Origin of the sequence: Paenibacillus aceti, assembly GCF_003614185.1 — a bacterium.
GTDB classification, from domain to species: Bacteria; Bacillota; Bacilli; order Paenibacillales; family Paenibacillaceae; genus Fontibacillus; species Fontibacillus aceti.
Window position 1 is genome coordinate 5055549 of sequence record NZ_KZ987724.1, and the last position, 56222, is coordinate 5111770.

Consider the following 56222-nt stretch of genomic DNA (forward strand, 5'->3'; position numbering starts at 1 on the left):
AGCTTCAAGACCATATCTCAAAAGAAACTTATGAGAAGCTGCAAAAAGTGCTAGCGAAGATGGAAATGCCGGAGCAGACATTTGATAGCTCCAAGCCAATTGCAGTTACCACTAACTTATCTACATTGGCTCTGTTCGAGCAGCCTGAGCAAATCGCCATGGCGTCGTTAACCGGAATTGATCAATATTTTCTTACCAAGGCCAAATTGACAGGTAAACCGATTCACGAGCTGGAAAGCGTGGAGCTTCAATCCGATGTCTTCACTTCCGTCAGTCCCGAAGCCCAAGAGGAAGGGTTGAATGCAATGCTGGATCAACTGCTTGGAGATGGGAACAAGGAAATCGCCAAGGCCTTCAAGCAGATGCAGCTGGATTGGGCGAAAGGCGATAAAGATGCGGTTGGCGAATGGCTCACTCAAGGTTTGACCGAAGGCGAGTTCAACAGCAACCTGGTCGGTGAACGGGACACCAATATGGCCAAGAAGCTGGCTGAGGTCCTGGAGCAGGATGGGAAAAGAACTTCCTTCGTTGTCGTCGGCTCCGCCCACTATGTTATGAAGGGCATGGTCATCGATCAGCTGAAGGAAAAAGGTTATGATGTGCAACTAGTGAAATAAACCGGATTTACTATAAGGGGGCTGTCCAATAAGCCTCAAAAATAAAAAGTTGGGCGGAGAAACGTCATGTTTTCCGTCCAACTTTTTTGTGGGCCAAAGTCACAATCCCAAACTCAGTGTGAACCTTCTCTAGCCCCCGCAAGGAGAACCAACAGAACGAGCCAGATTTTCCACTGACAAGCGGTCAAAAATGACCGTTAGAGCATGAAAACAACAACTAAGCTCTTCTAACGGACACTTTTGACCTTTAGAAGCGAAAAATGCAATTTTTCGCGGCTATTGCCCTTGTAATGGACATAATTGTCCATTACAAGGGCAGGATGCCACCAGATTAACGCTAGCGGACAATTATGACCGTTAGCGTTAATCCGGCTAGAATAGGGGGATGTTCACATTTTAGGACACGCAAAAGGGGCGTCTCTCAAGTCGGAAGATCGACTTTTGAGACAGCCCTTGTTTGTTTATCTAAACTATACTCCGTCCGACATCTGACCGATATAAGTAAAAGTACGAAAAAGAAGCGTCAATTTCATCATGCAGCATGCAGGGAGCAAGGGCGAATCATCGGTGAAATTGGCCTGGAATTTATTCAAAAGGGAGAGGAAGCAATGAAGAAAGTTGTAAGTAGTTTTCTGTGTATTATCCTGATCGCCATAGCGACAACGGCATGCAGCCTGCCGACAGCGGAAGATCTTAAGGGGTCTACCGGTGCAAGCCAAGCGAATGAGCAGCAGAATACGAACAAGTATAATGCATACATCGAACTGGCCAACCAGATCAACGGTGGGATGTATGGCAGTGTGTTCAACAATTATGTGAGCAAGTTCGGCGTGGAAGAGGAAATTTACATTGATGACAAATTTGACGGGTTCGGTACAACGCCGTTCATTCCAAGTATACTCGAGCATGTCGAGGGAATAGCGAAATATGCCTCGGCTGAGCCTTCTTATGGCGCGACGGATGAGAGAATACAAGAGTTAATCCCGATTATCACTGATTTGATGAAGACGAATAATGAAATTGAAAGCTACTATACCGCGAAAACCTATGTCGATGACCATTTTGAAAAAGGACGCGAACTACATAAGCGCTTTATCTCGCTGTTTGAGAAATACATAGAGGTAGGGATGCAATTTAACGAAGATTTCTCAGAGATCACGTGGGAGCGTAAATATGCGGATGCAGAGCAGTTGAAGGAAGGAGATATGCTGATACGCTACTATGCGTTGAGAAGCGTATTGGGAGCGCAGGAGATTCAGGAGGCGTTCTACTATAGCGGGGTCGGCGACGATAATATTCTGGACTTCGATGTTAAGAAATATGAAGAGCTGTATCAAACGTTATCCGAGGATATTGAGCATTATTTTGAACACGCCAAGGATGGGGAGCGTAGGAAGAAAGAAGCGTGGCCAGGACTGGCCATCTTCAAGACAAGTCTGGAGGGCGCAAAGGTGACGGCCACCGATATACTCACTATTTTGCGGGAACAGAATCCAGACATCAACAGCGAGACCAAAGGCAAAGTGACGACGGGCGGACGTAATGCGATTCTGACAGATTTCGACCGTAAGGTCTCCTTCCTCGTGGATGCATACAATACGAGCATTAATGTAACGGTAGCGGAATAATCCGATGAGAAGCGTGAGAGTAAGATGGGACATTGTCATATTACTATGCCTCCTGGCTGTACTGCTCTCATCCTGCCAGTTGCCACAGAAACTGGCGAAGCTTGCCCGGCCGGTAAGAACAATAACTGAGTCGTCAATCGCCACACCGGAACCTTCCGGAATGGAAGCGACGATGAAGAAATTTCAAGGCTCGGGATCAGATGATCCGATTCCATGCGCTTAGAGCGATAATGGCTGCCGAAGCGATGGAGGAAGAACTGATCCGGCAGGATGTGACGTTGGAGACATTGAACGAGCTTGATGTCGCGTCCTACCGCGTTATGTACGATCAGCTTACCAAGGAAGTAGCTGAGTATATTGCTGTAGCTGACGACCCGACGCGGGTAGAGGGGGAAGAACTGGGTAGCTATAATTTGTATGGCAACATGCTGAAGCAGAAGATTATGCTGGTGAAGGCCTCTGCCACCGATTTGCTGCAGCGAGTGGAGCAATCGCGGACGTTCAATGAGTACAACAAGGACGGTACGCCTAAGGATTATAAGCAGAAGCTGCAAGAGGCAGTCTTGGAGTATTATGCGTTTGTGACGGGCTCTGATCCCGGGTAAAGCTTGATTATCCATAGGAAGATTGAGGATTGAATAATCGCTTACATTTCTGTGTAAAACGTTTACAAGGCTCGGACCTCCGAGTAAGATTAGTGGTGACTGTAGATTTGCAAAATATTAATTTACTGGAGGCTATCCGAATATCATGAACCTCAAGGTCAAGAAACTATCTTCTCTGGAAAAATTATTCCTTCATGAAGAACCGGTTGAAGCTTGTAGTCTGGTCGAGTCTGTGCTGCGTGGTGAGAAATATTCTTTCCAGATTGCCTATTACATAGATCCGGAGGAGGTCGCCGTTGCCCAGTATCTTCGAGTTGAAGCATCTGCTGCTCCTGGTATGAAGGTGAAGCTTAGCTCTGTGGGAGTCGTGCCATCTGAGATGCCGACGTATCCGAAGACGGATGATGACTATTTGACGAAGCGGCCGGGATTATTCCCCGATCCGCTGCTAGAGCTGGTAGACGGTAATATCAAGCTGCTGCCGGGACAATGGCGCAGTATCTGGGTGGAGGCCGAGTTCGCGGAGGAGGCCAGGATTCAGGATGGAACGGTGACGATCCGTTTCCTTCATGAGGATGGGATGGAGTTAGCCGAGGTTCATCATGAGATTCATTTGATCGATCGTGTGCTTCCGAAGCAGACGCTGATCCATACAGGCTGGTTCCATTATGATTGTCTGAGCACGCACTATGGAGTTGAGCCCTTGAGCGAGCAGCACTGGACGCTGATCGAGCGCTATATGAAGATGGCAACAGAGTATGGCATGAATATGATCTTGACGCCGCTGTTCACGCCGCCACTGGATACGAAGATAGGTGGCGATAGACCGACGGTTCAGCTTGTTCAGGTAAGTGTGGATGATGAGGGGCGCTATTCCTTTGATTTTCAGAGATTGAGAAGATTTGTTGATATGGCCTTGCGGGTTGGCATGGAATATTTCGAGATGTCTCATTTATTTACACAATGGGGAGCGACGGCGGCTCCGAAGATCATGGCCGAGGTTGCCGGGGAAGAGAAGGCCATCTTCGGCTGGGAGACCGATGCCAGCGGGGAAGAATACCGCAAGTTTCTGGATACACTGCTGCCACAGCTAACCTCTGCTCTTGAAGAGTGGGGGATTAAGGAACGTTGTTATTTCCATATATCAGATGAACCGAATCTGGAGCAATTGGATAGCTATCGGCGAGCTTGCGAGATTATGAAGCCGCATTTACAGGGCTACAAGATGCTGGACGCACTCTCTGATTATGAATTCTATGAGAGTGGCCTGATTAAGAATCCGATTCCGTCCAATGATCATATCGAGCCATTCCTTGCGGCCAAGGTACCGAATCTGTGGACTTATTATTGCTGTGCCCAGCATATTAAGGTGAGCAACCGCTTCATGTCGATGCCGAGCCGACGCAATCGAATTATTGCCACCCAGCTCTATAAATATGATATCGCTGGCTTCCTGCATTGGGGATACAACTTCTGGTATACCCAGTTCTCGATTCAAGCGATCGACCCATATGCCGTAACCGATGCCGGCTGCGCGTTCCCTTCCGGTGATGCCTTCCTGGTGTATCCGGGACGGGATGGCAGCCCGGTAGCTTCGATCCGGCTGGAAGTGTTCCGCGAAGCGCTGTATGATCTGCGGGCGATGAAGCTGCTGGAGAGCCTGACCTCCAAGGAGTTCGTGATGAGCATTATTGAAGAGGGGACCGACGAGCCGATCACTTTCTCCGAATATCCGCGTAATGAGCAATACATCGTCGATATGCGCAACCGGATTAATCGCGAAATTGAGGAGAGACTTGGCACGGCGGCTTCAATCATGTAGTATCGGGTTGAGGTGAGAATTTGGTGGAGAGTAAACAGAGAATAGGAGTTCTATTCGTGTGTCTTGGCAACATATGTCGTTCGCCAATGGCAGAAGCCGTATTTCGGCATATGGTTGCAGCGGAGGGATTAACCGATCGCTTCCTGATCGACTCTGCGGGCACAGGCGACTGGCATATCGGCAAGCCGCCGCATCATGGAACGAGAGCAATCCTCGACCAGTACGGCATTTCTTATGAAGGGTTGAAGGCCAGACAGGTCGCGGCTGAGGATTTCGCTAGCTTCGATTATATTGTCGCGATGGATGTCCAGAATGAGAAGAATCTGCAGCGGCTGGCGCAGAGCACGAAGGCGCAAATCATTAAGCTGCTCGATCTGGTCCCGGATACCATGGATACAGAAGTACCTGATCCTTATTACACAGGTAACTTCGAGGAAGTGTATGAGCTGATTGGCAAGGGCTGCCGCGCTTTGCTGAAGCATATTCGCCAGGAAGCCAAACTGAATCATTAGGCTTGATCTTAGTCGCCCCCATCCTTAGGTGTGAAGCCGCCGGATGGGGGCGTATTGCATTTTGGCGTTTTCACGTTATTGAAACTTTATCTGACTCTTAACCGTTAACTTGATATCAGATAAATTTGAATAGTTAGGAGACATGTTATGAATCCGGAATCATCCTTGCCTAGCCGTTCCTCGGTCAGGAGGGGAGAGACAGGGAAGAAGCGGAAAAGCTCGCCAGCGCGTAAACCTTCCAAGAAGAAGCCGAAGCGCAAGAGATCAGGATTCTTCCGGACGGTTGCCAGACTGCTTATGGTCATGATTGTGCTGGCCGGGTTGTGCGAGATATGGATGTTTTTTACCCCTTCAGGCAATAGAGTGCTCTATTTGATGGCAGATACATTGATTACAACCCAGCATCGGCACTGGGCGAAATATTTGATCGGACAAGCTGAGCTAGATCGAAGAGTTGCTGCGTATCAGAGGCAGTTCGAGGAAATGGGTGAAGAGAAGGATACGCATACGATCACGCTTCCGCCTGAGACCGGGGATGCAGATGCAGCAGAGCAGGAAGAGGAGAAGCCCAAGCCGTTGATTGAGATCGAGCAGATCTCAGGTAAAGGGTATCGCGGTTATGTGCTCACGGTAAATGATCCGACGAAGATTAGACTCGGTGTCCCAGGCAAGCGCGGCAAGGGCGAGAAGGTGTCGAGCATGGTAGCGAGAACTGGAGCGGTCGCGGGTGTTAACGGAGGAGGCTTCGCTGATCCGAACTGGAAAGGGAACGGTTTCAAGCCGATCGGCGTTGTCATCTCGCAAGGGAAGCTCTATTACAACGGGATCGGTTCCAAGAAGTCGACGCAGATCGTAGGGATCGATAAACAGGGGAAGATGATCGCCGGGAAGTATACGCTGAATGAACTGAAAGAGCTGGGCATTCAGGAGGCGGTTACGTTCCAGCCGCGGATGATCGTGAACGGCAAGGGGCAAATCAAGAGCCAGAAGGAAGGCTGGGGCATCGCGCCGCGGTCGGCGATGGGACAGCGGGAGGACGGTGCGATTCTGTTCGTCATCATCGATGGACGGCAGCCTGGCTATAGTACCGGCGCAAGCCTCTATGATGTTCAGCAGGTGATGCTAGAGCATGGCGCTGTGATTGCGGCGAATCTGGATGGAGGCTCCTCGACGGTGCTCGTTACCGAGGGTGGGGAGATCGTCAACAAGCCTTCGTCCGAGTATGGTGAGCGTTATTTGCCAACCGCGTTCCTTGTGTTCGAGCATCCGGAGCAGGCGGATATCCCGAATATTTGGGAGGGCTTGCGTCCAGAGGATATCGATCCGGGCAAGAAATAATAGGAATGGCCATTATCTGAGCGATGCCGCTTAGACGATGGCCATTTCATATTTTCAAAATGGGGTTATATATGATTTAATAGGATAGTTGTTTATTTCTATACATGATCGCGACGGTACGCGGCCCGCAATGGCAGGAGATAGCGCAGCCGCCTTCAATAATAGCTACTTCCTTCACATCTGTGCGCTCCAGCAGCGCGGTTTTGATATATTCCGCAGTCTTGTTCGCCAGCGTCTGGGCGACGATGATCAGATCCCGGTCGATCTTGTAGAAATTGTCTGTGATGCGCTGCAGCATGCGCTCCACGGCTTTTTCTGTTTTGCCGCGATATTTGTCCGCAGAGATGACCACACCTTCTTTAATGCGCAGGATAGGGCGGATCTTGAGCAGACTGCCGATCATATGCTGCACATTAGAGACACGGCCGCCTTTATGCAAGTAATCGAGCGTATCCACGAGCACCTCGATTTGCACATGGTCACGATCCTGATGAAGCATCGAGACGATGTCCTCTGCACTCTTGCCGGCTTGGGCCGCCAGGGCCGCTTTTATAACGAGCAGGGCAATGCCTCCTGACACATTCAGTGAATCAACGACATATACGCTGTCTTCAGGCAATTCATCTGCGGCGATCATCGCACTCTGATACGTCGAAGAGAGCTTGGATGACATACTGATAAATACGATCTTGCTTCCTTGTTCGATCCAGGGGGAGAAGGCCGAGATGAAATCCGCTGGCGATGGTGCAGATGTGTGCGGTAATTCTCCGCTCTCCTCGACTCTGCGATAAATGTCGTCTGTAGTGATTTCCAGCCTGTCTTTGTAGGCAGTCTTACCAAACACTACATACAGCGGTACGATCCCGATGTCATACTGTTCTATCCAGGCTTGCGGGATATCGGAGATACTGTCCGCGAAAATTTTCACTTGTGTCAATGCATTTCCTCCAGTATAGATTAATTTAGTCTGTTACTTGCATTATAGAGGAGACGCTTCACATAAAGCAAAAAAAGATGTTAACAAACCGTTGGTAAATGCTGCTTCAGTGACAGAAATGTTCAAGATTCCCGATTCCAGGCGAAAAGCTGGCGGAATTTACGGGGGGACAGGCCTTCATGCTTGGTGAAGCAGGCGGTGAAATAGGCGGCATGATTAAAGCCCACTTCCTCAGCGATTCGCTCTACCGGCATGTCAGTCTGGATGAGCAGTAGCTTGGAGTGTTCGATCCTGATCAGCAGCATATACGCAGCGGGCGAGCAGCCGAATACCTTCTGCATGCATCTGGCGATGTACACCGGATGGAAATTGATGCTCTCGCCCAGCTTCTTGGCCGAGAAGGCCTCGCGATAATGCTCCCGCAAATAAGCCGCTGCCTTCTCGGCGCATACAGAGCCAGGGGAGGGAGTGGTAGTCTCCAGCGATGAGGCCAGCAGGCTGATTACCTCCTGGAACAAGGCCTGCTGCTTCAGCCTGACGCTGCTATGATGGGAATTCCGGTTCATGTCTGTTAATTCATCAATGGTATCGATTACCTTCTGCGGCTGCGGCAGCTTGATGAATTGGGGCAGAGCCAATGTGAACGGCGATGTTTCAAAAGGATGCAGGGGTGTATAGGCTGTGTCCTCCTTTTCCAGAGCTGCCCGCTGCTTATAATATTCCTGTTCCTCGATAACGCGCCAATCCCCGAGGATCTGGAAATGCAGCCAGTGATGCACTGTCTCCTCAGTGCAGCTGGAGTAGCCGTAATGATTGCAATCGGGACGGAGAATCAGGGCATGCCCAGCGGAAATCTCGTAATCCTGCCCTTCTTCGTTGACATAGAGGCAGCCCTGGGAGATGACGAGCAGATCGAATACGCCGATATTTTTACGGCTGAGATGCTTGCCTCCAGGTGATACATGCATAGAACCGCTTAGCATGTAATGCGGTAGTGGGGGGACGGTAACTTCAATAATGTGAGACATATTCTTACCTCCGTGTTCATTGAATAAAGGTTTGAATTTTGAAGGATTGGGTTGTTTCTTTGATACATTATTTTTAATAATGCATCTATAATGTGATTCATGTCAATAAGTTTGATAAGAGGAGGTGCGCAGCGCCGTCTCTGTTTTTCAGGAGGTTGTAATAATGATGAAATCTAAAGGCAACAAGAGTAATAAATTTAACCTCTGGCTGCTCGCATGGCCTATATTTATTGAACAGTTTCTGCAATTTCTACTCGGTTCCGTCGATACATTGATGGTAAGCCGGATATCTGATAATGCGGTCGCTGTCGTCGGTTTCTCGAACCAGCTGTTCAATGCGCTGACGACCTTGTTCGCCACGGTAGCCAGCGGAGCGGGGATCGTGATCGCCCAGAAGATCGGCTCGCGCCAGGAAGAGGATGCCCGGACGGTCGGGATTATCTCCTTCAATGTGACCGCCGCTATCGGGCTGGTGCTAAGCGTATTGCTGATCGCTTTTCCACATCCGATCGCCAAGATGCTGCAGCTGCCGGATGAGCTGCTGCCGTTGGCGGATGTGTACATCCCCATCGTCGGCGGGGGGATGATTCTGATCGCGGCGATCGCGGTACTCGGTACGGCGATACGCAACACGGGCAACACCAAGGGGCCGATGCTGATTGCTGTCGGCATGAATGTGATTCATATCGTGATGAATTACGGCTTTATTTTTGGCGCATACGGATTTCCGCAATTAGGGTTGACAGGTGTCGCCATCTCTACGGTGACCAGCCGGTTGATCGCTACTATTGTCTTGTTCGTTCTATTCCTCAGTACGTTCCAGCGCAAGATCAAGCTAAGCGATTTCCGCATCTTCGACCGCAGGTTGTTCAAGGAGGTGCTGGAGATCGGCTGGCCGCTCGGGGTTAATTCGGCGAACTGGGTATTCTCGCAATTGGCGATTTTCTCATTCCTGGCGATGCTCGGTTCGAAGGAGCTGGCGGCAAGAACATATATGAACACCTTGGAGTCATTCTGCTTCTTGCTCGGCTTCTCGCTGGCTCTGGCTGCGCAGATTCAGATCGCTCATTTATACGGGGCGGGCAAGACCCGGGAGGCCTATCGCTCTGCATATAAGGCGCTGGCTGTCGGGCTACCGCTGGTAGCTGTAAATGCGTCGATCCTCGTGATTTTCGGCAAAAATGTCCTGAGCCTGTTCACGCAAGACGCCGATATTCTGACCTTATGTGTCACCTTATTATGGATGAATCTTATGCTCCAGCCCGGCAAAATGGTCAATATGGCGCTCGGCAACTCACTCAACGCCATCGGCGATACCCGTTATACGATGAAGATCTCTCTGATCTTCATGTGGGTCGTAGCGACAGGCTGCTCCTACGTGCTGGGAGTTACGCTAGGCTGGGGGATTATCGCCATCTATTCCTGTATGATTGCCGATGAGTATATCCGTGGGGTACTCTCTTATGTTCGGTGGAGAGGACGCAAGTATTTGCGGATGAAAGAGGACGAGATGCAGAAGGAGCAGGAGCAATGTGCAGCTGAGGTAAGCTTGGCGCTGTAATCGTCCTGGAACCTAAGAAGAAAGCGGCGTGCAATAACGTGTGAAATATAGGTTGAGTAATTCTTAAAACCCTTGGGACCCTGTCTTTGTAGACTAGGGTTCTCTTTTTTTGTATGTATGTTGCGCGGAATCGGGCCTCTCTTCGTACCTCTCTCTGGGAAAAGCCTGCAAAAACGCAGGAATTTCGCCAACGTATCGCCCTGAGCGGGTAAATTCCTGCGATAATGCAGGTATTTCCTCCACGCCGCCCTGATTTCAGAGAAAAAGAGGAAAAAGCCTGCATTTTTGCAGGAATTTCCTAGTCACAGTTGGTTTTCGGACTAAAAGCCTGCATATTTGCAGCTTTGAACTTTACGTGGTATCCGGGGGGATAGTTTGATCGTGTTCGTGGTGGTAAGGCGGGCATAGTTCGAGCGCGGTCGTGTAAGATTAGGGGGATAGTGTGAGTTTCGTGCGGTGGATCGTAAAGTTAAGTTCTACCGCGATGAATGATTGTGAATGAATTTGAAAGAAAATGATTGATTTATGGGTGGCGTATTGTTATTATAAGATCAGATGGAGGGATGGATATGCTGACAGAGGAACGATATAAATTAATATTAGAGCGCTTGCAGAGCCACGGGGTTGTGAAGCTGCAGGAGCTGGTCGAGGCTATCGGAGCTTCGGAATCGACGATCCGCCGGGATTTGGTCGATCTTGAGAGCCGCCATCTGTTGAAGCGAGTCCACGGCGGAGCCAGCTTGTTGAATCAGCGGAGCCAGGAGCCAGGGATGGATGAGAAAACGCTCAAAAACATTCAGGAAAAGGATATCATCGCTCGCCTCGCGGCTCGGGAGATTCGGGATAATGAATGTATTTATTTGGATGCGGGCACTACTACTCTAGCGATGATTTCATATATTGAGGCGGATAATGTGACTGTTGTTACGAATGGACTGTCCCATGTCGAAGCTTTGGTTCACCAGAAAATCCGCAGCTATTTGCTCGGAGGGATGATGAAGATTCATACGAAGGCTGTCATCGGCAGCATCGCACTGCAGAACATGGAGAATTTTCGCTTCGATAAATGCTTCCTCGGCACGAATGGTGTTGACCCGGAGATGGGTTACACGACCCCGGACCCGGAAGAAGCGCTCATCAAGCGGCGAGCTCATCAATTATCAGCTCAAACCTATGTTCTGGCCGATTCGAGCAAGCTCGGAGAGGTAACCTTTGCCAAGCTGCTGGATCTAAACGAAGCGATCCTAATTACGGACAGCGTCTCGCCCCATCTGCGGAAGGACATCGCTCATAAAACAAAAATAATCGAGGGATCATCATGATATATACAATTACGCTTAATCCGTCTGTCGACTACATCGTAGAGGTTGAGCAGCTTAACATCGGCGGTCTTAGCCGGATGAAGCGGGATTTGAAGCTCCCAGGGGGCAAAGGCATCAATGTGTCGCGCGTATTGAACCAGCTTGGCGCGGAGAATACGGCGCTCGGCTTCCTCGGAGGCTTCACGGGCCGCTATGTGAAGGACAAACTGCAGGAAGAACAGCTGGTAACCGACTTCGTCACCATCGCGAGCGACACGCGGATCAATATCAAGCTTAAGCATGGGGAGGAGACGGAGATTAACGGCCTTGGCCCAGATATCAGCGAAGCGGAGGCCGAGCAATTATTACAGAAGCTATCTGGCTTGCGGGAGCAGGACATCGTGATTTTGTCGGGCAGTGTTCCGCCATCGCTGGGCGAGGATTTCTATGAACGGCTGATCCAGGTCATTAAGCAGAGGGGCGCCGAATTCGTGATTGATACGACCGGTGAAGCGCTACGTCAGGCGCTCAAGCATCGGCCATTGCTAGTGAAACCCAATCATCACGAACTCGCCGAATTGTATGACGCGCAGCTAAATACTATTGAAGATGTGGCGGTGTACGGGCGCAAGCTGCTGAAGGCTGGAGCCACAAATGTACTCGTCTCCATGGCTGCTGAAGGGGCGCTGCTGATTACCGACTCCGCCGTGTATCATGCGAAGGTGCCGGCAGGCCAAGTCAAGAACTCGGTAGGCGCAGGTGACTCAATGATTGCAGGCTTCGTGGGTACATTGGTGCAAACTGGCGATCCTCTTGCGGCTTTCCGTACCGGGGTTGCCGCCGGTAGTGCTACCGCATTTACGGATGATCTGGCGACCAAGGAGCAAATCGAGGCGCTACTTCCGAAGGTCGTTATTTCTAGACAATAAGAGACTGGCTGGCGTAGGCAAATCAAAACTAAAGGGGTGTTAACCATGAGAATCACCGAATTATTGATCAAAGAGACGATGATTATGGACCTACAGGCGCAGACGAAGGAGGCGGCGATCGATGAATTGATCGCCAGCCTGCATCGGCATGGTCGTATCTCGGACCCGGTTTTGTTCAAGGAGAAAATTCTGAAGCGTGAAGCAGAGGCGAGCACGGGGATCGGCGGAGGGATTGCTATGCCCCATGCGAAGACTAATGTGGTTAATGAAGCGACCGTAGTGTTTGCTAAGAGCTCCAAGGGTGTAGAATTTGATTCTATCGATGGGGAGCCAGCCAGAATCTTCTTCATGATCGCGGTTCCTGAGGGGGCTGGCAATATGCATCTTCGAACGCTCGCCACGCTGTCCAAGCTGTTAATTGATAGTGAATTCATCGAGCAGCTAATGAACACTAGAACACCAGAGGAAGTGACGGCGCTGTTCGATGCCAGACAGGCAGATGGTGAGGAGCAGGGCGAAGGCAGAGAGACGAATCGAGAGTCCGTTCCGGAGGTTCAGGAGTCGCAACTGAATTTGAAGGAGGTCACCTCCAGCGGCACGGATTCCGAAGCTCTGGTCGTAGCTGTAACCGCTTGCCCGACCGGGATCGCCCACACGTATATGGCGGAAGATGCGCTCAAGAAGATGGCTAAGCAGATGGGCGTAGCTATTCGGGTGGAGACGAACGGCTCGGAAGGAGCCAGGAACGTATTGACCGCGGATGAAATCCGCCAGGCCAGCGGGGTGATTATCGCCGCCGGTAAAAATGTCGACATGGCCAGATTTGATGGCAAGCCGGTGCTGCAACGTCCGGTCAGCGACGGAATTCGCAAGCCTAAAGAGCTGATCGAGAAGGCGCTTCAGGGTGATGCTCCGATCTATCATCATAGCGGAGGCAGAGGGGCGGAAGAATCGGAGAAGGAAGAGAAGGGAAGCATCGGCAGCAAAATCTACAAGGATTTGATGAACGGTATCTCGCATATGCTACCGTTTGTTGTAGGCGGCGGGATTCTGATCGCCATCTCTTTCTTGTTCGAGCAAGTGGGCGGTGCCGATCATCCGCTGTTCAAGCTGCTGATGACGATCGGCGGAGACGGCGCCTTCCACTTCCTGATACCGATTCTGGCGGGCTTCATCGCCATGAGCATCGGAGACCGTCCCGCGCTCATGCCGGGGATGGTGGGCGGCTTGATGGCGGTGAATTCGAACGCAGGCTTCCTGGGCGGCTTAGCGGCCGGTTTCATGGCCGGTTATATCGTGATCGGACTGCGGAAGCTGTTCGCCGGATTGCCCAAATCGCTGGAAGGGCTTAAGCCAATCCTGCTCTATCCGGTATTCGGGCTGTTGATCGCCGGCTCGATCATGTATTATATCGTCGATCCGATCTTCGGCTCGATTAATACATGGCTCGTCACCGGGCTGAACAATCTCGGCACTGTCAATGCGGTCCTGCTTGGCCTTGTCCTTGGTGGCATGATGGCGATCGATATGGGCGGTCCGTTCAACAAAGCCGCGTATACCTTCGCCATTGGAGTGTTCGCAACCAGTGGCAATACGAATGGAACGATGATGGCAGCAGTCATGGCCGGAGGTATGGTTCCTCCGTTGGCGATCGCCTTGGCCAGCACCTTCTTCAAGCGTAAATTTACAGAGGAGGAGCGGAAATCCGGTCTGACCAACTATGTGCTCGGCTTATCCTTTATTACCGAAGGAGCGATTCCGTTTGCAGCGGCTGATCCGCTCCGCGTCCTTACCTCCTGCATCCTCGGTTCGGCAGTGGCCGGCGGACTTACACAGTTATGGAATATTAATATCCCGGCTCCGCATGGCGGAATATTCGTCGCCGCTCTGGCCAATCACGCGCTATTGTTCTTGCTCGCAGTGGCGATAGGATCTGTGATCTCAGGCCTGGTGCTCGGTATTTGGAAGAGACCGCTGAAAGTGAGGGCGTAGGCTCGCACGCAGGTGTTTAGCAATTTTACAAAAAAGCCGTTTGCGCAGCAGATTCCGTTTGCTGTGCGGGCGGCTTTTGTGCATAATGAGGTCGATCTGATCGGATTCAATATGTTACATTTAGAAATACTAGCTTTATGTAAAAGGAGAAGATAAGTCATGAAACTGATGTTTATTTCCGATATTCACGGGTCTGCGCACTGGCTGGAGCAAGCGCTGGAGAAGGTGAAGCAGGAGGCACCCGATCAGATCGTCATGCTGGGTGACTTCATGTATCATGGGCCGCGAAACCCGCTGCCTGAAGGCTATAATCCGGCGTTGGTGGCTGAGATGCTGAATCAGCATAAACAGCATATCGTGGCGGTGCGCGGCAACTGTGACGCAGAGGTTGACCAAATGCTGCTTGAATTTCCGATGATGGCAGATTATACGCTTATCCTGAATGAGGGACGACGGATATATGTGACGCATGGGCACGGATTTAATATGGAGCAATTACCGCCGCTTCTGGAGAATGATATTTTCATTCAAGGACACACCCATGTACCTGTAGCAGAGATAAGAGAAGGCATTTACGTGCTGAACCCTGGCTCGATCTCCCTCCCGAAAGAGAACTATCCGAATTCTTATGGTATCCTCGACAGCGAGGGCTTTGTGGTGAAGGATTTTGAGGGTGGGATCGTCAAGTCGGTGTCTTTTGCATAATGGATAATTAAAATAAATCAGGCCCTGTTTTGCGCAGGTAGCCTGATTTTTATATAGGTTAGGATTCCGGATACAACAGTGTTATGTGCTGGTTCTCCAGGAAGGAGATCCAGTCGTCGGATGGTTTCTGATCGGTAATGATATAGCTAATCTGCTTGAGATCCAGCATTTTAACGAAGCCGACTTGATCGAATTTGCTAGAATCACTGAGCAGGATCGTGCGCGAGGCCTGCTGGCTCATAAATTGCTTCAATTCACTCTCAGGTTCATTGGAATCGGTGATGCCACTGCTCATAGATAACCCTTTACAGCTGAAAAGAGCAGCATCAACATTATAATTCTGAATCGTCTGCCTGGCTGCGGGGCCGGTGAGTGAGCTTGCCTTCGGGCGAAGGGCTCCGCCTGTAGAGATAATCGTATGGCTAGTCTGATTGAGCTCGTTAAGCACAATGACAGAATTCGTAATCACAGTCAGGTTCTGGCGCTCCGTATCCAACAGCTTCAAAGCCTCAAATACAGTTGAGCTTGAATCCGTCATCAGTGTATCTCCGTTATTAATCAGCGGAAGCAGTAGACGCGCTATGGTTCTCTTCTCTTCAATATTCCGCGTGTTCCTGGTCTGATAAGGCAAGTCGTCATTGGCATGAGCGTTGAGAACGGCTCCTCCATAATTTCTGGTGACGATGCCCTCTTGCTCCAGCTTCTCTAAATCCCGGCGAATCGTCTCCTCGGTTACTTCAAAGCTGGCAGCCAGCTGGGAGACAAGCACTTTCTTTTGTCTATGTAATTCTTGAATGATTCGCTCTTTACGCTCAAAAGCTTTCATTTAACCCCGCCTTTCCCAAATCAATTTCACGATCGATTCTTTACTTCAAACCCTATTGTACCTAAATTTCATTAAAAGTAAAAAAGAAACTACATAAAATCAAAATAAAATCTGTTTTTATATTTGCTTCAAAAGTATAATAAGTAGATTATAAAACAAAACGGAAATAAAACAACATTATATCTTTAAAGTTCTTTGTTTATATGTTATTATTATGTTGGAAACAAAGAAAATGAAGTGAAATATATTAAAGTACAAAGGGTAGGGTGAGAGTATGTATCAAGATATACTGACAGCACCATTCTTACGTGAAATGTGCGAAACTACAGCCAATTTGTATCGTCTGGGCTGGGATGAGCGCAATGGGGGAAATATTAGCTATTTAATCGATGAAGAGGAAGTAAGCAAATATCTGGATATTACGCATGTAGAGCGGACTGTTCCGATGAGCTTTGATGCTGCGGAGCTAGCCGGGAAATATTTTATTGTCACGGGATCGGGAAAATACTTCAAGAATGTGATCGCGAATCCGAGCGTGAATCTAGGGGTGCTTCGAATCGGCAAGGATGGACGCAGCTATGAGATTCTGTGGGGATTCGAAGGGGGCGGAGTGCCTACTAGCGAGCTGCCTACGCATCTGATGAATCATATGCAGCGTTTGAAGGTGGATGCTAATCACCGGGTCATTATGCATTGCCATGCGACGCATCTCATCGGTATGACGTTCACGCATCATCTGGATGAAATTGAATTTACGAAGACATTGTGGGAAATGTGTACGGAATGTCTGGTCGTATTTCCAGAAGGAGTGGGCATTATTCCATGGATGGTTCCGGGCACGGATGCGATTGGCGAAGCAACTGCTGAGAGAATGAAGGATGTGCGTATCGTGATGTGGCCGCATCATGGGGTGTTCGGCGCAGGTACGACGATGGATGAAACCTTCGGTCTGATCGAGACCGCAGAGAAGGCGGCCCAGGTCTATACCATCGTATGTGCCCAAGGCGGGAAGAAGCAGACGATCTCGGATCGGCAGCTGCTTGATCTGGCAGAGTCATTTGGCGTAACGCCGCGACCAGGGGTATTGCAGGCATAATATTCTAAGGAAACTGCAGAACGCTATTTGCTCCAAAATAAGGCCTGTTGGAGTCTAACGAAACATCATATCGCTATTGAGCCAAATCGAGCCTAAAAGCTACTTTTCCGGCGAAATAACGTGACCCTGTTTCATTAGAATCCCCAGAGGCCCTTTTTGGCACAAATAGCGTTACTTCGTTTTGTTACAATCTCACCAATATAAAAAAGGGGCGTCTCCAAGTCGATTATCGACTTAGGAGACTGCCCCTTGTTCGGTTCTACTCTTCGTCCTGCTGGCGGTCCGGCAGCTGCTGAACATAGCTGTCGGACAAGCGAAGCAGTTCGAGCGCCCGGTTATATTCATCCTCAGTCGTGAGCGCCTGGCTCACACTGTCCTTCGCTAGCGGGAACTGGGTGCCATCATCATACCAGGTTCCCGGCATGAACACCGCTTTATCATTGATGAATGAGCCGGATGGCAGATAATAGCGCTGCGGCAATAAGTTATAGCTATGGTTCAGAATATCCTGACCGAAATGAATTTGATCGTCCATGGACACGCCGAACAGATTAGCGATCGTTGGCAGCAGGTCAACCTGTCCGCCTACATTCTCATATACCTTCGGCTCTGTCTGTCCCGGAATCGAGATCACAAGTGGGATGTTAAGCATGTCACGATAGCTGTACTCCCGACCATAAATCTCGCTCATCAATTCCAGCCCATGCTTATCCAGCGAGAATTTCGGCAATCCCAGATGGTCGCCATAAATTACGACGAGACTGTTATCCCAAATTCCACGCTGCTTCAGATCATCAATGAACTGTCCCAACGCATAGTCGGCGTAATTTTGCGAACGAAGATAATCACCAACCATGTTGTTCTGGTAACGCTCCGGCAGTGTAATTCGATCCAGCTCATGCGGGATTGTAAACGGATGGTGCGCCGTCATAGAGATAACCTGCGAGTAGAACGGAGCTCCATTTGCTTGCATCTTGCTCAGTTCCTCGGCGGTCTTCTTATACAACACTTCATCTGACGGACCGAAGAACACCGTGTCCTCCTGACCGAAGAATTCCTGGTCATAATAGCGATCCCAGCCGAGCGCCTTATATAATTCGCCGCGATTCCAGAAATCTACCATATTGGTGTGAAAGGTAGCGGTATCGTAGCCCTGTGCTTTCAATAGCTTAGGCAGACTCGGCAGCTCCTTGTTCGGATAATTCTGCGTCGCTGCTTCATTATAAGGAATGTAGAAGGAGGTATTGACGACAAACTCCGCATCCGACGTATTGCCTTGCCCTACCATTTGATAGAAATGATTGAAATAGAGATTATCCTTCACTAGTGAATTCATCACCGGAGTAATCTCCTGGCCATCGATCTTCAGATCGATGAGGAAGCTCTGGAAGGATTCCAGCTGAATAATGATCAGATTTTTGCCTTTGGCTGCGCCGTAGAGCTGCGGGTTATCCTGCTTGTTGATCCCTTTTAGCTCGTCGATCTTGGCTTGGGTAATTTCATCCTTATCGATGAGCTCTTCGTCTTTATTTGATAGAATCGTATAGGTCTCATAGCTAAGAATCCCCATTTGCTCCGCTTGCTTGATCTCATTCATACTCGCCCGGTTCGGCCAAATATTGAAAATACAAAGCGCGAACGAAATGCCGAGTACAACACCTACAAAGCCTTTGCTGATTTTGTTTAAATTAAACCATTGCTTGAACTTCTCCGCCCTCTTCTTCCTCGACAGCCAGAAGCCAATCACAACGATATCAAGGAAGATCAACAGATAATAGGGGGCGAGCAAGGAGAACACACTGTTCTTGACCGCTGTGACCTGGTTAACCTGTTGCAGCGCATGATAGGTTACGATGACTCCATAATACTTATGATACATAATAGCGGCGAAGAAGACGGCCGTTACAATCAGATTGACCGACAGGTAGATTCCGATCTTCCGCTTGGAGGCGAATACCTCAATCAGGCAGAACAGAACCAGAATAAATGGCAGCTCTTTAATTAACGGTCCCCAGACTGGCATATCCTCGAATATCGTGATCCAGGCCAGGTAACTTTTTAAGATCATGATAACTGTAAAAAATGCGAACGGCTTGAGATTTCCAGGCCGGACTCGTTGAATCGCTGACATGGTTGCGACCCTTCCTTTCATAAGTAATCCGAGTAAGCGGCAACTATGAACACTTTAAATATAATACCCGAAAAAATGAGAAGAAGGAAACTGATCATTTTCTCTTATTTAACAGGAAATGGCATAAAAAGGAGTGAAACCGCTTCTCTACTTCATTTTTTGCTTTAATTTGGCATTTTACAGACTCTTTACAAACCTATGATGCCAGATCAGCCTTCTGAAAGCAGTGGAATTGTTCACTATAGCCATTGAATCCTTCATCAAGCGTGAGGCTATATAAGGCTATAACTGTTCGCTTAACACTTGTACGAACTGTTCGAGGAAAGCTTGATCCAGCTCATCAAACCGGTCCTTCAACGGACTATCGATATCGAGCACACCGATTAATTCATCATTCTTGACGACGGGGATCACGATTTCACTGTTCGTCGCCGCATCGCAGGCGATATGACCAGGGAAGGCATGGACATCGCTCACCCTTACAGATTTGCGCTCGCTAGCGCTTGTTCCGCATACGCCTCTGCCGAGCGGGATGCGGATGCAGGCTGGCAGTCCCTGGAACGGGCCCAGGACGAGCTCGCTGCCGTCAAATAAATAGAACCCGACCCAATTGATATCCGTCAGGTAGAAATTCAAGAGAGCAGCAGCGTTCGCCAGATTGGCAATTTTGCTCGGCTCCTCGTAGATGAGAGCTTTCAATTGTAATATTACTTCTCGATGCTGCTCTTCACGGGAACCCGTGTAGCTGACTGTATGGAACATGCATCCATCTCCTTTTTTATCTATTACGCCCTATTATAGCTTGATTACCTTACTGTTTAAAGGCGCGCGACTAGGTTGATAGTGGTAATGAGGGCTGGCGGCGGATGATTCATTTTGACTCCTGCTTCGGTTCGTGTTTATATAAAATCAGCTGATTATTGCGCAAGGGAAGGAGATAATGATTTGTACAGATGCGGTGGAAAGATTCCGGTACTGGAAGGTGAAAGGGTACGGCTAAGAAGAATGGAGCAGGCTGACGCTGCGGATTTGTTCCATTACTGGAGTGATCCGAAGGTCGTTATATATATGAATGTGCCTGTATTCTCGTCTGTGGAAGAGACGGCGGAAATGATCGATTTCCTCAATGGCTTGTCCGAAACTGAGGATAGTATGCGCTGGGGGATCGAGCTTAAGCAGGAGCGGCGTCTTATAGGAAGCTGCGGCTTCAATACTTGGGAGCTGTCGGGGGCCTACCGTGGGGAGATCGGCTATGATTTGGGACGAGCATACTGGCGTCAGGGTTATATGACCGAGGCGCTTAGATTGCTGCTGAACCATGGCTTCCTGACGATGGGATTGAACCGGATCGAGGCGTTGGTGGACCCTCGGAATGAGGGCTCACAGAAGATTCTGGAGTATTTCACTTTCCAGAATGAAGGGTGCTTGCGGGAATATCAGAGGACCGGAGAGGGCTTCGTCGATCTCTATTTATATTCTTTATTGCGCAGGGAATATGAAGCAGTGGGAAAGTATTTGTGAATCAGCTAAGAGGAGCAGGAGAGATTCTATATTAATGAAATGATTCTTGTCTAGACAGAGAGAAAGGAAGTAAATTTGTGAGTGCAGTCATACAACGTAAATATATACTAACTGGATTGCTATTATCTACATTTCTGGCAGCGATTGAAGGGACGGTTATCGGTCCTGCAGGGCCCAGAATCGTAGGAGATATCGGCGGCGTGGAGCTGTTGAGTTGGGTATTCACCGCTTATCTGCTAACCATGTCAGTAGCAACCCCTATTTTCGGAAAAATCAGCGATTTATACGGACGCAAGCTCGTCTTCATTATCGGATCGCTTCTATTTCTGGCAGGTTCTATGTTATCCGGCTTTGCTTCAGGTATGGAGCAGCTTATTATTTTCCGGGCTATTCAAGGGATTGGCGCTGGGGGCTTGCTTCCCGTTACTTTTACCATCATCGGCGATATTTATTCCATTGAGGAACGTGCCAAGGTACAAGGCTTGATCAGCTCGGTCTGGGGCATTTCGTCGCTCGTCGGGCCGCTGCTCGGTGGATATGTCGTGGATTCATTGAACTGGCGCTGGATCTTTTATTTCAATTTGCCCTTCGGGCTGTTTTCTTTATGGATGATCATCCGCTATTTCAAGGAAGAGGTCGAGAAGCGGGATGTGAAGATCGACTACGCTGGGGCGATCACCTTTACGATCGGGGTGGCTGCGCTGTTGTTCGGTCTCGCGACGGGCGGTCAGCAGTGGGCCTGGAACTCGCCGTTTCTGCTCGGTATTTTTGCCGTATCGGGCATTTCACTTATCCTATTCTTCATCGTGGAACGTAAGGTTGAAGAACCGCTGCTTCCACTCAAATTATTCAAGATTAAAGATATCGCCTACTCTAACCTGGCGAGTGTGCTGGCAAGTGCGCTATTGATCGGTCTGACTTCGTATCTGCCGCTCTATGTACAAGGCGTATTAGGCAAAAATGCAACCATCTCCGGACTTATACTTGCGCCGATGTCGATCGGCTGGATGCTGGGATCGGTGCTGGGCAGCCGCTGGTTGATCAGCAGAGGGGGACGGAATACTTCACTAATCGGGATGTTGATTATCGCTGCAGGTGCTATTGGCCTGTCCCTGGTTCACGCAGGAACGCCCATATTCATGATGCTGATATTCAATGCTTTGTATGGGATTGGTTTCGGATTTTCCTTCACGGTGTTCACCATAATTGCGCAATCTTCTGTGGGCTATAGCTTACGGGGCGCGTCTACCGCGCTGAACTCCTTCGTGAAATCGATCGGTCAGACGATCGGCGTTGCCGTTTTCGGTGTGCTGATCAATTTGCAGATCGCTGCCCGTACAGCCAAAGGCACCTCCTCAGGGGTTGAAGTGACACAGGATGATATTAACAACTTGCTCTCGCCTGAGAAGGTTCATCTTCTGCCACAGGACTTGTGGAGCGAGCTGAAGCATGTGCTGGGCGATAGTCTACATATTCTGTTTATCGTTATGGCCGTGATCTCGGTCATCGGCGTCTTCTCTGTATTGGGACTTCGCAATCAGGCACCAGGAGTTGAAGAGGAATAAAATATCGCTTTTCTCCACACCTTATAAAATAAGTTCTGGGAGGTGTGTTGGATGCAAGAAGAGTTAAATATAGATCAGAACACATTGGTTCAAGCCTGGCAGCAGCAGCTTCCGCAATTTCTGGAGCCGGGAGACTCAGCCCAGGTGCTCGCTGATGAGAATGATCCGCAGGGGATCAGAGTTAGCATTAATGCGGCGGGTCGCCAGTTCTATTCCTTTGATTTTTATTGTACTTATATGGACCCCCGGGAAGTCAAGGTTGAACTGGTCGATCTGGAGCGGGACGGGGAGACGGTTAATGAGCAGAATGATCGTCTTCAGGAGTTGACTGGCGATTATGTGCGCCATCTTCATGAGTGTGCCCAGTCTCTGCACCGGATTACCAACCCATCTTGACGAAAGCGAGGGCAAAAGTCATGACCAAAGCAAAAGGCGTGGATAAAAATCTTGGCAATGTGGTCGATCAACTGGAACAATCGGCGGTAACTAGTCACAGCGCGCAGCAGATGCGGCAAAAGGCGAATGATCGCCGCCATCGGGATGTGAACCATCACCATAAAGAGACGGATATGGACCCGTCACATTAATGAGGAAAATACAAAGGAGGCCGTCCTCAGTCGGACAGCCTCCTTTTGTGTGCCAAGTTTGTGAAATGGGTAACAACTATTTACGCGCCAATGGTGCTAATTTCTCTGCTTCGCGCCCCATTTTCTTGAGCAATTCAATCATGGTCTGCTTCTCATCTTCATTCAACCCGCTTAACGCATGGTCGATTCGATCAGAGTAGTCAGGGTACAACCGATCCATCAGCTCTTTACCCAGAGGGGTCAATTCGGCAAAGATCACGCGACGATCTCGTGGGCAAGGGCTGCGGTGCAAATATCCGGCAGATTCCAGTTTGTCGATTACGTAAGTAACATTGCCGCTTTGCAGCAATAGCTTCGCGCCAATTTGTTGGATTGGTTGCGGGCCTTTGTAATAGAGGACTTCCATAACAGCGAAGGCCGTAGGGTTAAAGCCCTGAATTTTGCTTCCTGTTACGGCATGCTCGTTGACGCTCTTGAAGGATTTTGAAAATACGCGATAAAGATGCAGTGACAAATCGGTCCCGCGTTCCTCAGTTTTCAACATGTATCATCCCGCCTTGTTCTATTATTTTAATGTGCTATAAATTGTTTGGAATAATGTTATCTTAGATCATGCACATATTAAAAAAAATATAATTTATCACAATTTTCGGTATTTATTTTTAAAGATTGTGTCATTGCGAGTATCATAAGATACAGTAATAATAAGGGAGGATAATAAATATGTTGGGTTTTTTGTGATATTCATTTGCCTTTTTTTTCAATTTATGTTTTTGTTTAGAAGTGATGATAAAATTAAAGATTTACTATTAATGTTGAGTTATTTATTTGTTTTAAACTCAATTGTATTATTATTTGGATACGTCCAGACAATACAAGGGGCGACAAGTGTATCGTATCTGAGTATTTTCACTTTAAAGGCAAATCAAATATATCCGTACTTTAAAATATCTTTAGGATTAGCATTAATCACTTTCACACTCTTTCTATTTAAGAGAATACTGAACAGCAACGATTAAATAATGAACATTCTATTAGAGTGTTTTACGAAAAAATGGGGGGGACCTACTGGATGGGCTTTTTCGAATGGACATCCTCGTTAGAGGTCAGCAATGAAACAATGGCATAAGTGTGGACGTATAATTTAGAAATAAGAAGTGACCTTGAATTTAATGTACAGGGTGGGAATTAAAGTGGCGGATACATTACTGACAGTAAACATTGAAGAAGCCGGCTATGACGGCAACCATGCGGCGATCAAGGAGATTGAATTCTCGGTTGAGGCGGGGAAGATGACCGGTCTGATCGGTCCGAACGGGGCAGGCAAGAGCACGACGATCAAGACGATCATGGGTCTGCTCACAGATATGAAGGGAACGGTCAATTTCGTGAGACCCGGGACCCACTATGCCTATATACCGGAGCAGCCGGTTTACTATGAGACATTAACATTATGGGAGCATTTAAGCCTGGCTTCTGCTGTCTATGGGATGGACGAGTCGGTACTGGAGCGGGAGGGCAATGCGCTATTGGAGCGCTTCCGGATGACAGAAGTCAAGCATCATTTGCCGGACGGCTTCTCCAAGGGAATGCGGCAGAAGATGATGCTGATGATCGGCTTTCTCATTCGTCCTGATATATATATCGTAGATGAGCCTTTTGTCGGGCTGGACCCTAGAGCTACGAATGACTTCCTGGTGCTACTGGAAGAGGAGCGGCAACGCGGAGCCGGAGTATTGATGTGTACCCATGTACTCGATACCGCAGAGAGAATTTGTGATGATTTCGTGTTGTTAGCAGATGGAAGAATGGTCGTTCGCGGGAAACTGGATGATGTCCGTGGTTTAGCTTCATTACCGGAAGGTACGTTATTCGATTGCTTCAATGCTCTGACCTGAAGAACGAGGGATTATGGTGGGGATTAGGGCGGGATGGATATAGAGATACAGATTCGTTAGAGGGGATTTATGACTAATGAAAAATTTGAGCTCAGTCACTCGGGTCGGAGAGCTGTTCAGAAGACGCTGGCTTGATCATGTACAGCATCAGATCGGCGCGCTAAGATCCGTGGTCGATGGCGTGATTTTATTATATATGGGGATACCCGGGCTATTGCTGCTGGGCCGGGTTTACTATGTGTTGATGATGGGTGAACTGCCGGATTGGCTAACCAGAGTACCGCTGATCGTGGTTCCAATGCTGCTGTTCGTATTAACCATGCTGTTAGGCGGTCTGGTTCTGTTTCTGGAGGCAGCGGATGTCCTGTTCTTGAAGCATCATCCTGAATGGCTACGGGGAATTATGAGGCGAGCGATTCTGCTCGGACTTGTGAAGCGTCTGGTTGTTATGCTGATAGGAATCGCTCTGTCGGCACCCGTGCTCTATCGCGTGTTCGGGATGGGGTGGAGCGACATTCTGCTTCTCTATGCGCTTACCGCTGCTATGAATGCTGCCGCTCTGCCGTTATTTAATCTGTTAGCTGTTGCATTGTCGGGCTTCAGACGCATGCTGCTTCGCAGCATGACCGGAGGATTGCTGGGAGCAAGTTATATCGCCAGTGTACTGAACATGGCGGATTGGCCTTACCTGCTATTGATTACGATGCTCTGTTATATCGTCATCTGTGCCTGGTCCATTAGATCGAGGCTACATATTCAGGGACGGTTCGAGGCTGAAATACGCGAGGAGGAACGGCAGCGGACGCAGTTGACCGGGATGCTGCTGCAGTCGGCGGTCGACCGCCCGGCCAGGAACAGGCCGCGTCCATGGCTGTTCCGCCACAGCGGGCATATCCTCCGTAAGTGGCAGGTCCATGACCGCGTGACGGAGGCGACGGTCAAATCATACTTCCGTAGCCGCGAAGTTTCATTATATATCCAATTCGCGATATATGGATTCATAGCTGTATACTTACCGCCGTATCCTGTCAATTTGCTGGTGTATATCGCTCTGGTGGTGCTATTGTTCCAATGGATGAATACGAATCGACGCATCTTTTATCAGACTAAATTACTGGCGATCCTGCCGAAGGATGAGAATCTGGAATTTATCTGTGCGCCGACAACGATGCGGCTGCTGTTATTTCCGGCGATTCTCATTGTATCGGCAGGTCTATGCATCAATCTATTCACGCTTGGCTGGGGGCTGCTGCTGGCTATTCCGCTCGCTACTGCCATATCCTTGCTGGCTGTGCCTGTTCTGTGGCGCTTCTTCTCCATGAGTTCAAGGCGCAGGAGGATATAAGGACTAGTTCAAAAGGGCGGGTTCTCTATAAGAGGCCTTGCGCTAGCAGGCCAGCATGATGCCCGGCAGTATATCCCGTGGCAAAAGCAGCTGTAATATTATAGCCTCCGGTGTATCCGTGAATATCCATCACCTCGCCGCAGAAGAACAAGCCTGGCATAAGCTTGGATTCCATCGTCTGCGGGCTGATTTCCTTGAGATGCACGCCGCCGCCAGTGACGAAGGCCTCATCGAAGGAGCGGGTACCCGTTACTATAATAATGAAGCTCTTCAGATTAGTGACAAAGGCCTGCCAAGTTTCCTTAGGCAAATGCTCATAGGTCGTATCAGCAGCCAGAGCCGCCCGTTCGAACAGGATCGGCAGCAGACGCTCCGGAATCGTGCCTTTGAGCACATTCTTCAAGGCCCGCTTCGGCTCTTCAGCCATAAGCCTGCGTAGATAAGTGTCCAGCTCAGTCAGAGACATTGTGGGGAACAGATCCAGCGCCAGCTTTACCTCGCTGCTGCCGCTCTTCTGCTTGACGCTGCGGATGAAGCCGCTGCAGCGCAGCGCGATCGGTCCCGATAGGCCGAAATGGGTGAAGATCATATCGCCCTGATGCTGGACGACCGGCTTGCCTTTGCCGTTGAGTACCGAGAGCTTCACATCACGCAGCGATAACCCTTGCAGGCTCCGGTCTACGATATATGGCTCCTTGGAGACGATGGGGACCTCTGTCGGGTACAACTCCGTGATCGTATGCCCGGCAGCCGCCGCCCATGGATATCCGTCTCCGGTTGAACCAGTATGGGGCACGGATTTGCCACCAGTAGCGATAATTACGGAATCGGCATAGATCTGTTCGCCGGATACGAGCGTAACACCTTGAACCTTGCCATCAGCGAACAGCACCTCCTGTACGGGATGATGGGTCTGCAGCTTCACGCCCAACGCCCTGGCCTTGCCGACTAGTGCATCGACGACCGTCTTCGCTTTATCTGATACGGGGAACATCCGCCCGTTATCCTCTTCTTTTAATGCAATGCCCAGCTTCTCAAAAAAGGCGATGATATCGCGATTGCTGAACAACGAGAAGGCGCTGTACAGAAATCTTCCGCCCCCGGGTATGTATTGAATCAGCTCATTTATCTCCTTGATGTTCGTCACATTGCAGCGTCCGCCCCCGGATATGCCGAGCTTGCGCCCCAGCCTATCCCCTTTATCAAGCAATACGACAGAAGCCCCTTGCTCTGCAGCGGCGATCGACGCCATTAACCCCGAAGGTCCTCCTCCGATCACAATTACTCCAAATTTGCTCATTATAGTCCCTTTCCCTTTGCAGTTTTTCAACAATATTTTATAGGATATCATATATTATAGATTTACTTGAAAGGTGATAGATATTTTCTGAAATAAGAATTATTGTAAAACTTTGTCGGCTATGCTTTAATCAAAGTTAGATTGGTATTCTTCCGCCTGAGGAGGGAGAAGATGGTTGAATTCAGGGAGATTCTGCTGCAAGTGCTGATTGCCTGTCTACCAGCTTTTTTGTTTCCGCTTCTTTATGAGAAATCTTCTAGAATTCCTCAGCCAAATGGCCGCAAGGCTTATCAGACGGATTACTCGATGGGACTGACCTATACATGCACCTTTAGCATGTTATTATGCTCCTTATTTCCGAGCTATGTCTGGAACGGAATCCCTATTAATTTCGGGATATTACCGCTCTTCGCGCTGATGCTGTACGGCAAGCTGAGGGAGGGAGTAATACTAGGAGTTCTGTATCTACTGCTCTATCCTCTCTATGCAATGAAATTTACGGTTCCGGAGTTTTTGTTCGAGACAGGGATTCTTCTATACCCTTTCGTATTATTGACAGCTAATTTTTTCAAACGGATCGGACGCCGTGGCAAGGTCGTCATACTGACGGTGATCTTCGCAGCTGGTGAAATGATGATTACAGTATCTCCATATATCATCGAAGACATGAAGCTTGAGTTCGGTGCATTTACCACTATTATAGCCAATATTCTGGTCTCGGTACTGGCGGGTAGTCTATTCGTACATATTATTGAGACGACGATGGAGAAGGAGAAGCTGCGTGAGCAGGTCATGCATTTATCGCGAAAATATTTCCGTGAGGCCGAGACGCTGCAGCAGATGATGGATGCGGCTCCTCTGAGCATTATACTGCTGGATCAGAAGGGCAGGATCTTATCGATTAACGACACTTTTCTGCAATTTTATCGCTTGAGCCGTCCTAACGGGACGCGCGAGGAGCTGATTCGCAAAGAGATCGTGAAGGTGCTGCTCGGTCTCGATTTTGAAGTTATCGCTTCCCGGGCGGAACAGACGCTGGAGGGGAATGTCAAGACATCGGAGATCATGCAGATCGCGGATCGCGTCTTCTTCGCGACCACTTCACCGATTACGAAGATGCTTACCAATGAGAACATCGGTGCCGTTATTATTATCCAGGATATTACGGAATTAGAGGCGCTGCGGATGGAATTGAATCATGTGGAGCGCCTGGGACTTGTCGGCCAAATGGCGGCCAGTATTACGCATGAAATCAGAAATCCGATGGCTGTAGTCCGCGGCTTCCTGCAATTAATGCGGGAGAAGAGTCCTTCTTCGCTGGAGCATTATTATCGCATCGTCATGGAGGAATTGGACCGGGCCAACGGGATTATTAATGATTTTCTGTCGCTGGCCCAGAATCGGGTCGTGAAGATGGAGCTATCGGGCTTGCATGAGATTATCTCTGAGCTGACCCCGTTGTTATGGGCAGACGCTAATCTGCGCGGGCAGAGCATCGAGGTGCGGCTGGACGAGACCGCTCCGCCTCTGATGCTCAATCATAAGGAAATCAAGCAGCTGATTCTCAACCTCGGCCGCAATGCCATGGAGGCGATGGATGAGAAGGGCAAATTGACGCTGGAGATGAAGCGAGAGTCTGACGGCGTCGAGCTCTACGTAATGGATACTGGCCCAGGCATTCCGCCTGCCCAGCAGGAGAGATTGTTCGAGCCATTCTTCACGACGAAGAGCAAGGGGACGGGGCTGGGGCTGTCACTATGCCTTAGCATTATGGAGCGACATGGCGGAAGAATCAACGTGAAATCGGAGGAAGGCGTGGGGACGACATTTATTGTGTTTTTCCCGTACGCGGCTGAACGGATCGAGGCCTAAGTCTCAGTCCCGGTCGGCTCAAGACACTGCATAAGACTCTAACGAAACTGCAGAACGCTATTTGCGCTATAACAACGGTAAAATAATTTTAAAGAAACACCATATCGTTATTCGGGGAAAATCTGGACTTTCGAGCCTAAATTGACTCAGATAGCGATACCCAGTTTCGTTACGATTTCCAGCGACCCTTTTTGGCGCGAATAGCGATACTCCGTTTCGTTAGAACTGGCAATTGGGGGGCGCTAGGGGGTTACTTCCTATTCTGCTCGAACTGCGGTTAGAAGGCACGAGATCACTGTGTAGGATGGGTTCCCCACGAGAACGGCCATTGATTCCTGCGTATTCGGAAATATGCTCACTGACGTTTAGTCCTACAGAGGTTGAAACCTGCATATTTGCAGGCTTTTACGCTTATTTCTCCAAAATCAGGGCGCCGCGCTGAAAAAAGATGCATTTTCGCAGGAATTTACTATTTCGAGTTGGGTTTTTACGAAATTCCTGCATAATTGCAGGCTTTCTCGCCGCTATCAAGTACGAGTGAGTACCGCTTCACGCCGCTCCATATTGTCGCAGTCTTTCCGGCAGGTTCGGATGGGTAGATGTATAGCAAAATTGTTGCTTTCCTGATGGCGAAAGGTATAATTAATAATAGTCTGAGTGATAAAAGTCATACTTTTAGCATAATAGGTCCATGAGGAGTGAAGATTATGTCAATGTCATATGATCAATATATGAGAGAAATGGTTCAGCCGATGCGAGATGAGCTGACAAGTCTGGGAATCAAGGAGCTGAGAACGCCTGAGGAAGTAGAGACGACTCTGCCTACATCACAAGGCACGGCCTTGGTCGTTGTGAACTCAGTGTGCGGCTGTGCAGCGGGGCAATGCCGTCCGGGCGTAGCACGTGCTCTGCAGCATGAAGCAGTTCCGGATCATCTGTTCACCGTATTCGCCGGTCAAGATAAGGAAGCTACGGCCAAAGCGCGCGAATATTTCGCACCGTACCCTCCATCTTCACCATCCATCGCCCTGATGAAAGACGGCGAGCTGGTTCACTTCATTGAACGGGAGCAGATCGAGGATCGTTCTGCAGCAGAGATCGCTGCCGATTTGACGAGCGCTTTCGACCGTTTCTGCAAGTAAGGTGCAATAGGTGTACAAGTATAAGGCGGAAGTTGAGCAAACCTTTATGGAACAGCTGTAAAGGGAAAGCGGCTTCCGCCTTTTCTCATTGTCTAATTCCAGGTACGCGAAAAAAGAAGGCCGAATCCGACTAGCTGCGCTTCCTTGTCCAGATGTTTTTGACCAAGTTCCAGCAGTTAGGTGAAAGACAGAAGGTGGAGAATCAAAGGGGATATCGAAGCAATGTTAGGGAGCGAAATGCGCCATCTGCAAGGGAACCATAGCAGGCGAGGCGCTGCGGACTTTTCTTCATATTCTCTTCCCTGTACAATGTGGTATAGGCATAGAACGAAAGAGGAAGAAGGGAAAATCCTTTGATATATGGGATCGGCCATGATGTGGTTGAAATTGAACGGATCAGACATATGCTGGGCAGCAGAGTCGGAGATAAATTCGTGGAACGGATATTGACCCCGGGGGAATTTGAATTACCCGGCAGGTCAAGCCGCCCTGCCGAATTTCTGGCGGGGCGCTTTGCGGCCAAGGAAGCGGTCAGCAAGGCCTTCGGCTGCGGGATCGGCCAAGTGTTGAGTTTCAAGGATATCGAGGTTGTGCCGGATGTAAACGGTAAGCCGTCGGTTCATTTGTCACTAGGGGCTTGGGAGCGTCTCGGTTTGTCCGCAACAGGGGATTATGTTATACATTTAAGCATTACCCATGAACGTCAGTTGGCCTCTGCCTTTGCGGTGGTCGAGAGTGTAAATAAATAAAGGCGATTCATGGAAAGGGGGAGGATCAGCGTTATTATGCAGGACAGCAAGGCGAGCAAGGAAAGTAAGCAGTATTTCAGCAGAGAGCTGCTAAGCTGGTATGAGCAGGCGAAGCGTGATTTGCCGTGGAGACGGCATCGCAATCCTTACTATATATGGGTATCAGAAATTATGCTGCAGCAGACGCGGGTCGATACGGTGATCCCGTATTTCCAGCGCTTCATTGAACGATTTCCGACGATACAAGCACTGGCGGAAGCGCCGGAGGAGGATGTGTTGAAAAGCTGGGAGGGGCTCGGCTATTATTCAAGGGCCCGCAATCTGCAGGCGGCGGCCCAGCAGGTGATGGAGCGGCATGGCGGGATTGTGCCGGATAACAAGAAGGATGTATCCGCCCTGAAGGGGGTTGGCCCGTATACTTCCGGGGCCATCCTCAGCATCGCCTACAATCAGCCGGAGCCTGCGGTGGACGGCAATGTGATGCGTGTCCTGTCTCGTTATTTCCTGATCGAAGAGGATATTATGAAGACCGGCACGCGCACCTTGATGGAGGAGCTGGCGACCTCGCTGATCCCTCCAGGCCGCGCAGGCGATTTCAATCAGGCGCTGATGGAGCTTGGCGCCTTGATCTGTACACCCAAATCACCGCAGTGTCTGATCTGCCCGGTGATGGTTCATTGCTCCGGCCGTCTGGAAGGGGCGGAGGAGCGCCTGCCGGTGAAGAGCAAGGCGAAGCCACCGCGGCCGGAGTACAGGCTCGTCGCCCTGGTAGAGGGCGACGGAGCCCAGGCCGGGCGAGTGCTCGTCCGCCGGCGCCCGGATACGGGGCTGCTCGCCCGGATGTGGGAGCTGCCCCATATTCCAGCAGCGGCGGAGCCTGGAGAGGGGGCCGGCCTGCCGGACGGCCCGGCGATGGACAGGCTCGCTGCTGCGCTTGGCGGCGCGGGCGTGATGGCCGCGCCGGTAGGGGCACTGATGGAAGCGGAGCATACGTTCAGCCATATTCATTGGAATATGCGCGTGTTCCGCTTCCATCAGGCGGACGGCCTAGGCGAGCTGGCTGCCGTGGCCGAGTCCGCTGCCGCCTATGAGGCGAATGGCGCAGGCGGCGCGGTCAGTCCGAGTGCCAGCGATGATTCGGCCGAATATCGCTGGATCACCCAGGATGATATGGGGGAATTGGCTTTCCCCAACGTCTTTATCCGTATATTGAATCGCTATTTCTCATCTATATAGCAGAGCGACAGCAGCGAATGGCAAGAAGCAGCCTCGAACACGGACATATATCCTGTCCTGTGCCAAGGCTGCTTCTTAATTTGCATCAATCGGGACAATCTTAGTCACCGATCATGCGATTTTCGACACTTTTCATCGTATTCTGCTGATCAGGCTCACGATGCTGCTCCGGGCTGGTCTGGCCCGAGTCCACTGGAGTATCGCCGCTAACACTGCGCGCGAAGCTGGTGAACTGCGTTTTATGCTGATCTTGTTTATGCTTCGCCTTGAGCAGTTCCTGCGGATCATTGGTGAGATTCTCGTTTTCCATCGCTTGCATTCCTCCATAGTGAGTGAAGTTTTGAGTCAACCTTGCGGTCCATTTCAGTAGTATGTGTAATTTGGCATAATTTAAATGAGCTTCCCACTAATGTTCATATTTCGGGCTGCTCCAATTTGTAACGAAACTCCCTATTCGGGTGAAAATTTACTTCAATCAGAGTTATAATAGAGTTTATTAGCAGAGTGTAAACACAGAAATATACTAGTAAAAAAAGTGAATTGAAACAGTTTCATTTCCTCTAATAGAAATAAATGGCCCCAAAAATAATGTAAACGCTTAATATTAAGCGCTTTCAGAAGAAATATGGTGTAATTCCCCGATAAATATGCTTTAATGGACAAAGAGACTATTTTTTCTCGTTTTTTGTCTGGATTTCATTTATTTCAGCTTTGTAAAAATGGGAAGAACATTTTTACATAATTCTATCTTGCGAAGAGAAAAGGGAGATCATAAGCATGCGTATTCGTTCCTTTCAGTTGAGTGATGCTAATCAAGTGATGGAGCTTTTGCAAGTGGCCTTATCGGAAGATTGTTGTGAAGACACGAAGCGGGCATTTGCCAGGCAATTGTCCTGGGACTCAGACTTAATAGTAATTGCTGAAGCGGACGAGGAAATCGTTGGTGTTTTGATCGGTACGATCGACCACAATGTGGGCTGTATCTACCGCACGGTTGTGCATCCGGATTACCGCCGTCAAGGTGTGGCTACCGGACTCATTAATGGAATGGAACAGCGGTTCCAGCAGCGCAAGGTTAGTAGGATTGTAGTCGCCGGAGATGAGCATAATAAGGCGATTGCACCACTGTACGAGGCATTGGGATATGGCGCAAGCAAGTTTTTGGAGGCGTTTCAGAAACTGAGTATTGCTGCAGTTCACTCTTTGTCTGGTTCATAAGAAATATGAATAAAAGAATAAATATTGTCAAATATTGACGAATTTAAGCATGTCTGGCGACCCGTTGCAAAAGGGCACTGGATATGCTTTTCTATTATATAGGGATCGACCCGGTCAGGAGCTAAGCTAAGGGGCGCGGAGTTGATTATAGAAGGTTACGGCCATGCTCAAAAAGCTGGAGGTAGAAGAGTGAAGGAAATTTCAATTTATACGGATGGTGCTTGTTCAGGAAATCCTGGCCCCGGGGGCTGGGGCGTTATTCTTTTATATAAAGGGCATCGTAAAGAGCTGTCTGGTGGCGAGAAGCTGACCACGAATAACCGGATGGAAATCCAGGCGGTCATCTCCGCGCTCAGCGCGCTGACGGAGCCTTGTCAAGTGAAGGTATACAGCGATTCGGCGTATGTGGTCAATTGTTTCCGGCAAGGCTGGATACGTGGCTGGTTGAAGAATGGCTGGAAGAACAGCAAGAATCAGCCGGTGGAAAATCAGGACCTGTGGAAGGAACTGTGGCGTTTGATGGGCATCCATCAGGTGGAGTACATTAAGGTGAAGGGACATAGCGATAATGAATTGAACAATCGCTGCGATCTCCTCGCCCGGGAAGCGATCAAGCGCTTGTCTTAGAGAAATTATTTTAGATTATGATATACGACATCGAGGAGGGACAGGCATGGAGCTAAAGACGAGCGCCAGTATAGCGGATAGAGCGGTATGGGACAGGCTGAAGCGTGAGATCATCGAGGCAGCTCCATCGCTTGGGATTGACGATATCGGGTTTGCATCGGCGGACCCGTTTTTGTCGTTGAAGTCGGTTCTGCTCGACCGCCGGGCCAAAGGATATGAATCAGGGTTTGAAGAGCCGGATATCGATAAAAGAGTGTACCCTGAGCTGACGCTGGAGCAACCCGCTTCACTCATCTCGATTGCTGTGGCTTACCCCTCCAAAATGGATCATCCGCCGAAATCGGAGCCGGGACAGCGCCGGGGAATTCTGGCCCGCTCGGCATGGGGAGAGGACTACCACCTTGTGCTGCGCCGGGCGATGGCCAAGTTGGAGGAATTCATCAAAGAGCGGGTACCCGATGCTCGCATAGAGAGTATGGTTGATACCGGCGTGCTTGTAGACCGTGCTGTGGCAGAGCGGGCTGGCGTCGGGTTCAAGGGCAAGAATTGCGCTATTATTTCACCCAAATGGGGATCGTGGATCTTCCTGGGCGATATGATTACGAATATCCCCTTTCCGCCGGATTCGCCAGTGACCGAGGACTGCGGGGAATGTACGAAATGCATCGATGCCTGTCCAACCGGAGCACTAGTCGGTCCTGGGGTACTGAATGCCCAGCGCTGCATATCCTTCTTGACACAGACGAAGGGCTTCCTGGAAGAGGAGTTCATGGTGAAGATCGGCAACCGCTTATACGGCTGCGATACTTGCCAGGTCGTCTGTCCGAAGAACAAAGGGAGGTCATGGAATCATCGTCCCGAGCTGCAACCTGATCCAGAGATAGTGAAGCCGCTGCTGCTGCCGATTCTGGATTTGAGCAACCGGGAGTTTAAGGAGCGATTTGGAAGCAGTGCTGCGGCATGGCGCGGTAAGAAGCCGATTCAGCGGAATGCCTTAATCGCGCTCGGCAATTTTAAGGATCGCGATTCAGTGCCGAAGATTGTCGATGTTATGCTTACCGATCCCAGACCTGAGCTGCGGGGGACGGCGGCCTGGGCCTTGAGCCGCATAGGGGGACAGGAGGCGTTGGAAGGCGTGCGGCGGGCACTGGCCAGTGAAAAGGATGAAGAGGTCGTCCGGCGTCTAAAAACAGCCGAGGAGAAGCTCGCTATAGCCGAGGATCAAGAGAATAATCAAACCCGTTAGATCGCATCCCATGCGCGGGGGAATCCGGATTTTACCAGCTTAAAGTTCGGTTCGCGCTTGCCGATATCTCTTATGTGGGATAAAGTACCCATGGCACTAAAAATGAACTAAAGATATCGTAAGTAAAGACAAAATGGGATGGCTATCAAGGGGGATTAATCATGAGATTTATGAGTATTGAGGACATTGAGCCCGGACAAATATTAGGGAGAACCGTATATTCTGCGAATGGGACGGTATTGCTGTCGGAGAATATCCAGCTTACGGTTTATATGATCAACACATTGAAACGGGTCGGTGTCACTATGCTCTATATCAAGGACCCCGGGTTTGAAGATATCGAAATAGAGGATGTGCTCAGTGAACCAACCAAGCAAATGGTGTTCCGGGATATGAGCGAGACGATGCAGGCAATCAGATCTGGCAAGGATTGGAGTACCCGTAAAATAAGCGTATCTGTGGACGCTCTGCTGACCGATGTGCTGAATAATAAAGAGGTTATGATCCAGCTGACCGATATTCGTACGAATGATAATGCCGCTTATTTGCACGCGGTGAATGTATCTTTATTATCGACGATGATCGGCCTTAATTTGGGACTGAACTTCACGCAGTTGAAGGAGCTGGCGATCGGTGCGCTGCTGCATGATATCGGCAAGTCGGTGCCACTGCCGGAAGGGGCGAAGCCGGAGGAAATGAAGAATCATCATACCTGGCGGGGCTTTGAAATACTGAAGGGCAAGCGTGAGTTCAATCTGATGATCGCTCACACCGCGCTGCAGCATCATGAACGGTTGAATGGGAGCGGCCTGCCACGGGGGCTGGGTGACGAGCAGATTCATGTGTATCCGAAGATTGTAGCTGTCGCCAATATGTATGATAATTTGATAGCTGGCGGCGAAGGGAGTGGCGGACGCCCGTTATTGCCGCATGAAGCCTGTGAGCGCCTGATGGCTTGCTCTGAGCAGGAGCTTGACCACGATGCTCTGGTAGAGTTCAACCGGATTGTGTCGGTGTACCCGAATGGCACTTCCGTGCGGCTGTCCACCAAGGAGATCGGCGTCGTTGTCCGCCAGCATCGTGGATTGCCCGGACGCCCGGTTATCCGTATCGTTCATGGGACGAGTGACGAGATGGATGTGAAGGAAGTAGATCTCGCTACAGAGACTACCATATTTATTGAGGCGGTTTTAGCTTGAATACACTAGTGTGTGAATGCTATTATATGTTGAGTAACTCTAGCTATGTTCTAGCTATAGTATAATCACTGAAGAACGGATACAGGGGGAGTCGAGGAATGGATATTGTAATTCCTATTATCACTTTGATCGTCGGCCTGATAGCTGGCTTCGCGATCGGCGTCTTCTACTTGAAGAATCAGTTTACGAAGATGCAGAATGATCCACAAATGCTGCAGAAGATGGCCAAGCAGATGGGCTATAATCTGAACAGCAAGCAGATGCAGCGCGCACAGCAAATGATGAAGAATCAGGCTCCGGCCACTACCGGTAAGAAGAAAAAGAAATAAACTGTAATGAAACTACGTATCGTTATTAGGACCAATATGGGACTGAATGGCGGATTTTCACCTCAATAGCGATACGGTGTTTCGTTACAGCTCCAGGAGAAGCCTGCCTGCATTAGTGCAGGTGTTCTCCGCAGTGTACAAGTAGTGTCGAGGGCAGCGTACAAGCTCTGTTCTGGACTATGGACTTAAGGGTGTACAAGCTTTGTGCCTCCTGTGCACTTGCTGTTTACTAGCAAACGCAGTATATTTGAAAGCTAATTTGGAAGGAGGAGGCGCTAAATGTCAGGGTTAAAGGATTATGTGAATGAGCAAGTGGGCAAGAATCGGGAGCAGATCGAGCACCATGTTCGCGAAATTCTGAAGCTGATCGGCGAGGATGTCGAGCGGGAAGGCTTGCTTGAAACTCCAGCCCGGGTTGCCCGGATGTATGAAGAGATCTTTGCTGGATACGAGATCGATCCCCGCGAAGTGCTGGGAGTAACCTTTGAAGAGGATCATGAAGAATTGGTTATCGTAAAAGACATCGTATATTTCAGTCAATGCGAGCACCATATGGCGCCTTTCTTCGGCAAAGCACATATAGGCTATATTCCTAGTGGAAGGATTGCCGGACTCAGTAAGCTGGCTCGTCTGGTGGAAGCGGTGACCCGCAGGCTGCAGGTCCAGGAGCGAATCACTTCGCAAATCGCCGATATACTTGAAGAAGTGCTGAAACCGCAAGGTGTGATCGTTGTCGTAGAGGGTGAGCATATGTGTATGTGCGCCCGTGGCGTGAAGAAGCCCGGTAGCAAGACGATCACCTCGGCTGTTAGAGGGACATTCCGGACCGATGCGGCGGCAAGAGCAGAATTTTTATCTTTGATTAAAGAATCATAAAATTTCAAGAATCGCATTTACGAACTTAATGTCCCATAAGAAAAGGGGCTGCCCAATAAGTCCCCAAAATAAAAAGTTGGACGGAAAAACGTCATGTTTTCCGTCCAACTTTTTTTGCTCTGTCGGCTTTTTAACATTCAATAAAAACGAGCCGTCCAGCGGTCAGAAATGACCGTTAGAGCATGAAAATAACAACTACGCTCTTCTAACGGACACTTTTGACCCTTAGAAGCACAAAATGCCATTTTTCGCGACAATTTCCCTTGTAATGGACATCATTGTCCGTTACAAGGGAAAGGTGCCACAGGATCAACGCTAACGGACAATAATGTCCGACTGATCCGGCCAGAACAAGGGGTGTTTACATTTTTGGGCACGCAAAAGAGGCGTCTTCAAGTCGGGAAAGCGACTTGTAAGACAGCCCTTCGCTTCCTTACTTATGGATTCGATCCGGCAGAAGCGGATGCGCTAGAAGAGCTCATAGAAGCCTCGAGACGTCCTAGGAAGCTAGAGACGAGTCGTAAATATTCCTTCGGATGCTCGCGGAAAATCAATTCATGATGCGAGTCCTTAACGATCCACACATCGGATAGTGGGTTCGTCTGGTTCTCGGCCAATTTCTCGGCGATCGGATAAGGGGCCTTGTCATCTTCTGTACCATGGATGAACAGAATCGGGAACGGGTAATCTTCCGTCTTGACGGCCTGATAAGGGATTTGCCGCAGGCTGGTGCCATTGAGCACGGGCAGCAGCAGTCCAATGATCTCCAGCGAAGGGTGACGCGGCAGGTCGAGATGCTGCCGGATGTTGTGATACATCGTATCTGGCTCCAGCAGGAAGGTACTGTCCAGTATCATGCCATCGATATCTTCACTATGAAGAGCAGCCTGGAGCGCTGTGCCGGCTCCCATCGAGAAGCCCCAGACGATCACTTCATCGCCTCCATGTCGTTTGGCGAATTGGATCGCCCCGAGCAGCTGCTGAGCTTCCTTCTTCCCTCCGGTAGCCACTTCCTTGCTGTCTCCGGTGCCCCCGGCGGCAAAGCCATAATCGAACATCAGAACATTGAAATTCAAGCGATGTGCAAAATGAGCCAGATCATACATCGGAATCCAGCTCTCCTCCCGATTGGCGCCATAACCGTGGCTGAACACGATGGTCTTGCGAGAGGAATCCGCAGGTATATACCATCCCTGCATCATCCGGCTGCCATCCGCTGCCGGGAAGATTATATCGCTGTAATCCAGATTTTTGGCTATCTTCGGGTTAGAGTAGAGGGGGGCCACTGTCGGGTTGGACAGCACCCAGGCGATGAAGCCATGCAAGGCGACGAAACAGAAGACCAGGAAGAAGACGATCGATAACAATAGGGCAACGATAACGTTTCTGAGGCTGATCCGTCTTGCTTTATGGTTCGGAGCATCTAGCCCGATCCATTCGGGCTGTAGAGGAAGATTGTTGTGATCCAGTGATTTCATAGTCTCTCCCCCTCATTAGAATAAATTTAATTGTTGTTTCATTATATGTGACTTGAAAACGTTTTCCGCTGCTATGTGGATCGCCGATGTCCAATCATGTTGACGAAAAAGCGATATTTCAGTAGAGTTCTGTCGAAAAAGAACGAATCTATGAAAACATCGTAAGACGAGCTTTTCAGATTGTCAATGCAAAGGGGAGGATTGGCAGTTGTCTAATTGACGGAAAGCACGTTTTTCCCATATAATTTATGTAACCGGGTTTCATATAGTGAAACGTAAGGAAGGGGATTCCAGTATGGAGGATCGAAAATTAACCGTTCGCGCTGTAGAGCGGGCGCTTGATATATTGATGTGTTTTACTAAGAAGGATGATCTTGGCCTGACTGAGATCGCTGCTGAGATCGATTTGCACAAGAGCACGGTGCATCGTCTGCTGAACACGCTTGAGGAGAAAGGCTTCGTCATCCGCAACCCGTTGACGGAGAAGTATAGATTGGGTCTGAAAATATGGGAGCTGTCCGCGCATCTATCGCATACTGATGATCCGGCGGTATTACTGCTGCCGCAAATGGAGCAGCTTCGCGACTGTCTTGGTGAGACGGTGAGCCTCTATTTACGTGACGGGACCGATCGTCTGCGCATCCAGGCGGTGCAGAGTAATCAGGCGATCCGCAGGGTAGCTCCCGTCGGCGCCAGACTCCCGTTATTCGTCGGGGCCTCCAGTAAGGTCTTAGTCGCTTATGCAGACGAAAGCGTGCTGCAGGCGGTGTTAAACGGTCCAGACTGGCCTGAGTCGGTTGACCGCGATGCTTATGTGAAGCAACTGCAAGAGATACGCGAGCGGGGGTATGCCATTAGCTATGAGGAACGTGAGCCTGGGGCGTCGGCTGTTGCCGCGCCGATCTATGACCGAAGCGGTAAAATCGCGGCGGCGTTGTCCTTATCCGGGCCGGTCAGTCGCTTGAGCCCTCAGAAATTGCATGAGTACGGGCCGATCTTGATTGAGGCGGCGAGAGAGATGGGGATGATGATCCATACGGGTCAAGCTTGATAATAAGCCTTAAATAGTGATCCTGGATTAGCTGTGGGCGGGCATTACTAACAGAAAAATCGCGAGTTCCCAGCCTTGAATAAGGCCGAGCGGACTCGCGATTTTGTCGTTAGGGGATGCGGCTATTTAGTGTCTTTGATCCAGGTGGCGATGTCGTTGACGATATCCTGGGAGACATTGGACGGCTTAGCGTATTCGGTCCCGATCGATAGATTCTTGTATTCAGTTAGCAGGTGGTTCACATGCGGATAGGATTTGAATTTTACATTTTTCCGCGCCTTCAATGCTGTCTTCCAGCCCTCGAACTGCTTCATGGTGACCTGCCAATCATTCTCTCCCTGTAGAACCAGCATCGGAACGTTCTGCCCCTTAGCTGCTTCGGCGGGATTATAATTCTTCTGCTCGAACCACCAATATGCAGGTTGAATCGGGAACTGTTCTGGCATATGATCTACTGTATATTGGGGATCATTCACGAGGTCAGCGATCGCGATATATTGAGCGGCCTGTTGTTCATATGGCGTGGCATCGATGCCTAGCTGCTTGACGCGCTGCACAAGTTCCTTCTGCTGCTCAGCCAGTACGTCAGCAAATTTACCGCTCGGCCCGGATATAATTACTGCGCCGGCTACACTCTTGCTACTGTCTTCGGAAATGAGCAGCGGCATAGCATATCCGCCTTGGCTATGCCCGGCTACGAAAATCCGGGAAGCATCGATGTTCTTATCCGCTTTGAGCAATTGGACCGCGGAGAGGGCATCATCTACCGTTTCCCGCTTCATCGTGAGCTTGGGGTCGGCAGATACTCTGAAGGAATGCTCATAGGTTACCTTGTCATAGCGCAATACGGCGATCCCTTGCGAAGCGAGTCCTGCCGCCAGGTCACGGAACAGCTTGGTGCCGCCGATAGATGAATCACGATCATGCGGACCGGAGCCTTGGACGAGCACGACCGCCGGGAATGGGCCTTCTCCTTTAGGGATAGTGAGCGTACCTGGCAATGCCAGCGTCCCCTCGCCGATCGTTATTTCCTGTTCAGTATAGCTGTCAGCTTTGTCATAGGCAGGCTGCTTATACCCGGAATCATCTGTGACTGTCGTTAGATTCAGATCATCGACCTGCCCCGACAGGTTCAGGCGAACTGTAATTTCAAGCGGAACGGTTCCCGTCTCAATGGAGTAGGTAACGTTACGGTGTACAGCATTCACCTTCTCTGTTTTGGCACCGCTTAGCTTCATTTTTCCATAGTAAGTCTCATAATTGCTCCATAATACATTCAATAAGCTCTGCGGCAGCGCGTGTGCGGAGGACGAACTGACATATTGGGCCGCCTCTGTACCTTTCCCGGCTTCCAGCCTCTGTATGAATAGATCGGCGGGGTCCGCAGATTGCTGTGCATTATGGAATTGCTCGTTCATGAAGTTGGCATCGACCAGGGTGTGGCCGGATACGACTGTAACAGGGTGCTCCAGGGTGATCTGTTTGCCGTTCACGAGAGCGTGGCTCTTGCCGACCGTTAGTACGATTACAGTGCTGTCTTTGGTAATGGTGATGGTGTGGGTCTTTTGATCCCATTTCATGTCTGCCCCGTATTCGGCAACCGCTTCTCTCAGGGGCGTCAGAGCCGTAGAACTGCTGGATACAGGCTCGGCATCGGTAGATACGGAAGCTCCGGGAGCGGCAGTGGCAGTAGTAATGGTAGTTGGTAGTATAAGACTTACTGCCAGCGTTGCAGCAGCTGCGCTTAGCAGAATTTTGTTCTTGTCTGACATATCATGGCCTCCTTAATTAAAAGAAAAATTATATATTGTTTCGCGAAAACCAGGGTTAACGCGACGAAACCGAGGATACCGAGCAGGATTAGCCATATCAATCAATATCAATCATACTCCTTATCTGTTTGCGTTATTTCTTGGTAGATTTGCTCCATTTCCTGTAGTAGCTGTTCCTGGCTCATTCCGCGGCTGATGGCTTCCGCGACGATCGGTCTAAGCTCACCACGCATTTTACCCATATAGGCCTTGGTAATCTCGGGCATACTGTCCGGGTTAATCACGACGCCCCGCTGACGATGTACAAGGATGAAGCCCTCTTGCTTGAGTAGAGTATATGCCTTGTTAACGGTATGCAGGTTGATTCCTATATCTGAAGCAAGGCTGCGTACGGAAGGAAGCGGCTCACCCGGCTTCAGCCGTCCGCTAGCAATGCCTTCGATGATTTGATTGACCAATTGAGTGTATATCGGCAGCTCAGATTGCATATCAAGCTGGATAATCACAGCTATCACCTTCTTCGTTCTAACTGTTATACTTATAATACAACAGTTATCATACTAGAGTGCAATTTAAATTTCCCCTCTAATTTGAGTAAATCCATACGAACTCATGCAATCCCGCGCAATCTGGTGCGTATTTTGTCCATGGAAGCTCTGTGTAAAACCATATACCTGGTGCGTGATCGTGCGTAGGAGCTTGTGCCAAACCGGTAACTTGAGTAACTGGAGCGCCTCATGAGTGGAAACTGGTGCAAAGCCGCATATCTGGTGCATTCATGTGTACCCGTGCGTATAAAGGGTGAGTAGATTCGTGCATCTGAGCATTCATGCGTATAAATGTGAGAAGAGCTGTTATGCCTTGTGTCCCCTGTGCATAGACGTGAGAAGAGCTGTGATACCTGTGCATCCATGCGCATAAACGGTGAATAGTGCTGGCCCCGTGCACCCATCTGTATAAAACGTGAGGTAGACTCGTGATCCCCTGTGCCTCCGTACATGCCAACTTGAAAAGCCTGCAAATATGCAGGCTTTTCGCGCCAAATCGCCGATTCTGAGGAAATTCCTGCAAATGTGCAGGCTTTTTTGCTATTTTGCCCGGAATTAGGTCGATATGGGGAAAATACCTGCATTATTGCAGGAATTTACCTTGGTGGGGCGGAATCTTAGCAGAATTCCTGCATATTTGCAGGAATTTCAGCCTGCTGAAAAGCACGGGCGAGTCTTCCGGAGCTCTAACGAAACACCATATCGTTATTCGTGTGAAAATCTGCCACTCCGCCCCCTTTTTGTCTCAATAGCGATCCCCAGTTTCGTTACAAGTTGGAGCATTAACCCATAACTGCCAGGGCTTTTCCTCCCACGCAAACGCACATAAGGCACTTTGCATGACAACAAGAAGACCTCCAATCGCCCTAATGATAACCAGGCAAATGGAGGTCTTCTAATCGATTCAAAATGAAATTGTATCATTCCAAGCGTTAACGATAATGATGAGTCGGATCGCAGCAGCTTTAGTTCGCTGCGCTGATCATTTGCCGCAGCACGGTTTGCAGAATACCGCCGTTATGGTAGTAGTCGACATCGACCATGCTATCGAGACGGGCGATAACGGAGAATTCGAATTGGCTGCCGTCCTGGCGAGTGGCCAGTACCTTCAGTTCTTGCCCTGGCTTGACGTCATTGCTCAGGCCAGAGATGTCGAAGGTCTCTGTGCCGTCGATATTCAGCGTCTTCCAGCTAGTGCCTGGCTGGAATTGCAGCGGGAGCACGCCCATGCCGACGAGATTGCTGCGGTGAATCCGTTCGAAGCTCTCGGCGATAACAGCCTTCACGCCCAGCAGGTAGGTTCCCTTGGCTGCCCAGTCCCGCGAGCTGCCTGTTCCGTATTCCTTGCCAGCGATGACGACCAGATTCTGTCCCTCACCTTGATATTTCATCGCGGCATCATAGATCGACATCACTTCGTCGGTCGGCAAGTATTTCGTTACGCCGCCTTCAGTACCCGGTGCCACCTGGTTGCGGATGCGAATGTTGGCGAATGTGCCACGCATCATAATCTCGTGGTTCCCGCGGCGCGAGCCGTAGGAGTTGTAATCCTTGCGGGCTACTCCGCGTTCGTTCAAGTAATGTCCGGCAGGGCTGGAAGGCGCGATATTGCCTGCAGGCGAGATATGGTCGGTCGTGACCGAATCGCTAAGCAACGCCAGCACGCGCGCACTGCGGATATCGGCGATATCCTGCATGCCCTCGCCAAGCTTCTCGAAGAACGGCGGATTCTGAATATAAGTCGATTTCTCATCCCATTCATAGAGCTCGCCCTCTGGTACAGGAATCGAGTTCCAACGTTCGTTCTGCGTAAATACATGCTCATATTTGCTGCGGAACATTTCCGGACTGATCGAGGAGGCGATCGCTTCCTTGATCTCCAACGAAGTTGGCCAGATATCCTTCAGATATACAGGCTCGCCCTGCGGGTCATAGCCGAGCGGGTCATGCTGAAGGTCGATATTGACCGTTCCAGCGAGAGCATAAGCCACGACGAGCGGAGGCGAAGCGAGATAGTTCGCTTTGACTTGAGCATGAACTCGACCCTCGAAGTTCCGGTTCCCGGACAAGACAGCAGCGACAGTAAGATCATTATCGGTAATCGCACTGGCTACTTCCTCAGGAAGCGGGCCGGAGTTACCGATACAAGTCGCACAGCCATAGCCTGCTACATAGAAGCCGAGCTTCTCTAATGGCTCGATCAGACCAGATTTCTGCAAATATTCGGTAACAACGAGCGATCCAGGAGTCAAGCTGCTCTTCACATAGCCGGGCTTGGTCAGGCCGCGTTCTACGGCCTTCTTAGCGAGCAGGCCAGCCCCGAGCATCACGCTAGGGTTCGAGGTGTTCGTACAGCTCGTAATCGCAGCGATCACGACAGCGCCCGGAGCGAGCTCGCTGGCGCTTCCGTCAGAATGAGTCACCGGAACACGCTGGGCGATCTTCTCGTCGCTTAAGCCGTAGCCGCCTTTATCAATAGGAGTACGAATGATTTCATTGAACTTGTTCTTCATTTCTGTGAGCTCAATCCGGTCTTGAGGACGCTTAGGTCCAGCGAGGCTCGGAACGACCGTAGTGAGGTCGAGCTCGATCAGATCCGAGAACTGCGGATCAGGAGTGTCATCGGTGCGGAACATGCCTTGCGCTTTGTAATAGGCTTCAACGAGTGCGATCTGCTCTTCGCTGCGGCCGGTGCTGCGCATGTAAGCGAGCGTTTCCTGGTCCACCGGGAAGTAGCCGACTGTTGCGCCGTACTCTGGTGCCATGTTAGCCACGGTAGCACGATCCGCCAGGCTGATGTTAGTCAGGCCAGGTCCGTAGAACTCGACGAATTTACCGACGACACCTTTCTTGCGGAGCATTTCCGTTACAGTCAGAGCGAGGTCAGTAGCTGTAGCCCCTTCGCTTAAGCTGCCAGTTAATTTGAAGCCGATCACTTCCGGCGCCACAAAATAAAGCGGTTGTCCCAGCATCCCCGCTTCCGCCTCTATACCGCCAACGCCCCAGCCGACTACGCCAAGGCCGTTGATCATCGTGGTATGGGAGTCGGTACCGACAAGAGAATCCGGGTACGCAACGGTCTCACCGTCCACTGTCTTCGTAGCAGCTACCGAGGCGAGGTATTCCAGGTTAACCTGGTGCACGATCCCGGTTGCAGGCGGCACAGCGCGGAAATTATTGAATGCGGTCTGCGCCCAGCGCAGGAAGCGGTAACGTTCTTCATTCCGTTCAAATTCGATATTCATGTTGTATTCGAGCGCTTCGGGAGAGCCGAAGGCATCCACCATGACGGAGTGGTCGATCACGAGATCGACAGGAACGAGCGGATTGATCTGCTTCGGATCACCGCCGGCCTTCTTCACTGTGTCGCGCATAGCGGCCAGATCGACGACGACGGGTACACCGGTGAAGTCCTGCAGCACGATTCTTGCCGGGATGAACGGGATCTCTTTGTTCTCATCGCGGCCCTCGGCCCAGCCAGCGATTTGCTTAACATGTTCTTCAGTTATGGCTCTGCCGTCATATTGGCGGACAGCAGCCTCAAGTAAAACTTTGATAGAGAACGGCAGCTTGGAAATTTGTCCGAGCCCTTGCTGTTCCAGCGTCTGCAGGTCATAGTAGCGATAGTTCTTTCCGCCGACAGCCAAAGTACGGGCAGCAGTGAAAAAATCGTTCTTTGACATGAATGTACCTCCTTGTTCCGTTAGGTGAAACACAATTTCATAATTCACTATATTCAGTATACCGTCCTTGGTGAAGTGAGTAAAGTGTTTTTTGTCCAGTTCCTTCATATATGAAATGGGTATTCAAAGGGAGTACATACTCATTATTATGCGTTCATATAAATAGAATGGTATGTATTAGAAGGAGGCGGGAAGCATGGCGGACGAATGGAGAAAGGCACTGACGAAATATGTGAATCAGCTGAATCAGGACGAAGTCGATTACCGGGTGCGTACGGGGGATTCCGTCGTGACCGATCTGGATTACCTGATCCGCAGCGGGGAGCGCAAGCATAAGCTGGAAATATGGTACAGGGAGCGCGGAGCCGCGCCGATCAGATGCGAGACGAAGGCGAAGCTAATTCGTGAGATCGAGCATCGAGCAGGGGAGATTGAGGTCGAGCTGATGCTGATGCAGAAGATATACTACGATAAGGGCGGAGCCAGACATCAGGAGCAGCGGATCGATCAGCAGCGGCTGACGCTCCTGCGCGATGGCGACGGCTGGACGGTGTCCCGTGTATACCAGCCGGTTCCTGAACGGAGCGCTCCAGTGAACGTCGCTTCGATCTATACTCAGGATAGTATGCAGGCGAAGATCGGCCCATCTCGCCCCTATCTGAATCATCAAATCCTCGGCGGAGGCGCGCAGCGTAGCAGCACGATTTACCGCCGTGAGGACGCAGTATTGTACGCAGATCGCTGGTGGGATAGCTATAACCCGGAATTTGCCCAATTTGAAGTCGATTGCACCAGTTTTATCTCCCAATGCCTCTTTGCAGGTGCAGCCCCAATCAACTATACTGGAAAAAGAGAATCGGGCTGGTGGTATAAAGGTTATGTTGGCGGGCGAGAAGCCTGGAGCTATAGCTGGGCTGTGGCTAATGCCTTGCAGTTATATCTGACCCATAGTAACTCTCATCTGCGTGCAGAGGTCGTCGACCGTCCTGAACAACTGCAGCTGGGGGATGTGATCATTTATGATTGGGATGGAAACGGTGCATTTCAGCATAGCACCATCGTTACCGCCTTCGATGCCGGCGGGATGCCGCTCGTGAATGCGCATACGACTCCGAGTCAGCACCGTTACTGGGATTATCGAGATTCCTATGCCTACACAGAGAATACAGTGTATCGATTTTTCCATATTGCGGATCGGTTCTGACATTCGAGATAGTGAAGCATGTGTATTATATTAGAAAAGAGGTTACCGATGGGACAGGACAGATTGACAATAGGGCTAATTTATGGCGGCAAATCGGGTGAGCATGAAGTGTCCTTGCAGACAGCTCTCGCTGTAATGCAAGCATTTGACTACGACAAATACGAATTGCTGCCTTTTTATATTACGAAGCAGGGTCAATGGAGAGTCGGAAGCAATCAGTCCACTCCTTTTACCGAGTTAGAGCAATTGAAGCTTGAAGAGAATGCGGGGGATACGAGCTCGGCGATCAATATCCTGTTTAGCAAGCTGGCGACCGGAGAAGCGAAGCTCGACGTCGTCTTTCCGCTCCTGCACGGCACTAACGGGGAAGATGGCACGATTCAAGGCTTGTTCGAAATGGCCAACATCCCTTATGTTGGGGCTGGCGTGTTGGCTTCGGCTGCAGGCATGGACAAAGTTATTATGAAGAAGCTGTTTGCCGATGCGGGTCTGGAGCAATGCGAGTATTGCTATTTCACCGATAGTGAGTGGGAGCGCGATAGACATTCCATGATCCAAAAGGTAGAAGAGAAGCTGGGTTATCCATGCTTCATCAAACCAGCTAATCTGGGCTCCAGCGTCGGGATCTCCAAGGCCAAGACGAGAGAGGAGCTTATCAGCTCGGTAGAGCTTGCTCTCCGGTATGATATCAAGATTGTAGTTGAAGAATTCGTTGAAGCTCGTGAGATCGAGGTCGGAGTGCTTGGCAACGATATTCCACTGGCTTCTGTACCAGGTGAAATTGTATCCTCTGGCGAATATTATGATTATCAGGCCAAATATCTTGACGGCAAGTCGCAAATGCTGATCCCGGCTCTACTGGACACCGAGCTGGCTGACCAGATTCGCGATGTGGCGGTTAAGGCCTTCAAGGCTATTGACTGCAATGGATTATGCCGGGCGGATTTCTTCGTCCGCAAGACGGATGGCCGAATTCTGATTAATGAGGTCAACACGATGCCAGGCTTCACTCCATTCAGCATGTATCCGCTATTGTGGAGAGAGACGGGACTGTCTTATGAATCGCTGCTTAACCGCTTGATTGAGCTTGCGCTAGAGCGTTTCGAGAAGAGACAGAATCTTTATTTTGAGAGTGGAGTTAACTGATTTATCTTGCAGACGAATGCCTGGATCAGGACGGAAAGGGAGATGAGCATGGGGTTCCAAACCGAATTCAATTCAGTATGTAAGTTCAAGAGCGAACAGGAGCTGTTCGAATTACTGGAATATGGCCGCGGCAAAATGCGTAAGGAGGGCCTACGCGTATTCCCGACCGGTCAGAAGGTAATCGCCTATAGTCCTGACAATAAGGCAGTAGCGATTGTGAAAATCACGGCTTGTGTTGCCGAGATCAATTTTAATGGCGAAGAAGTAACAGCGGTGGAGCTCGATCTGGTTCGCCAGCTCACGGATGAGGAATCCGCTATCCAAACAGCGCTTGCCTATGAGATGTTCTTCGGGGAGGCCAAGTAACTCTCAGGACGGCTGATTTTGGCTTAAGCAGATGCTTCGTTTGCCCCTGGTATATTCGGGGACAAGCTGCCTGACAGGTCGCTGAATCCATTTGAGTCGGAATGTCCATAATCGGGTTTATTTGCGCGTTCGTAGGGTAGTCTGTTATTAGGTCTAATTTGAAGATTCATCTCCGTGAGAGGTTCGTGATTGGCCGTGTAATAGGGCTGGTTACGGACTTTTTCAATAAATGGTGGTATATTAAAAGAAGAAAAAATTTTACTGATATTCCGCCTGATTTTCCGTACAAATCACTGAAAAGATGCAACTTTACGCCATACGGGGCGTATATTTTAAAAAAGGTAAAAATTGAAAGATTCATAGAAGCACGGAGTCAGAGTGAAATTCAATGAGAAAGTAGTGTGAAACCATTGGAACCTAAGCCTAAAATTCCATACGTAGTAGGAAGCAAGAGTCCAACGGCAGTGGCAATCAATAGTGCCTCCAAAGCGGGCGAATGGATTAAGAGCCGCCTTGGTTTAATTAAGGAAATAAATACGAAATGTTCTCCGCAGGATCTGGTCACCGATGTGGATAAAGGCGCGGAGCTGATGATCCGCAAGCTGATCCTTACCCATTTCCCGGATCATTCGATTCTGGGAGAGGAAGGCGTTGAACCTGGTGCAGAGGCATCCGAGAGAGCACTGAATCAGGCGAAGGAAGCAGAGTATCTATGGATCATTGATCCGATCGATGGAACGACGAATTTCGTGCAGGGTTTTCCTTTCTTCTGTGTGTCGATCGCTTTGGCTTATCGCGGCGAGGTGATCATCGGTGTGATCTACGACCCGATTCGTGATGAAATGTTCGTCGCCGAGAAGGGCAAGGGAGCCTATGTGCATGGCAATCCGATGAAGGTGTCGCGGGATGAGAAGCTGGCGGACAGTGTGTTGGCGGTTGGCTTCAATCCGGACCGGAGCTATGCGCTGCCTGTCAATATGAAGGGAATCAATGCGCTGGCAGATCGAACCCTCAGTCTTCGTGCTGCCGGTTCAGCGGCATTGCATCTGGCCTATGTGGCTGCAGGGCGGCTCGGCGGTTACTGCGAGGTTGGCCTGAATGCCTGGGATATCGCAGCCGGAGCGCTGCTGGTCAAGGAATCCGGCGGTATGGTCACCGATACGACGGGCAATCCTTATGATATCGGCGTTCGGCGCCTCGTCGCCAGCAACGGTAGAATTCATCAGGAGCTGTTGGATGTGCTGAAGAATGCCGAGGCCACAGGGGTATAATATATACTCGTGCAATAAGATTCTGATTCGAAAAGGAGTTCAAAGACCATGAGCGATGAGAAGAATCTTGAACAGGAATTAAATGAACTATTGACGGAGGGCGAGCCGATCAGTGAAGAGGAGCGCCGTGAGGAAGGCAGGCGCCGTCTGCCGCCCAGATATGAGGTCAGAATTCAGACGGAGCTTGATCCGATTGTAGAGGAGACGCTCCAATACCGCAAAATGGCGAAGGAACTGGATGACCGCTATGACCAATATTTGAAGAAAACAGGGCATGTCGATAAAGAGAAAAGCGAAGAAAATTAATCTTTATCATCGTCGAGTTTAACGAATTGATATGACTTATGAAGCTGAAGCGGATACCCATCCACAGAGATGAGGTATCCGTTTTTTTGTTGTTCTTCGGTGTGCAGGAGCGGCAGCGATCATAGGAACAGCTATAATCTGCGTAGAAATACACACTACTGCTATTTCTATTCTTGCTATAGTTAAAGAGCCAGGGGGGAAATTCGTTGAGATCTAGACCGCGTAATCCACTGAACAGAATGAACGTGAAGCAGCAACTGCTACTGCTGTTCCTCATGATCATAATTCCGCTATTTATTCTGAATGCCTATGGCAATTACAGGGCTGATCAAATCCTGAAGCGTCACGTCACCAATGCTTATATCGAGCTGAACAAGCAAAATTTCCGGCTGATTAACCGTGATATAGAAGCAGTAAATAAGGTGACCTCAACGGTATTCCAAAATTCGTTATTACAGCAATTGAATCCGCTTTCTACCGATGAGACGATCCTGCAAAGGGTAAAAAATTACGAGCAGCTGGAAAACTTGCTGACCACCTATTCGCAAGAGACGGATGAGCGGGAGCCACTTTATTATTCACTCTATGTCTATGATCCACAGGACACCTATTCCTTCGCTCCCTATTATCCGGGCCCGAAGAAATCCGGAGTTTACTTCTTCTCAGAGGACGAGAAGCCGGAATGGTTCGATGAAGCCGTCGAGAAGAAGGGAAAGGGCTATTTGCGGCTGGTCGAGCATTTATCGCCGCCCTCCAAGGGCCAGGGCGATCAGAGAACGCTGGCCTATATCCGGGCGATCAACAATATTTATAGAAACGGCACGATCGGGGTATTGGTGGTCACGAATCTGGATGCCAGGATTCAGGAGTCACTACAGACGGTGTCGCTGCCGGAAGGAGAGCTTTATTTCACCAATTGGAGCAACCAGGTTCTGACCGCACAGAGCAATGACTATGGAGAACGTCTGGAGCTACCAGCGGAGGTAGCCGATATGGGGATGACTAGTGGGGTAAAAGATGTCATTACCAGCGAGTATATCTATGTCGTCAATTACAACCATGTATTGCAGCAGAAGCTGATCTATAAAGTTCCGGTGCAGGCGCTGCTGCATCAGCAGAAGGAGATCAAGCAGGTGATTCAGCTGATCTCCATCGTCTTCTTTGTCGGGAGCCTGATCTTTATGCTCTATTTCTGGCGGTCTCTGATGATGCCGATCCAGAAGCTGGTCTATTTCGTCAGGCGCTATGAACCAGGGAATATCGTTCCAGAGACGCCGCGCCGGGAGAAGAATGATGAGATCAGCGTATTGATGCGCAGCATTTACGATATGGCGAGACGACTGAATGCACTGGTTCACTACCAATACACCATGGACCTGAAACAGAAGGAATCCCAGCTACAACTGTTATATCAGCAGATAAACCCGCATTTACTGTATAACACGTTGGAGAGTATCTATTGGAAGAGCAGGATGGAAGGGAATACCGCTTCCGCGGAAATGATCAAGGAATTATCCAAATTGATGAAGATCAGTCTGAGCCGAGGCCGAGAATTAATTACGCTGGCGGAAGAGCTGGAGCATGCTTCTGCCTATATTAAGCTACAGCAGCATAGGTATGACTACCAATTTCGAATTTCGATAGATATTCCCGAGGAATTGCTACCGGTATCGATCCCGAAGATCACGCTGCAGCCTTTAATCGAGAACGCGATTATTCATGGAGTGAAGCATATGGGCGAGGATGGGGAGATTTCGATTCGCGCTGCCGCCGATGGGGATAATTTATTGATATTCCTAGAGGATAACGGGTACAAGTGTGTAGATTATGAGAAGATTAATCGACTTCTCAGCACAGAACATCCAGATCCGTCCTCCGGCTATGGCATACGTAATATTCATCAGCGGATCAGACTGCATTTCGGGGACGGCTATGGGCTTCGATACTCAGGGAGCGAGGAAGGCGGAACCCGGGTGATGATTAAACTTCCAAAGTCCATACAAGAACAGCGATAGAGTAGGGGGAAAGAGAGTGTACAAAATATTAGTCGTTGATGATGAACCGCTGATCTGCAAAGGGTTAGCCGGGCTCTTGAACGGTTCTGGCATAGATATCAGGGCGGTGTTTACCGCATATAGCGGGCATGAAGCCCTGGACTATATTCGCATGGAAGAGATCGATCTGCTCGTCACAGATATCCAGATGGGGGAGATGAGCGGAATCGAATTGATGCAGCAGGCGAAGATGATCAAGCCATGGGTGCAGACGATTATCATCTCTGCGCACGAGACTTTTCAATACGCACAGATGGCGTTGCGACTCGGAGCTAAGGATTATCTAATCAAGCCGCTGAATAGTGAGAATTTCCTCGATTCCGTCCGCAATGTTCTATTGAAAATGGAAAGACCCATTCCGCAAATTGACGAATTTCCGTCCGCGGATACGGGCCATTTCCAGATGGAGGAATTCCGCCCGGAGAAGAATGAGCTGCTGCAGCGCCTGCTGAACGGAACCGACTCGCCGGAAGAGACGAAGTTGAAGGAGCTGAGGTTAACGGGACCTTACTTTTCCGTGATTAGAATGAAATTGGATTTACCTCAGGGGGAGGTAGGAGCCTCCTACTCGGAGCGGGATATCCGTCTGCTGCGCTATGGTGTGCGGAACGTGGCTGAGGAACTGTTACATAAAGAGGAGAAAATATCAACCTGTTATTCCAGCGAACAGGATATATGTATACTGCTGCAGTGGAATGAGACGGAATATGCCGAACTGGATCTGAACAAGATCAATCATCTTGAGATGATCGGGCGTAGTTTGCATCATCATGTACAGAAATTTCTGAATATTCGGGTGGTCGTCGGGATCAGCCAGATTCTGAAGGGCGCAGAATTCCTGCCTGTTCTGGATAGGCAAGCGGATAAGGCCATCGTATGGGGCGGGAAGCATGGGGATTACCATGTGTTCTATTACGGTGACTTCAATTGGAGTAACTATGCCCAGGACCCGACAGCTGAAGAGCTTACGACGCAGAATAACCAGATCGTCGATAGCGCCAAGCAATATATCGAGGACAATTACAGTCAGAAAGGGCTGACGATCCACGAGGTAGCCAAGAAGAATCATGTCAGTCCTAATTACCTCAGCTACCTGTTCAAGAAGAATACCGGCTACAACCTGTGGGAGTATGTGATCAAGCTACGTATGCAAGAGAGCAAGTCCCTACTGCTCCATACCGATCTGCGTCGTTACGAAATCGCCGAACGTGTCGGTTACGAGTCTCCTGAACATTTCAGCAAGATCTTCAAGAAATATTTTGGCGTCAGCCCCAGTGAGATGAAGAAGTAAGAAACGCTATACTTCGCATAGGATTACACCTGTTTCCGGTCGGTTTAGTTTTCTACAATGAAAGCTGGACACTACAGAGAAATGAGGGAGACTCATGGAGGAATCGGTGGTTACATCAGGAAACAGGGGCACAGGACCCGAGACAGAGCCACAAAAGGTACGAAGAACATCAAGCTGGAAAAAGAATATGTGGGGGTATCTTTTTCTCGTTCCGGCTATCGTTATTTTTATTATCTTCTTATGGCTTCCGATCCTAAAAGGGATCGTCTATAGCTTCTACAACGTCGATTTCGTGAAGGGCAATACTTTTGTCGGATTGGATAACTATGTGAAAATTTTCAACAACCCTGATTTATGGCTTTCTGTCAAAAATACATTGTATTTCATGTTCCTTACGCTAATTATCGGTTTCTGGGTGCCGATCGTGGCGGCGATTGCCATTTCAGAGCTGAAGTTCTTCCAGGGCTTCGCACGGATAGCGGCTTATCTGCCTTTCGTCGTTCCTGGCGTAGTGCTCTATGGCATGTGGAGATGGATGTACGATCCGGTTGGACCGATTAACGCCTTGCTTGGCTTGTTCGGCGTTGAGCCGATCTCGTTCATATCCGACGGGCGTTTCTCGATGATCTCGATCGTCTTCATGGAGACGTGGCAGCAGTTCGGCTCGGCAATGCTGATCTATCTGGCCGGGGTACTGAGTATCCCGCGGGACTGGTATGAAGCGGCGGAAATCGACGGTGCCGGAGTCTGGAGCCGGATTAAATATATTACCCTCCCAGCGATGCGCAGCCTGATCGTACTGATGCTGATCCTGCAGATTATCGGCACATCACAGGCCTATCAATCGCAATTGGCCCTGCTGGACGGTGGCCCGAACAAGGTTACGTTGACCTATGCGCTCTTCACCGTGAAGTATGCATTTACCCAATTGGATTATGGAGCAGGGACGGCGCTGGGTGTGCTGATGTTCATCGTCTTGGGCATCCTTGGCGTTATTCAATTCAAGATGAACAGGGAGGATTACTAATATGGAGAGAGGCATCCTGTCACCAGCGGACCTGAGGAAGCCGGGGAATAAGATCGTCTATGGCATCATGGTGCTGGGCATTGCCATCATGGCGGTTACGATGCTGTACCCGATTCTGATGACAATGTTCAACGGGCTGAAGAGCAATCCGGAGATCAACACCTTTCCGCCGAAGTTCTTCCCGACGACATGGCATTGGGAGAATTTCTCGAAGGGCTGGAATTATATCGCTTTACCGGTATTTTTGAAGAATACGGTGTTTATTTTCCTTGGAAATCTGTTCATGACGATCTTGGTGCTCGGTCTGGCAGCATTCAGTATTTCGCGGATCCGCGTTCCGTACAGCCGATTGGTCTATTTCTTCATTCTGCTGACTTTGTTCATTCCGGCGACGAGCTATATGATTCCAAACTTTGTGAATCTGAAGCAGCTCGGATTACTTAATTCCTATTGGGCCTTCTGGTTACCGGCGGGAGCGAATGCATACTACTTCCTGCTGATGAAGAATTTCTTCGATGGCATTCATCCGGAAATCTTCGAAGCGGCGCGGATTGATGGTGCCTCGGAGCTGACGAGTTATCTGAAGATTGCGGTTCCGCTGTCCGTCCCGATTTTCGCGACACTGTCGATTTTTATTTTCTCAACGGCTTGGAATGATTGGTTCTGGCCATCGCTGGTCATGCATACTGAGGACAAATACACGTTGGCGACTGCGATATATAAGTATGTTATTAATGCACGGAGTCTGGATAGCAGTATCAAATTCTCAATTCTGTTCATGGTCATGGTTCCACCGATCTTCGTGTTCCTGGGCTTCCAGAAGTTCATCGTGCGCAGTGTGAGTCTGACTGCGGTCAAAGGTTAAGCGGGAGAACAGCAGCGTTTACATTAGCGTAGGGCTGCACATGATCGCCCTATGAATACACATCGTCCTCACCGCGGTAATCTTCTAATATAAAAATATAGCAATCGATAACAATCACGGAAAAGGGGAGTTTCAATGCGCAAATTCTCAGCTGTACTGATGTGTCTTATGCTGTTAGGCTCACTGCTTGCAGCGTGTGGCGGAAAGAACAATGTAGATAATCAGGCGAATAATGGAGGGGCTGCTCCAGGTAATTCCGGCAGAAACAATGAAGCGACGACAGATGATGCGAAACATGATATTACCCAGCGGAAAGTCACGCTGAAAATTCACTATCCGCTGCCGGATGAGACCACGCTTCGTACCCAGGAGGACGATAAGATCGCCCGCTTCCAGGCGCAATATCCGAATTTTTTTTTTTT

The 56222-nt window shown here is 49.7% G+C and carries 50 protein-coding genes and 2 pseudogenes (1 of these 52 only partly in view); 40 read left to right on the plus strand and 12 right to left on the minus strand.

The window, feature by feature from the left end; all coding sequences use genetic code 11:
- The 7 genes from BFJ94_RS22635 to BFJ94_RS22660 all read left to right on the plus strand — a co-directional run.
- A protein-coding gene (locus BFJ94_RS22635; protein ID WP_120464669.1) for a TraB/GumN family protein crosses the window boundary here: on the plus strand, window positions 1-617 show its end. Its footprint begins 778 nt before the window's first position; 617 of the gene's 1395 nt are visible here — the last part of the coding sequence; the start codon falls outside the window, past its left edge; the stop codon is at window positions 615-617.
- 608 nt (window positions 618-1225) lie between these two features.
- The gene (locus BFJ94_RS22640; protein ID WP_162944378.1) at window positions 1226-2245 is read left to right on the plus strand and encodes a YiiG family protein; all 1020 of its coding nucleotides are present in this window, start codon (window positions 1226-1228) and stop codon (window positions 2243-2245) included.
- A gap of 4 nt (window positions 2246-2249) precedes the next feature.
- The gene (locus BFJ94_RS25495; protein ID WP_162944379.1) at window positions 2250-2468 is read left to right on the plus strand and encodes a hypothetical protein; all 219 of its coding nucleotides are present in this window, start codon (window positions 2250-2252) and stop codon (window positions 2466-2468) included.
- On the plus strand, window positions 2446-2850 hold the full coding sequence (locus tag BFJ94_RS22645) for a DUF3829 domain-containing protein (RefSeq protein ID WP_120464671.1): 405 nt from the start codon (window positions 2446-2448) through the stop codon (window positions 2848-2850). The genes BFJ94_RS25495 and BFJ94_RS22645 overlap by 23 nt, the downstream gene beginning before the upstream one ends.
- 145 nt (window positions 2851-2995) lie before the next feature.
- A complete protein-coding gene (locus BFJ94_RS22650) occupies window positions 2996-4672 on the plus strand; it encodes a DUF4091 domain-containing protein (protein ID WP_120464672.1) in 1677 nt (558 codons plus the stop codon).
- Between the two features lie 23 nt (window positions 4673-4695).
- Window positions 4696-5184 carry a low molecular weight protein-tyrosine-phosphatase gene (locus tag BFJ94_RS22655; protein ID WP_438803690.1) on the plus strand — a complete coding sequence of 163 codons (489 nt, stop codon included), beginning with the start codon at window positions 4696-4698 and terminating at the stop codon, window positions 5182-5184.
- Between the two features lie 147 nt (window positions 5185-5331).
- Window positions 5332-6522 carry a phosphodiester glycosidase family protein gene (locus BFJ94_RS22660; protein WP_120464674.1) on the plus strand — a complete coding sequence of 397 codons (1191 nt, stop codon included), beginning with the start codon at window positions 5332-5334 and terminating at the stop codon, window positions 6520-6522.
- Between the two features lie 76 nt (window positions 6523-6598).
- Here BFJ94_RS22660 and BFJ94_RS22665 read toward each other — a convergent pair whose 3' ends face one another.
- Window positions 6599-7459: a DegV family protein gene (locus BFJ94_RS22665; protein ID WP_120464675.1), complete on the minus strand. Its 861-nt coding sequence runs from the start codon at window positions 7457-7459 to the stop codon at window positions 6599-6601.
- A 122-nt stretch (window positions 7460-7581) separates the two neighbouring features.
- A complete protein-coding gene (locus tag BFJ94_RS22670; protein ID WP_120464676.1) occupies window positions 7582-8487 on the minus strand; it encodes a helix-turn-helix transcriptional regulator in 906 nt (301 codons plus the stop codon).
- Between the two features lie 163 nt (window positions 8488-8650).
- On the opposite strand from BFJ94_RS22670, the gene BFJ94_RS22675 reads away from it, so the two are divergent.
- The 5 genes from BFJ94_RS22675 to yfcE all read left to right on the plus strand — a co-directional run bounded on the left by BFJ94_RS22675 (window position 8651) and on the right by yfcE (window position 14975).
- Window positions 8651-10048, plus strand: coding sequence for an MATE family efflux transporter (locus BFJ94_RS22675; RefSeq protein WP_229716993.1), 1398 nt, complete (start codon window positions 8651-8653; stop codon window positions 10046-10048).
- A gap of 569 nt (window positions 10049-10617) precedes the next feature.
- A complete protein-coding gene (locus BFJ94_RS22680; protein ID WP_120464677.1) occupies window positions 10618-11370 on the plus strand; it encodes a DeoR/GlpR family DNA-binding transcription regulator in 753 nt (250 codons plus the stop codon).
- Window positions 11367-12278: a 1-phosphofructokinase gene (pfkB, locus tag BFJ94_RS22685; RefSeq protein WP_120464678.1), complete on the plus strand. Its 912-nt coding sequence runs from the start codon at window positions 11367-11369 to the stop codon at window positions 12276-12278. Before BFJ94_RS22680 ends, pfkB begins: the two co-directional genes overlap by 4 nt.
- 45 nt (window positions 12279-12323) lie before the next feature.
- A complete protein-coding gene (locus BFJ94_RS22690; protein ID WP_120464679.1) occupies window positions 12324-14270 on the plus strand; it encodes a PTS fructose transporter subunit IIABC in 1947 nt (648 codons plus the stop codon).
- A gap of 159 nt (window positions 14271-14429) precedes the next feature.
- Entirely contained in the window at window positions 14430-14975 is a 546-nt protein-coding gene (gene yfcE / locus BFJ94_RS22695; RefSeq protein ID WP_120464680.1) for a phosphodiesterase, read from the plus strand.
- Between the two features lie 58 nt (window positions 14976-15033).
- On the opposite strand, the gene BFJ94_RS22700 is transcribed toward yfcE, so the two are convergent.
- Window positions 15034-15801 carry a DeoR/GlpR family DNA-binding transcription regulator gene (locus tag BFJ94_RS22700; protein WP_120464681.1) on the minus strand — a complete coding sequence of 256 codons (768 nt, stop codon included), beginning with the start codon at window positions 15799-15801 and terminating at the stop codon, window positions 15034-15036.
- A 274-nt stretch (window positions 15802-16075) separates the two neighbouring features.
- On the opposite strand from BFJ94_RS22700, the gene rhaD reads away from it, so the two are divergent.
- Entirely contained in the window at window positions 16076-16897 is an 822-nt protein-coding gene (gene rhaD / locus BFJ94_RS22705) for a rhamnulose-1-phosphate aldolase (protein ID WP_120464682.1), read from the plus strand.
- 259 nt (window positions 16898-17156) lie between these two features.
- On the opposite strand, the gene BFJ94_RS22710 is transcribed toward rhaD, so the two are convergent.
- Both BFJ94_RS22710 and BFJ94_RS22715 read right to left on the minus strand, forming a co-directional pair.
- Complete coding sequence (locus BFJ94_RS22710) at window positions 17157-19028, minus strand: LTA synthase family protein (RefSeq protein WP_120464683.1); 1872 nt, start codon at window positions 19026-19028, stop codon at window positions 17157-17159.
- Window positions 19029-19310: 282 nt separating this feature from the next.
- The gene (locus BFJ94_RS22715; protein WP_120464684.1) at window positions 19311-19790 is read right to left on the minus strand and encodes a free L-methionine (R)-S-oxide reductase MsrC; all 480 of its coding nucleotides are present in this window, start codon (window positions 19788-19790) and stop codon (window positions 19311-19313) included.
- A gap of 183 nt (window positions 19791-19973) precedes the next feature.
- Here BFJ94_RS22715 and BFJ94_RS22720 point away from each other — a divergent pair, with 183 nt between their 5' ends.
- The 4 genes from BFJ94_RS22720 (at window position 19974) to BFJ94_RS25500 (ending at window position 22701) form a co-directional block, all read left to right on the plus strand.
- Window positions 19974-20549: a GNAT family N-acetyltransferase gene (locus BFJ94_RS22720; protein WP_120464685.1), complete on the plus strand. Its 576-nt coding sequence runs from the start codon at window positions 19974-19976 to the stop codon at window positions 20547-20549.
- An 89-nt stretch (window positions 20550-20638) separates the two neighbouring features.
- Window positions 20639-22114 (plus strand): MDR family MFS transporter, encoded by a 1476-nt coding sequence (locus BFJ94_RS22725; protein WP_120465374.1) that lies wholly within the window; start codon window positions 20639-20641, stop codon window positions 22112-22114.
- Between the two features lie 51 nt (window positions 22115-22165).
- Window positions 22166-22510, plus strand: a complete 345-nt coding sequence (locus BFJ94_RS22730; protein ID WP_120464686.1) for a hypothetical protein — start codon at window positions 22166-22168, stop codon at window positions 22508-22510.
- Between the two features lie 20 nt (window positions 22511-22530).
- Window positions 22531-22701: a hypothetical protein gene (locus tag BFJ94_RS25500; RefSeq protein WP_162944380.1), complete on the plus strand. Its 171-nt coding sequence runs from the start codon at window positions 22531-22533 to the stop codon at window positions 22699-22701.
- A gap of 76 nt (window positions 22702-22777) precedes the next feature.
- Here BFJ94_RS25500 and BFJ94_RS22735 read toward each other — a convergent pair whose 3' ends face one another.
- Window positions 22778-23245 (minus strand): MarR family winged helix-turn-helix transcriptional regulator, encoded by a 468-nt coding sequence (locus tag BFJ94_RS22735; RefSeq protein ID WP_120464687.1) that lies wholly within the window; start codon window positions 23243-23245, stop codon window positions 22778-22780.
- A 649-nt stretch (window positions 23246-23894) separates the two neighbouring features.
- Here BFJ94_RS22735 and BFJ94_RS22745 point away from each other — a divergent pair.
- A complete protein-coding gene (locus BFJ94_RS22745; protein WP_438803691.1) occupies window positions 23895-24599 on the plus strand; it encodes an ABC transporter ATP-binding protein in 705 nt (234 codons plus the stop codon).
- A gap of 76 nt (window positions 24600-24675) precedes the next feature.
- Window positions 24676-25944: an ABC transporter permease gene (locus BFJ94_RS22750; RefSeq protein ID WP_120464690.1), complete on the plus strand. Its 1269-nt coding sequence runs from the start codon at window positions 24676-24678 to the stop codon at window positions 25942-25944.
- 25 nt (window positions 25945-25969) lie between these two features.
- Here the strand turns inward: BFJ94_RS22750 and BFJ94_RS22755 are convergent, their stop codons facing one another.
- Entirely contained in the window at window positions 25970-27244 is a 1275-nt protein-coding gene (locus BFJ94_RS22755) for a BaiN/RdsA family NAD(P)/FAD-dependent oxidoreductase (RefSeq protein ID WP_120464691.1), read from the minus strand.
- A 171-nt stretch (window positions 27245-27415) separates the two neighbouring features.
- Here BFJ94_RS22755 and BFJ94_RS22760 point away from each other — a divergent pair, with 171 nt between their 5' ends.
- The 4 genes from BFJ94_RS22760 to mutY all read left to right on the plus strand — a co-directional run bounded on the left by BFJ94_RS22760 (window position 27416) and on the right by mutY (window position 32243).
- Window positions 27416-29116, plus strand: coding sequence for a two-component system sensor histidine kinase NtrB (locus tag BFJ94_RS22760; RefSeq protein ID WP_120464692.1), 1701 nt, complete (start codon window positions 27416-27418; stop codon window positions 29114-29116).
- A 707-nt stretch (window positions 29117-29823) separates the two neighbouring features.
- Entirely contained in the window at window positions 29824-30258 is a 435-nt protein-coding gene (locus BFJ94_RS22765) for a BrxA/BrxB family bacilliredoxin (protein WP_120464693.1), read from the plus strand.
- Window positions 30259-30611: 353 nt separating this feature from the next.
- Entirely contained in the window at window positions 30612-31007 is a 396-nt protein-coding gene (gene acpS, locus BFJ94_RS22770) for a holo-ACP synthase (protein ID WP_120464694.1), read from the plus strand.
- A 36-nt stretch (window positions 31008-31043) separates the two neighbouring features.
- Window positions 31044-32243: an A/G-specific adenine glycosylase gene (mutY, locus tag BFJ94_RS22775; protein WP_120464695.1), complete on the plus strand. Its 1200-nt coding sequence runs from the start codon at window positions 31044-31046 to the stop codon at window positions 32241-32243.
- A gap of 100 nt (window positions 32244-32343) precedes the next feature.
- Here mutY and BFJ94_RS22780 read toward each other — a convergent pair whose 3' ends face one another.
- On the minus strand, window positions 32344-32553 hold the full coding sequence (locus tag BFJ94_RS22780; RefSeq protein WP_120464696.1) for a hypothetical protein: 210 nt from the start codon (window positions 32551-32553) through the stop codon (window positions 32344-32346).
- 467 nt (window positions 32554-33020) lie between these two features.
- On the opposite strand from BFJ94_RS22780, the gene BFJ94_RS22785 reads away from it, so the two are divergent.
- From BFJ94_RS22785 to folE, 6 genes and pseudogenes are all read left to right on the plus strand, one after another.
- Window positions 33021-33461: a GNAT family N-acetyltransferase gene (locus BFJ94_RS22785; RefSeq protein ID WP_120464697.1), complete on the plus strand. Its 441-nt coding sequence runs from the start codon at window positions 33021-33023 to the stop codon at window positions 33459-33461.
- Between the two features lie 189 nt (window positions 33462-33650).
- On the plus strand, window positions 33651-34088 hold the full coding sequence (rnhA, locus tag BFJ94_RS22790) for a ribonuclease HI (protein ID WP_120464698.1): 438 nt from the start codon (window positions 33651-33653) through the stop codon (window positions 34086-34088).
- A 46-nt stretch (window positions 34089-34134) separates the two neighbouring features.
- A pseudogene (gene queG, locus BFJ94_RS22795) lies at window positions 34135-35215 on the plus strand (tRNA epoxyqueuosine(34) reductase QueG); the annotation flags it as partial.
- Between the two features lie 280 nt (window positions 35216-35495).
- A complete protein-coding gene (locus BFJ94_RS22800; protein ID WP_120464700.1) occupies window positions 35496-36533 on the plus strand; it encodes an HD-GYP domain-containing protein in 1038 nt (345 codons plus the stop codon).
- Window positions 36534-36631: 98 nt separating this feature from the next.
- Window positions 36632-36862: a YneF family protein gene (locus BFJ94_RS22805; protein WP_120464701.1), complete on the plus strand. Its 231-nt coding sequence runs from the start codon at window positions 36632-36634 to the stop codon at window positions 36860-36862.
- 279 nt (window positions 36863-37141) lie between these two features.
- The gene (folE, locus tag BFJ94_RS22810) at window positions 37142-37738 is read left to right on the plus strand and encodes a GTP cyclohydrolase I FolE (RefSeq protein WP_120464702.1); all 597 of its coding nucleotides are present in this window, start codon (window positions 37142-37144) and stop codon (window positions 37736-37738) included.
- Between the two features lie 437 nt (window positions 37739-38175).
- On the opposite strand, the gene BFJ94_RS22815 is transcribed toward folE, so the two are convergent.
- Entirely contained in the window at window positions 38176-39216 is a 1041-nt protein-coding gene (locus BFJ94_RS22815) for an alpha/beta hydrolase (protein WP_120464703.1), read from the minus strand.
- A 295-nt stretch (window positions 39217-39511) separates the two neighbouring features.
- Between BFJ94_RS22815 and BFJ94_RS22820 the strand changes: the two genes are divergently transcribed.
- A complete protein-coding gene (locus BFJ94_RS22820) occupies window positions 39512-40267 on the plus strand; it encodes an IclR family transcriptional regulator (RefSeq protein WP_120464704.1) in 756 nt (251 codons plus the stop codon).
- 122 nt (window positions 40268-40389) lie between these two features.
- On the opposite strand, the gene BFJ94_RS22825 is transcribed toward BFJ94_RS22820, so the two are convergent.
- The 3 genes from BFJ94_RS22825 to acnA form a co-directional block, all read right to left on the minus strand.
- The gene (locus BFJ94_RS22825) at window positions 40390-42039 is read right to left on the minus strand and encodes an alpha/beta hydrolase family protein (RefSeq protein WP_120464705.1); all 1650 of its coding nucleotides are present in this window, start codon (window positions 42037-42039) and stop codon (window positions 40390-40392) included.
- A gap of 107 nt (window positions 42040-42146) precedes the next feature.
- The gene (locus tag BFJ94_RS22830) at window positions 42147-42545 is read right to left on the minus strand and encodes a GntR family transcriptional regulator (protein ID WP_120464706.1); all 399 of its coding nucleotides are present in this window, start codon (window positions 42543-42545) and stop codon (window positions 42147-42149) included.
- A 1007-nt stretch (window positions 42546-43552) separates the two neighbouring features.
- Window positions 43553-46270, minus strand: a complete 2718-nt coding sequence (gene acnA / locus BFJ94_RS22835) for an aconitate hydratase AcnA (protein WP_120464707.1) — start codon at window positions 46268-46270, stop codon at window positions 43553-43555.
- A gap of 196 nt (window positions 46271-46466) precedes the next feature.
- On the opposite strand from acnA, the gene BFJ94_RS22840 reads away from it, so the two are divergent.
- From BFJ94_RS22840 to BFJ94_RS25960, 10 genes and pseudogenes are all read left to right on the plus strand, one after another.
- Window positions 46467-47474 carry an amidase domain-containing protein gene (locus tag BFJ94_RS22840; protein ID WP_120464708.1) on the plus strand — a complete coding sequence of 336 codons (1008 nt, stop codon included), beginning with the start codon at window positions 46467-46469 and terminating at the stop codon, window positions 47472-47474.
- A gap of 48 nt (window positions 47475-47522) precedes the next feature.
- On the plus strand, window positions 47523-48620 hold the full coding sequence (locus tag BFJ94_RS22845; RefSeq protein ID WP_120464709.1) for a D-alanine--D-alanine ligase: 1098 nt from the start codon (window positions 47523-47525) through the stop codon (window positions 48618-48620).
- Window positions 48621-48668: 48 nt separating this feature from the next.
- Window positions 48669-48986 (plus strand): hypothetical protein, encoded by a 318-nt coding sequence (locus tag BFJ94_RS22850; RefSeq protein ID WP_120465375.1) that lies wholly within the window; start codon window positions 48669-48671, stop codon window positions 48984-48986.
- A 410-nt stretch (window positions 48987-49396) separates the two neighbouring features.
- Window positions 49397-50257 (plus strand): inositol monophosphatase family protein, encoded by an 861-nt coding sequence (locus BFJ94_RS22855; protein WP_120465376.1) that lies wholly within the window; start codon window positions 49397-49399, stop codon window positions 50255-50257.
- Between the two features lie 48 nt (window positions 50258-50305).
- Window positions 50306-50563, plus strand: coding sequence for a hypothetical protein (locus tag BFJ94_RS22860; RefSeq protein WP_120464710.1), 258 nt, complete (start codon window positions 50306-50308; stop codon window positions 50561-50563).
- A 206-nt stretch (window positions 50564-50769) separates the two neighbouring features.
- Window positions 50770-52578 carry a sensor histidine kinase gene (locus BFJ94_RS22865; protein WP_120464711.1) on the plus strand — a complete coding sequence of 603 codons (1809 nt, stop codon included), beginning with the start codon at window positions 50770-50772 and terminating at the stop codon, window positions 52576-52578.
- A 16-nt stretch (window positions 52579-52594) separates the two neighbouring features.
- On the plus strand, window positions 52595-53908 hold the full coding sequence (locus BFJ94_RS22870; protein ID WP_120464712.1) for a response regulator: 1314 nt from the start codon (window positions 52595-52597) through the stop codon (window positions 53906-53908).
- Window positions 53909-54095: 187 nt separating this feature from the next.
- Window positions 54096-54935, plus strand: a complete 840-nt coding sequence (locus BFJ94_RS22875) for a carbohydrate ABC transporter permease (RefSeq protein ID WP_229716999.1) — start codon at window positions 54096-54098, stop codon at window positions 54933-54935.
- A gap of 1 nt (window position 54936) precedes the next feature.
- Entirely contained in the window at window positions 54937-55800 is an 864-nt protein-coding gene (locus BFJ94_RS22880; RefSeq protein ID WP_120464714.1) for a carbohydrate ABC transporter permease, read from the plus strand.
- A 135-nt stretch (window positions 55801-55935) separates the two neighbouring features.
- Window positions 55936-56222: pseudogene (locus BFJ94_RS25960) on the plus strand (ABC transporter substrate-binding protein); the annotation flags it as partial.

Excerpts from the sequence above, each read along its gene's own strand:
- BFJ94_RS22640 (WP_162944378.1), top strand. The coding sequence starts at position 1,226 with ATGAAGAAAGTTGTAAGTAGTTTTCTGTGTATTATCCTGATCGCCATA.
- BFJ94_RS25495 (WP_162944379.1), top strand. The coding sequence starts at position 2,250 with ATGAGAAGCGTGAGAGTAAGATGGGACATTGTCATATTACTATGCCTC.
- BFJ94_RS22645 (WP_120464671.1), top strand. The coding sequence starts at position 2,446 with ATGATCCGATTCCATGCGCTTAGAGCGATAATGGCTGCCGAAGCGATG.
- BFJ94_RS22650 (WP_120464672.1), top strand. The coding sequence starts at position 2,996 with ATGAACCTCAAGGTCAAGAAACTATCTTCTCTGGAAAAATTATTCCTT.
- BFJ94_RS22660 (WP_120464674.1), top strand. The coding sequence starts at position 5,332 with ATGAATCCGGAATCATCCTTGCCTAGCCGTTCCTCGGTCAGGAGGGGA.
- BFJ94_RS22670 (WP_120464676.1), bottom strand. The coding sequence starts at position 8,487 with ATGTCTCACATTATTGAAGTTACCGTCCCCCCACTACCGCATTACATG.
- BFJ94_RS22675 (WP_229716993.1), top strand. The coding sequence starts at position 8,651 with ATGATGAAATCTAAAGGCAACAAGAGTAATAAATTTAACCTCTGGCTG.
- BFJ94_RS22680 (WP_120464677.1), top strand. The coding sequence starts at position 10,618 with ATGCTGACAGAGGAACGATATAAATTAATATTAGAGCGCTTGCAGAGC.
- pfkB (WP_120464678.1), top strand. The coding sequence starts at position 11,367 with ATGATATATACAATTACGCTTAATCCGTCTGTCGACTACATCGTAGAG.
- BFJ94_RS22690 (WP_120464679.1), top strand. The coding sequence starts at position 12,324 with ATGAGAATCACCGAATTATTGATCAAAGAGACGATGATTATGGACCTA.
- yfcE (WP_120464680.1), top strand. The coding sequence starts at position 14,430 with ATGAAACTGATGTTTATTTCCGATATTCACGGGTCTGCGCACTGGCTG.
- BFJ94_RS22700 (WP_120464681.1), bottom strand. The coding sequence starts at position 15,801 with ATGAAAGCTTTTGAGCGTAAAGAGCGAATCATTCAAGAATTACATAGA.
- rhaD (WP_120464682.1), top strand. The coding sequence starts at position 16,076 with ATGTATCAAGATATACTGACAGCACCATTCTTACGTGAAATGTGCGAA.
- BFJ94_RS22710 (WP_120464683.1), bottom strand. The coding sequence starts at position 19,028 with ATGTCAGCGATTCAACGAGTCCGGCCTGGAAATCTCAAGCCGTTCGCA.
- BFJ94_RS22715 (WP_120464684.1), bottom strand. The coding sequence starts at position 19,790 with ATGTTCCATACAGTCAGCTACACGGGTTCCCGTGAAGAGCAGCATCGA.
- BFJ94_RS22730 (WP_120464686.1), top strand. The coding sequence starts at position 22,166 with ATGCAAGAAGAGTTAAATATAGATCAGAACACATTGGTTCAAGCCTGG.
- BFJ94_RS25500 (WP_162944380.1), top strand. The coding sequence starts at position 22,531 with ATGACCAAAGCAAAAGGCGTGGATAAAAATCTTGGCAATGTGGTCGAT.
- BFJ94_RS22735 (WP_120464687.1), bottom strand. The coding sequence starts at position 23,245 with ATGTTGAAAACTGAGGAACGCGGGACCGATTTGTCACTGCATCTTTAT.
- BFJ94_RS22750 (WP_120464690.1), top strand. The coding sequence starts at position 24,676 with ATGAAAAATTTGAGCTCAGTCACTCGGGTCGGAGAGCTGTTCAGAAGA.
- BFJ94_RS22755 (WP_120464691.1), bottom strand. The coding sequence starts at position 27,244 with ATGAGCAAATTTGGAGTAATTGTGATCGGAGGAGGACCTTCGGGGTTA.
- BFJ94_RS22760 (WP_120464692.1), top strand. The coding sequence starts at position 27,416 with ATGGTTGAATTCAGGGAGATTCTGCTGCAAGTGCTGATTGCCTGTCTA.
- BFJ94_RS22765 (WP_120464693.1), top strand. The coding sequence starts at position 29,824 with ATGTCAATGTCATATGATCAATATATGAGAGAAATGGTTCAGCCGATG.
- mutY (WP_120464695.1), top strand. The coding sequence starts at position 31,044 with ATGCAGGACAGCAAGGCGAGCAAGGAAAGTAAGCAGTATTTCAGCAGA.
- BFJ94_RS22780 (WP_120464696.1), bottom strand. The coding sequence starts at position 32,553 with ATGGAAAACGAGAATCTCACCAATGATCCGCAGGAACTGCTCAAGGCG.
- BFJ94_RS22785 (WP_120464697.1), top strand. The coding sequence starts at position 33,021 with ATGCGTATTCGTTCCTTTCAGTTGAGTGATGCTAATCAAGTGATGGAG.
- BFJ94_RS22800 (WP_120464700.1), top strand. The coding sequence starts at position 35,496 with ATGAGATTTATGAGTATTGAGGACATTGAGCCCGGACAAATATTAGGG.
- BFJ94_RS22805 (WP_120464701.1), top strand. The coding sequence starts at position 36,632 with ATGGATATTGTAATTCCTATTATCACTTTGATCGTCGGCCTGATAGCT.
- folE (WP_120464702.1), top strand. The coding sequence starts at position 37,142 with ATGTCAGGGTTAAAGGATTATGTGAATGAGCAAGTGGGCAAGAATCGG.
- BFJ94_RS22815 (WP_120464703.1), bottom strand. The coding sequence starts at position 39,216 with ATGAAATCACTGGATCACAACAATCTTCCTCTACAGCCCGAATGGATC.
- BFJ94_RS22820 (WP_120464704.1), top strand. The coding sequence starts at position 39,512 with ATGGAGGATCGAAAATTAACCGTTCGCGCTGTAGAGCGGGCGCTTGAT.
- BFJ94_RS22825 (WP_120464705.1), bottom strand. The coding sequence starts at position 42,039 with ATGTCAGACAAGAACAAAATTCTGCTAAGCGCAGCTGCTGCAACGCTG.
- acnA (WP_120464707.1), bottom strand. The coding sequence starts at position 46,270 with ATGTCAAAGAACGATTTTTTCACTGCTGCCCGTACTTTGGCTGTCGGC.
- BFJ94_RS22840 (WP_120464708.1), top strand. The coding sequence starts at position 46,467 with ATGGCGGACGAATGGAGAAAGGCACTGACGAAATATGTGAATCAGCTG.
- BFJ94_RS22845 (WP_120464709.1), top strand. The coding sequence starts at position 47,523 with ATGGGACAGGACAGATTGACAATAGGGCTAATTTATGGCGGCAAATCG.
- BFJ94_RS22850 (WP_120465375.1), top strand. The coding sequence starts at position 48,669 with ATGGGGTTCCAAACCGAATTCAATTCAGTATGTAAGTTCAAGAGCGAA.
- BFJ94_RS22860 (WP_120464710.1), top strand. The coding sequence starts at position 50,306 with ATGAGCGATGAGAAGAATCTTGAACAGGAATTAAATGAACTATTGACG.
- BFJ94_RS22875 (WP_229716999.1), top strand. The coding sequence starts at position 54,096 with ATGTGGGGGTATCTTTTTCTCGTTCCGGCTATCGTTATTTTTATTATC.
- BFJ94_RS22880 (WP_120464714.1), top strand. The coding sequence starts at position 54,937 with ATGGAGAGAGGCATCCTGTCACCAGCGGACCTGAGGAAGCCGGGGAAT.